This window comes from Streptomyces sp. NPDC031265 (assembly GCF_055570295.1).
The window spans coordinates 1-55,837 of record NZ_JBVIHM010000009.1 but is presented as its reverse complement, the minus strand read 5'-3'; the positions used below and the strand labels follow the sequence as shown (position 1 = coordinate 55,837).

At 70.8% G+C, this 55,837-nt stretch carries 56 protein-coding genes and 1 tRNA gene (1 of these 57 cut by a window edge); 31 read left to right on the top strand and 26 right to left on the bottom strand.

The window, feature by feature from the left end:
- A protein-coding gene (locus ACZ499_RS16225; protein ID WP_468675563.1) for an alpha-2,8-polysialyltransferase family protein crosses the window boundary here: on the bottom strand, positions 1–361 show its beginning. The gene continues 959 nt to the left of window position 1, outside the view; the window shows 361 of its 1,320 coding nt (coding positions 1–361); its start codon is at positions 359–361; the stop codon falls past the left edge of the window.
- Positions 361–1,347, bottom strand: a complete 987-nt coding sequence (locus ACZ499_RS16220; RefSeq protein ID WP_468675562.1) for a glycosyltransferase family 2 protein — start codon at positions 1,345–1,347, stop codon at positions 361–363. Before ACZ499_RS16220 ends, ACZ499_RS16225 begins: the two co-directional genes overlap by 1 nt.
- Positions 1,348–1,534: 187 nt before the next feature.
- Between ACZ499_RS16220 and ACZ499_RS16215 the strand changes: the two genes are divergently transcribed.
- The 12 genes from ACZ499_RS16215 to ACZ499_RS16160 all read left to right on the top strand — a co-directional run bounded on the left by ACZ499_RS16215 (position 1,535) and on the right by ACZ499_RS16160 (position 15,195).
- A complete protein-coding gene (locus ACZ499_RS16215) occupies positions 1,535–2,857 on the top strand; it encodes a DUF6716 putative glycosyltransferase (protein ID WP_468675561.1) in 1,323 nt (440 codons plus the stop codon).
- Complete coding sequence (locus ACZ499_RS16210) at positions 2,857–4,080, top strand: cytidylyltransferase domain-containing protein (RefSeq protein ID WP_468675559.1); 1,224 nt, start codon at positions 2,857–2,859, stop codon at positions 4,078–4,080. The genes ACZ499_RS16215 and ACZ499_RS16210 overlap by 1 nt, the downstream gene beginning before the upstream one ends.
- A 12-nt stretch (positions 4,081–4,092) precedes the next feature.
- Complete coding sequence (locus ACZ499_RS16205) at positions 4,093–5,025, top strand: N-acetylneuraminate synthase family protein (protein WP_385545511.1); 933 nt, start codon at positions 4,093–4,095, stop codon at positions 5,023–5,025.
- 15 nt (positions 5,026–5,040) lie between these two features.
- The gene (locus tag ACZ499_RS16200) at positions 5,041–6,141 is read left to right on the top strand and encodes a hypothetical protein (RefSeq protein WP_385545509.1); all 1,101 of its coding nucleotides are present in this window, start codon (positions 5,041–5,043) and stop codon (positions 6,139–6,141) included.
- 263 nt (positions 6,142–6,404) lie between these two features.
- Positions 6,405–7,637, top strand: a complete 1,233-nt coding sequence (locus ACZ499_RS16195; protein ID WP_468675795.1) for an amidohydrolase — start codon at positions 6,405–6,407, stop codon at positions 7,635–7,637.
- A 140-nt stretch (positions 7,638–7,777) separates the two neighbouring features.
- Positions 7,778–8,842 carry a BMP family lipoprotein gene (locus ACZ499_RS16190; RefSeq protein ID WP_468675557.1) on the top strand — a complete coding sequence of 355 codons (1,065 nt, stop codon included), beginning with the start codon at positions 7,778–7,780 and terminating at the stop codon, positions 8,840–8,842.
- 202 nt (positions 8,843–9,044) lie between these two features.
- On the top strand, positions 9,045–10,625 hold the full coding sequence (locus ACZ499_RS16185) for an ABC transporter ATP-binding protein (RefSeq protein WP_468675793.1): 1,581 nt from the start codon (positions 9,045–9,047) through the stop codon (positions 10,623–10,625).
- The gene (locus ACZ499_RS16180) at positions 10,622–11,746 is read left to right on the top strand and encodes an ABC transporter permease (protein WP_468675555.1); all 1,125 of its coding nucleotides are present in this window, start codon (positions 10,622–10,624) and stop codon (positions 11,744–11,746) included. The genes ACZ499_RS16185 and ACZ499_RS16180 overlap by 4 nt, the downstream gene beginning before the upstream one ends.
- Positions 11,743–13,029 carry an ABC transporter permease gene (locus tag ACZ499_RS16175; protein WP_468675554.1) on the top strand — a complete coding sequence of 429 codons (1,287 nt, stop codon included), beginning with the start codon at positions 11,743–11,745 and terminating at the stop codon, positions 13,027–13,029. Before ACZ499_RS16180 ends, ACZ499_RS16175 begins: the two co-directional genes overlap by 4 nt.
- Positions 13,026–13,448: a cytidine deaminase gene (locus ACZ499_RS16170; protein WP_468411461.1), complete on the top strand. Its 423-nt coding sequence runs from the start codon at positions 13,026–13,028 to the stop codon at positions 13,446–13,448. Before ACZ499_RS16175 ends, ACZ499_RS16170 begins: the two co-directional genes overlap by 4 nt.
- A gap of 117 nt (positions 13,449–13,565) precedes the next feature.
- Positions 13,566–14,843, top strand: coding sequence for a thymidine phosphorylase (locus tag ACZ499_RS16165; protein ID WP_385545495.1), 1,278 nt, complete (start codon positions 13,566–13,568; stop codon positions 14,841–14,843).
- A 70-nt stretch (positions 14,844–14,913) separates the two neighbouring features.
- Positions 14,914–15,195, top strand: a complete 282-nt coding sequence (locus tag ACZ499_RS16160; protein ID WP_468675551.1) for an STAS domain-containing protein — start codon at positions 14,914–14,916, stop codon at positions 15,193–15,195.
- 174 nt (positions 15,196–15,369) lie between these two features.
- Here ACZ499_RS16160 and ACZ499_RS16155 read toward each other — a convergent pair whose 3' ends face one another.
- Both ACZ499_RS16155 and ACZ499_RS16150 read right to left on the bottom strand, forming a co-directional pair.
- The gene (locus tag ACZ499_RS16155) at positions 15,370–16,362 is read right to left on the bottom strand and encodes a sigma-70 family RNA polymerase sigma factor (protein WP_468675549.1); all 993 of its coding nucleotides are present in this window, start codon (positions 16,360–16,362) and stop codon (positions 15,370–15,372) included.
- 83 nt (positions 16,363–16,445) lie between these two features.
- Positions 16,446–17,735 carry an MFS transporter gene (locus ACZ499_RS16150; protein WP_468675547.1) on the bottom strand — a complete coding sequence of 430 codons (1,290 nt, stop codon included), beginning with the start codon at positions 17,733–17,735 and terminating at the stop codon, positions 16,446–16,448.
- A 35-nt stretch (positions 17,736–17,770) separates the two neighbouring features.
- Between ACZ499_RS16150 and ACZ499_RS16145 the strand changes: the two genes are divergently transcribed.
- Positions 17,771–18,751: a LysR family transcriptional regulator gene (locus tag ACZ499_RS16145; protein WP_385545484.1), complete on the top strand. Its 981-nt coding sequence runs from the start codon at positions 17,771–17,773 to the stop codon at positions 18,749–18,751.
- 113 nt (positions 18,752–18,864) lie between these two features.
- Here ACZ499_RS16145 and ACZ499_RS16140 read toward each other — a convergent pair whose 3' ends face one another.
- A complete protein-coding gene (locus ACZ499_RS16140) occupies positions 18,865–19,629 on the bottom strand; it encodes a prolyl oligopeptidase family serine peptidase (RefSeq protein WP_468675545.1) in 765 nt (254 codons plus the stop codon).
- Between the two features lie 114 nt (positions 19,630–19,743).
- Here ACZ499_RS16140 and ACZ499_RS16135 point away from each other — a divergent pair, with 114 nt between their 5' ends.
- The 3 genes from ACZ499_RS16135 to ACZ499_RS16125 all read left to right on the top strand — a co-directional run bounded on the left by ACZ499_RS16135 (position 19,744) and on the right by ACZ499_RS16125 (position 22,215).
- Positions 19,744–20,898: an adenosine deaminase gene (locus tag ACZ499_RS16135; RefSeq protein WP_468411474.1), complete on the top strand. Its 1,155-nt coding sequence runs from the start codon at positions 19,744–19,746 to the stop codon at positions 20,896–20,898.
- Between the two features lie 134 nt (positions 20,899–21,032).
- Positions 21,033–21,350 (top strand): ATP-binding protein, encoded by a 318-nt coding sequence (locus ACZ499_RS16130; RefSeq protein WP_468675544.1) that lies wholly within the window; start codon positions 21,033–21,035, stop codon positions 21,348–21,350.
- A gap of 139 nt (positions 21,351–21,489) precedes the next feature.
- A complete protein-coding gene (locus ACZ499_RS16125; protein WP_385545473.1) occupies positions 21,490–22,215 on the top strand; it encodes a hypothetical protein in 726 nt (241 codons plus the stop codon).
- A 17-nt stretch (positions 22,216–22,232) separates the two neighbouring features.
- On the opposite strand, the gene ACZ499_RS16120 is transcribed toward ACZ499_RS16125, so the two are convergent.
- Positions 22,233–22,451: a PspC domain-containing protein gene (locus ACZ499_RS16120; RefSeq protein WP_468411480.1), complete on the bottom strand. Its 219-nt coding sequence runs from the start codon at positions 22,449–22,451 to the stop codon at positions 22,233–22,235.
- Between the two features lie 77 nt (positions 22,452–22,528).
- Positions 22,529–23,050, bottom strand: coding sequence for a VanZ family protein (locus tag ACZ499_RS16115; protein WP_468675542.1), 522 nt, complete (start codon positions 23,048–23,050; stop codon positions 22,529–22,531).
- Between the two features lie 789 nt (positions 23,051–23,839).
- Here ACZ499_RS16115 and ACZ499_RS16110 point away from each other — a divergent pair.
- Both ACZ499_RS16110 and ACZ499_RS16105 read left to right on the top strand, forming a co-directional pair.
- Positions 23,840–25,558 carry a recombinase family protein gene (locus tag ACZ499_RS16110; protein ID WP_468675540.1) on the top strand — a complete coding sequence of 573 codons (1,719 nt, stop codon included), beginning with the start codon at positions 23,840–23,842 and terminating at the stop codon, positions 25,556–25,558.
- Positions 25,559–26,262: 704 nt separating this feature from the next.
- Positions 26,263–26,337 (top strand) — tRNA-Leu (locus ACZ499_RS16105).
- Here ACZ499_RS16105 and ACZ499_RS16100 read toward each other — a convergent pair.
- Positions 26,338–26,526, bottom strand: coding sequence for a hypothetical protein (locus tag ACZ499_RS16100; protein ID WP_468675538.1), 189 nt, complete (start codon positions 26,524–26,526; stop codon positions 26,338–26,340).
- Between the two features lie 36 nt (positions 26,527–26,562).
- On the opposite strand from ACZ499_RS16100, the gene ACZ499_RS16095 reads away from it, so the two are divergent.
- Positions 26,563–26,901, top strand: a complete 339-nt coding sequence (locus tag ACZ499_RS16095) for an HNH endonuclease (RefSeq protein WP_468675536.1) — start codon at positions 26,563–26,565, stop codon at positions 26,899–26,901.
- On the opposite strand, the gene ACZ499_RS16090 is transcribed toward ACZ499_RS16095, so the two are convergent.
- Together ACZ499_RS16090 and ACZ499_RS16085 are read right to left on the bottom strand one after the other, a co-directional pair.
- Positions 26,898–27,047 (bottom strand): hypothetical protein, encoded by a 150-nt coding sequence (locus tag ACZ499_RS16090; protein WP_468675534.1) that lies wholly within the window; start codon positions 27,045–27,047, stop codon positions 26,898–26,900. The genes ACZ499_RS16095 and ACZ499_RS16090 overlap by 4 nt on opposite strands.
- A 343-nt stretch (positions 27,048–27,390) precedes the next feature.
- On the bottom strand, positions 27,391–27,630 hold the full coding sequence (locus tag ACZ499_RS16085) for a prolyl oligopeptidase family serine peptidase (protein ID WP_468675532.1): 240 nt from the start codon (positions 27,628–27,630) through the stop codon (positions 27,391–27,393).
- Positions 27,631–28,498: 868 nt separating this feature from the next.
- Here ACZ499_RS16085 and ACZ499_RS16080 point away from each other — a divergent pair.
- The 5 genes from ACZ499_RS16080 to ACZ499_RS16060 all read left to right on the top strand — a co-directional run bounded on the left by ACZ499_RS16080 (position 28,499) and on the right by ACZ499_RS16060 (position 31,579).
- Positions 28,499–29,257, top strand: a complete 759-nt coding sequence (locus ACZ499_RS16080) for a major capsid protein (RefSeq protein WP_468675530.1) — start codon at positions 28,499–28,501, stop codon at positions 29,255–29,257.
- 175 nt (positions 29,258–29,432) lie between these two features.
- Positions 29,433–29,696, top strand: coding sequence for a hypothetical protein (locus tag ACZ499_RS16075; RefSeq protein WP_468675527.1), 264 nt, complete (start codon positions 29,433–29,435; stop codon positions 29,694–29,696).
- On the top strand, positions 29,677–30,195 hold the full coding sequence (locus ACZ499_RS16070; RefSeq protein ID WP_468675525.1) for a DUF6879 family protein: 519 nt from the start codon (positions 29,677–29,679) through the stop codon (positions 30,193–30,195). The genes ACZ499_RS16075 and ACZ499_RS16070 overlap by 20 nt, the downstream gene beginning before the upstream one ends.
- A 6-nt stretch (positions 30,196–30,201) precedes the next feature.
- The gene (locus ACZ499_RS16065; protein ID WP_468675523.1) at positions 30,202–31,056 is read left to right on the top strand and encodes a helix-turn-helix domain-containing protein; all 855 of its coding nucleotides are present in this window, start codon (positions 30,202–30,204) and stop codon (positions 31,054–31,056) included.
- 298 nt (positions 31,057–31,354) lie between these two features.
- Entirely contained in the window at positions 31,355–31,579 is a 225-nt protein-coding gene (locus ACZ499_RS16060; RefSeq protein ID WP_468675521.1) for a DUF7848 domain-containing protein, read from the top strand.
- A gap of 222 nt (positions 31,580–31,801) precedes the next feature.
- Here the strand turns inward: ACZ499_RS16060 and ACZ499_RS16055 are convergent, their stop codons facing one another.
- On the bottom strand, positions 31,802–32,041 hold the full coding sequence (locus ACZ499_RS16055) for a GntR family transcriptional regulator (protein ID WP_468675791.1): 240 nt from the start codon (positions 32,039–32,041) through the stop codon (positions 31,802–31,804).
- 173 nt (positions 32,042–32,214) lie between these two features.
- Between ACZ499_RS16055 and ACZ499_RS16050 the strand changes: the two genes are divergently transcribed.
- On the top strand, positions 32,215–32,535 hold the full coding sequence (locus ACZ499_RS16050; protein ID WP_468675519.1) for a hypothetical protein: 321 nt from the start codon (positions 32,215–32,217) through the stop codon (positions 32,533–32,535).
- 278 nt (positions 32,536–32,813) lie between these two features.
- Here ACZ499_RS16050 and ACZ499_RS16045 read toward each other — a convergent pair whose 3' ends face one another.
- From ACZ499_RS16045 to afsQ1, 3 genes are read right to left on the bottom strand one after another with little or no spacing between them, the layout of a single operon-like run.
- A complete protein-coding gene (locus ACZ499_RS16045; protein ID WP_468675516.1) occupies positions 32,814–33,464 on the bottom strand; it encodes a hypothetical protein in 651 nt (216 codons plus the stop codon).
- Positions 33,461–34,951, bottom strand: a complete 1,491-nt coding sequence (locus ACZ499_RS16040; protein WP_468675514.1) for an ATP-binding protein — start codon at positions 34,949–34,951, stop codon at positions 33,461–33,463. The genes ACZ499_RS16045 and ACZ499_RS16040 overlap by 4 nt, the downstream gene beginning before the upstream one ends.
- Positions 34,952–35,003: 52 nt before the next feature.
- Entirely contained in the window at positions 35,004–35,681 is a 678-nt protein-coding gene (afsQ1, locus tag ACZ499_RS16035; RefSeq protein ID WP_371654354.1) for a two-component system response regulator AfsQ1, read from the bottom strand.
- A gap of 272 nt (positions 35,682–35,953) precedes the next feature.
- Here afsQ1 and ACZ499_RS16030 point away from each other — a divergent pair, with 272 nt between their 5' ends.
- Positions 35,954–36,703 carry a SigE family RNA polymerase sigma factor gene (locus ACZ499_RS16030; protein ID WP_468675512.1) on the top strand — a complete coding sequence of 250 codons (750 nt, stop codon included), beginning with the start codon at positions 35,954–35,956 and terminating at the stop codon, positions 36,701–36,703.
- Positions 36,704–36,866: 163 nt separating this feature from the next.
- Here the strand turns inward: ACZ499_RS16030 and ACZ499_RS16025 are convergent, their stop codons facing one another.
- Positions 36,867–37,568: a uridine kinase gene (locus tag ACZ499_RS16025; RefSeq protein WP_468675510.1), complete on the bottom strand. Its 702-nt coding sequence runs from the start codon at positions 37,566–37,568 to the stop codon at positions 36,867–36,869.
- Between the two features lie 217 nt (positions 37,569–37,785).
- Here ACZ499_RS16025 and ACZ499_RS16020 point away from each other — a divergent pair, with 217 nt between their 5' ends.
- Positions 37,786–38,016 (top strand): hypothetical protein, encoded by a 231-nt coding sequence (locus ACZ499_RS16020; protein ID WP_468675509.1) that lies wholly within the window; start codon positions 37,786–37,788, stop codon positions 38,014–38,016.
- 227 nt (positions 38,017–38,243) lie between these two features.
- On the opposite strand, the gene ACZ499_RS16015 is transcribed toward ACZ499_RS16020, so the two are convergent.
- From ACZ499_RS16015 to deoC, 3 genes are read right to left on the bottom strand one after another with little or no spacing between them, the layout of a single operon-like run.
- Complete coding sequence (locus tag ACZ499_RS16015; RefSeq protein WP_468411495.1) at positions 38,244–39,155, bottom strand: aldehyde dehydrogenase family protein; 912 nt, start codon at positions 39,153–39,155, stop codon at positions 38,244–38,246.
- Positions 39,148–40,593 carry an aldehyde dehydrogenase family protein gene (locus ACZ499_RS16010; RefSeq protein ID WP_468411542.1) on the bottom strand — a complete coding sequence of 482 codons (1,446 nt, stop codon included), beginning with the start codon at positions 40,591–40,593 and terminating at the stop codon, positions 39,148–39,150. The genes ACZ499_RS16015 and ACZ499_RS16010 overlap by 8 nt, the downstream gene beginning before the upstream one ends.
- Before the next feature lie 12 nt (positions 40,594–40,605).
- Positions 40,606–41,562, bottom strand: coding sequence for a deoxyribose-phosphate aldolase (deoC, locus tag ACZ499_RS16005; RefSeq protein ID WP_468675788.1), 957 nt, complete (start codon positions 41,560–41,562; stop codon positions 40,606–40,608).
- 234 nt (positions 41,563–41,796) lie between these two features.
- On the opposite strand from deoC, the gene ACZ499_RS16000 reads away from it, so the two are divergent.
- Both ACZ499_RS16000 and ACZ499_RS15995 read left to right on the top strand, forming a co-directional pair.
- Positions 41,797–43,245 carry a hypothetical protein gene (locus ACZ499_RS16000; protein WP_468675507.1) on the top strand — a complete coding sequence of 483 codons (1,449 nt, stop codon included), beginning with the start codon at positions 41,797–41,799 and terminating at the stop codon, positions 43,243–43,245.
- A 131-nt stretch (positions 43,246–43,376) separates the two neighbouring features.
- Entirely contained in the window at positions 43,377–44,009 is a 633-nt protein-coding gene (locus tag ACZ499_RS15995) for a PH domain-containing protein (RefSeq protein WP_468675504.1), read from the top strand.
- 33 nt (positions 44,010–44,042) lie between these two features.
- Here ACZ499_RS15995 and ACZ499_RS15990 read toward each other — a convergent pair whose 3' ends face one another.
- The 4 genes from ACZ499_RS15990 to ACZ499_RS15975 form a co-directional block, all read right to left on the bottom strand.
- Positions 44,043–45,272, bottom strand: coding sequence for a glycosyltransferase family 39 protein (locus tag ACZ499_RS15990; RefSeq protein ID WP_468675500.1), 1,230 nt, complete (start codon positions 45,270–45,272; stop codon positions 44,043–44,045).
- Between the two features lie 342 nt (positions 45,273–45,614).
- Complete coding sequence (locus tag ACZ499_RS15985) at positions 45,615–47,255, bottom strand: phospho-sugar mutase (RefSeq protein ID WP_468675786.1); 1,641 nt, start codon at positions 47,253–47,255, stop codon at positions 45,615–45,617.
- Positions 47,256–47,303: 48 nt separating this feature from the next.
- A complete protein-coding gene (locus ACZ499_RS15980; protein WP_468675498.1) occupies positions 47,304–48,128 on the bottom strand; it encodes a purine-nucleoside phosphorylase in 825 nt (274 codons plus the stop codon).
- A gap of 274 nt (positions 48,129–48,402) precedes the next feature.
- Complete coding sequence (locus ACZ499_RS15975) at positions 48,403–48,840, bottom strand: gamma-glutamylcyclotransferase family protein (protein ID WP_266982950.1); 438 nt, start codon at positions 48,838–48,840, stop codon at positions 48,403–48,405.
- Positions 48,841–48,991: 151 nt separating this feature from the next.
- On the opposite strand from ACZ499_RS15975, the gene ACZ499_RS15970 reads away from it, so the two are divergent.
- Positions 48,992–50,431 carry an NAD(P)H-quinone dehydrogenase gene (locus tag ACZ499_RS15970; RefSeq protein ID WP_468675495.1) on the top strand — a complete coding sequence of 480 codons (1,440 nt, stop codon included), beginning with the start codon at positions 48,992–48,994 and terminating at the stop codon, positions 50,429–50,431.
- Between the two features lie 142 nt (positions 50,432–50,573).
- Positions 50,574–51,530, top strand: coding sequence for a DeoR/GlpR family DNA-binding transcription regulator (locus tag ACZ499_RS15965; RefSeq protein ID WP_385826607.1), 957 nt, complete (start codon positions 50,574–50,576; stop codon positions 51,528–51,530).
- 73 nt (positions 51,531–51,603) lie between these two features.
- On the opposite strand, the gene ACZ499_RS15960 is transcribed toward ACZ499_RS15965, so the two are convergent.
- From ACZ499_RS15960 to ACZ499_RS15945, 4 genes are all read right to left on the bottom strand, one after another.
- The gene (locus ACZ499_RS15960) at positions 51,604–52,164 is read right to left on the bottom strand and encodes a TetR/AcrR family transcriptional regulator (protein WP_385550229.1); all 561 of its coding nucleotides are present in this window, start codon (positions 52,162–52,164) and stop codon (positions 51,604–51,606) included.
- Between the two features lie 26 nt (positions 52,165–52,190).
- Positions 52,191–53,216, bottom strand: coding sequence for a hypothetical protein (locus tag ACZ499_RS15955; RefSeq protein WP_468675492.1), 1,026 nt, complete (start codon positions 53,214–53,216; stop codon positions 52,191–52,193).
- Positions 53,203–54,651, bottom strand: coding sequence for a hypothetical protein (locus tag ACZ499_RS15950; protein ID WP_468675490.1), 1,449 nt, complete (start codon positions 54,649–54,651; stop codon positions 53,203–53,205). The genes ACZ499_RS15955 and ACZ499_RS15950 overlap by 14 nt, the downstream gene beginning before the upstream one ends.
- 89 nt (positions 54,652–54,740) lie before the next feature.
- On the bottom strand, positions 54,741–55,837 hold a 1,097-nt coding region (locus tag ACZ499_RS15945), incomplete at its 5' end, for an ATP-binding protein (RefSeq protein ID WP_468675488.1).

Sequence of the window (55,837 nt, the reverse complement as noted above, 5' to 3'; positions counted from 1 at the left end):
CCGCGCCCGCCGGGTTGACCTGGATGGACTCGACGGCCAGCTCGATCCGGTCGTCCCCGAGGTCCCAGGCGCGCCGCAGCTGCCGCTCCCACAGCGGGACGTCGTCCGCGCGCGGCGCCCAGCCGCCCGGGTGCATCGGCGCGATGGTCTCGTTCCACGACAGCACCCCGTCGAAGCGCTCCCGCAGTACCTCGAAGCCCGGCATCTCGTCGAGGGAGGGCGAAGTCTCCGGAATCGGGGCGTTGTTGCTGACCAGGAGCAGCCGGCGGTCGGCCGGGCCGAAGCAGTCGCTGTCGAGTGCGGCGGCCAGCGTCGCCATCCCGTACAGCGTGGTCGCCAGGAAGATCTGAGTCGTACGCATCAGGCCGCGGCCCCCGCCGGGGTGAGGGAGTTCGTGCGTCCGCGCAGCCGCCGCAGCCGGGCGGCGCGGCCCGAGTCCATCGAGTCGAGCGCCTCCTTGAGAATGTCCTGCGGCATCCTTTTCAGCGCTCCCGCACTCATTGTCCGCAGTTTCCGTGCCACGGCCGGTTCGAACCTTTCACTGTTTCCCAGGTGGTGGGAAATGATGGCGCAGTACGTCCGCACCGCCTTCGGCAGCAGTTCCGCCGAATTTGGATCTTGAGCTGTTTCCTCGATTACCTGGTCGAATGCCCGGATGAAATCGAGCTGGCGTACGTCGCCGATCTGCGTCAGCGAAGTGGCCACTCCGCGCCGGTAGTAGACACCGAGCAGACCCACCACCGCGAAGGATTCCGCCTCCCGGTGCAGCCGCCAGATCCACGGCCGGTCCTCGGCCGTGCGCAGCCCGTCCGTGAAGTGCAGCAGACCCCGCTCCACCAGGCGCCGGTGGTAGATCCCGGCCCAGGCGAACGCGTAGTCCACCGAGGTCGAGCGGGTGGCCGGCAGGATCGCCGCGCGCGGGTCGAGCACCTCGCCGCGCCGCCCGTGCGGCACCCGCTGCACCGAGCGCTGGCTGCCGGTGCACTGCACATGGTCGGTGCGCAGGAAGTCGCAGCCCAGCTCCTCGATGGTGGCGACCAGCCGGGAGTAGTGGCCGGGCGCCAGCCAGTCGTCCCCGTCGAGGAAGGTGACGTACTCGCCGCGCGCCGCGTCGATGCCGGTGTTGCGCGCGGTGGCGAGACCGCCGTTCTTCTCGTGTCTGAGGACCACCGCCCCCGGCAGCTCGCGCTCGGCGCGGGCCAGGAGCGCGGCCGTACCGTCCGAGGAGCAGTCGTCGACCAGAAGGAACTCGAAGTCCTCACGCGCGTTGTCGCGCAGACTTCTCAGGGTGTCGGGGGCATAGGTCCGCACGTTGTAGAACGGCACGACCACAGAGAGCTTGACCACCCGGGTGACGCTAAGTGGCGCCGCGTCATTCGCCCTGTCCGGGCGAGGGATGTTGGGTGAACACTGGGCGACCGGCTTATTAACCGGTTCGCTTTACGGGCTCTTTCTTCATTCGTAGACGCGCTGTTAACCATCTGTTGCGGTCCAGTTGGGCCGCCAAACGGAATGGATTCCTAGCTTCTTCGACGTGCCATCACGTACGAACCCCACCGACACTCCGCCGCGGATCGCCGTTCTCGCTGATTCCGACACCCGGTGGAAATGGGGTGCCCTCACCGCCCGCCGGATCGCCGAGCGCACCCCCGAGCTCAGCGGCTTCCTGCTGCGCGGCCGGGCCACCCCCACGCCGCGCCAGCTCGCCGAGGTCGGCGTCGACGCCGACGCCCTGCGCGAGGTGACGATGGCCGCGTTCCTGCGCGCCGTCGAGCGCGAGCCGTACGACGTGGTGGTCCTCGCGCTGGTCGGCGGCGCCGCCCAGGCGGCCCTGCACGGCCTCGCCCGGCTGTGGCCCGCCGGCACCCGCAGGCCCGTCCTGGTCACCGGCTACGTCGGCGTCGTCTACGAGAAGCTCGCCGACGGCCTGCTGCTGCGCCACGGCGCCGACGTGGTCCTCGCCAACGCCCGGCACGACGCCGAGCGGTTCCGCGCCGTGTACGAGGGCGTGGGCGCCGACGCCTCCGCGGTGACCGAGGCCGCCCTGCCTTTCCTCGGGGGCGATCCGTACCGGCCCGAGCCGGGCCGCGACACCGTCGTCTTCGCCGCCCAGCCGTCCGTGCCCGAGAGCCGCGCCGACCGCTTGTACCTGCTGCGGCGCCTGATCGCCCACGCCCACCGCCACCCCGGCCGCGAGGTGCTGCTCAAGCTGCGCTCCAAGCCCGGCGAGCACACCACGCACATCGAGGAGCAGCCCTACCAGAAGCTCGCCCGGTCCCTGGAGCTGCCGCCCAACTTCCGTTTGGTGTACGGGAACATGGGCGAGGTCCTGGACCGCACCGACCTGCTGGTCACGGTCTCCTCGACGGCCGCCCTCGAATCCCTGCACCGCTCGGTGCCCACCGCGGTCCTGACCGACCTGGGCGTACGCGAGGGCCTCGGCAACCACCACTTCATCGGGTCGGGCTGCCTCGCCTCCTGGGACCAGCTGGACGCCGGCCACCGCCCGGACCCCGACGCCGGCTGGCTCGCCGCCCAGGGGGTCGCCCCCGGCGACGCGTACGCCACCGCCTTCGACGCGGCCCGCACCCGCATCGCGGACCTCCTCGCCCGCCCCGGACTGCCGCCCGTACGGCCCTACTACACGCCCGCCACCGCGCCCGGCTATCTGCCCGGCATCCTCGCCCGCCACCACCTCGCCCCCGACGGCACCCCGCTGCCGGGCGCCGCGCCCGAAGCGGAGGCCACCGGCGTACGCCGCCTGGTGCGCGAAGCCGTACGGGACGCGGCCCGCGGGGCCTACCGCCACGGCGTGCAGCGCGTGGCCCCGGTCATCCGCCGGATGGGAGAACTCTGATGAACGCCCTGCCGAACCCGCGCCCGGACTCACGGCCCAAGAAGGTCCTGGCCGTCATCCCGGCCCGGGGCGGCTCCAAGGGGGTCCCCGGCAAGAACCTCGCCGCGGTCGGCGGTGTCCCGCTGGTCGTCCGGGCCGTACGGGCCTGCCTCGCCGCGCGGCACGTCACCGATGTCGCCGTCTCCACGGACGACCCGGCGATCGCCTCCGCCGCCGCCGCGGCCGGCGCGCACGTCGTCGTGCGCCCCGCCGCCATCGCGGGGGACACCGCGACCAGCGAGGCGGCCGTACTGCACGCACTCGAAGGGCACGCGGACACCGACGTCGTCCTGCTCGTGCAGTGCACCAGCCCGTTCCTGACCCACGAGGACGTGGACGGGGTCGCCGCGGCCGTCGTCGTGGACGGCGCCGACACGGCCGTCACCGTCGCCCCCTTCCACGGCTTCGTCTGGCGCGAGTCCGTACAGGAGGGCGGCGAGGGCATGGGCCACGACAAGGCCTTCCGCCCGCGCCGCCAGGACCGCCCCCAGGACTTCCTGGAGACCGGCGCCGCCTACGCCATGGACGCCGAGGGCTTCCGCACCCACCAGCACCGCTTCTTCGGGCACACCGCGCTGGTGCGGACCGACCCGGCCCGCGTCCTGGAGATCGACGACCCGCACGACCTGGCCCGCGCCCGGGCGCTCGCGCCGCTGCTCGACCCGGCCCGCACCCCGGACCACGCCGACGTCGACGCGGTCGTCCTCGACTTCGACGGCACCCAGACCGACGACCGGGTGCTCATCGACTCCGAGGGCCGCGAACTCGTCGCCGTGCACCGGGGCGACGGGCTCGGCATCGCGGCCCTGCGCCGCGCCGGCCTGAAGCTGCTCATCCTCTCCACCGAGCAGAACCCGGTGGTCGCCGCCCGCGCCCGCAAGCTCCGGATCCCCGTACTGCACGGCGTCGACCGCAAGGACCTCGCCCTCAAGCAGTGGTGCGAGGACGCGGGGGTCGACCCAGCCCGGGTGCTCTACGCGGGCAACGACGTCAACGACCTGCCCTGCTTCTCCCTCGTCGGCTGGCCGGTCGCGGTCGCCGACGCCCATGACTCCGTGCGCGCCGCCGCGCGCGCGGTCACCGCCACTCCAGGCGGTGAGGGCGCGATCCGCGAGATCGCCGCCTGGCTCCTCGGACCCGAGCTCCACCCCACCCCTTCGCTCCACAACTCCCCTGCCCAGTAAGGACATCCCCTCATGAGCAACCGTCTGCGCACCTTCGGCAGCCGCAGTGCCGGACCGGGTCAGCCGGTGTACGTCACCGGTGAGATCGGCATCAACCACAACGGTGACCTGGGCAACGCCCTCGCCCTGATCGACGCCGCCGCCGACGCCGGCTGCGACGCCGTCAAGTTCCAGAAGCGCACCCCGGAGATCTGCACCCCGCGCGACCAGTGGGACATCGAGCGCGACACCCCGTGGGGCCGGATGACGTACATCGACTACCGCCACCGGGTGGAGTTCGGCGAGTCGGAGTACCGCACCATCGACGAGCACTGCAAGAAGCGCGGGATCGACTGGTTCGCCTCCCCGTGGGACACCGAGGCCGTCGCCTTCCTGGAGAAGTTCGACCTCCCGGCCCACAAGGTCGCCTCCGCCTCGCTCACCGACGACGAGCTGCTGCGCGCCCTGCGCGCCACCGGCCGCACCGTCATCCTCTCCACCGGCATGTCCACGCCGAAGCAGATCCGGCACGCCGTCGAGGTGCTCGGCAGCGACAACATCCTGCTCTGCCACGCCACCTCCACCTACCCGGCCAAGGCCGAGGAGCTCAACCTGCGGGTCATCAACAGCCTGATGGCCGAGTACCCCAACGTCCCGATCGGCTACAGCGGCCACGAGACGGGCCTGCAGACGACGCTGGCCGCCGTCGCCCTCGGCGCCGCCTTCGTCGAGCGCCACATCACCCTGGACCGTGCGATGTGGGGCTCCGACCAGGCCGCCTCCGTCGAGCCGGGCGGTCTGCAGCGCCTGGTCCGCGACATCCGCACCATCGAGGCCGCGCTCGGCGACGGCGTCAAGAAGGTGTACGAGTCGGAGCTCGCCCCGATGAAGAAGCTGCGCCGGTTCACCGGTGTCGTCGCCGAGGCCGAGGCGGTCGACGCCGACCGCGCGCCGGTCTCGGTCTGAGACGGGCCGGCCGCCGTGCCTCGGGACACCACCGCCACGATCGCCTTCGTGGAGAGCCCGGTCCAGCTGCTCAACGTGCTGGAGTGGGCCCATTCCACGCGCCCGCTGCTGAACGGCGTGCCGGCCCAGCGGTCCGGGCCCGGGGACGCGGCGGCCGCCCACGACGACCTCACCGTCGTCGTCCTCTCGCCCACCGACCCGATGTCGCGCGGCCAGCTGCGCCGGATGGCGGAGCTGGCCCGCGAGGAGGGCATGCGGGTGCGCTGGGAGGAGGCGCGCGGCGGGCCCACCGCTCCGCTGCGCACCATCGGCGGACTCTCCTCGCTGCTGCGCCGCGCCGACCGGATCGTCATCGGCGACCCGTTCTCGCGCTATGTACAGCTGCTGCTGACCGTGGCCCGCGCCCGTGACCTGGTCGTCGTCGACGACGGTACGGCCACCATGGAGTTCGTCGCCCAACTGGGCAGCGGCGAGCGGCTGGTCCGCTGGCACCGGCGCGGCAGCCGGGCGGGGGCGCGCGATGTGCTCTTCGCACCGTTCGCCGCCTCGGCGCGCCGTCGGCTCACCCCGTCGCGGGGCCGTACGGTCGAGGTGTTCAGCGCCATGCCCGTACAGGCCCCGGAGGCTGTCACGGTCACCCCCAACACCTTCGGCTGGACCCGGGCCCGGTTCGGCCCGCCGCGCATCACCAAGGGCGCCGACATGGTGGGCACCTCACTGGTGGAGACGGGCGTGGTCGACCCGGACCGCTATCTGGAGGCGGTCGCGGCGCTGGCCCGCACCCATGGCGTGACCCGGTACTTCGCCCACCGCCGCGAGTCCCCCGAGAAGCTGCGCACCCTGCACCTGCGGACCGGCCTGGAGATCGTCCGGCCGGATCTGCCGCTGGAACTCATCGCCCGGCGCGGGCCCGTCGGGCGTACGATCCTCAGTTTTCCCTCCACGGTGGTCCACACCCTGCCGCCCGCCCTGGCGGGCACCGACGTGCGCCTGCTGGTCTGCGACATCGACCCCGCCTGGCTCACCGACAAGGCGTCCCCGCGCGCCCAGGGCTTCCTCGCGGACGTCACCGGCTCGGCCCGCGACGCCCACGGGCTGCGGATGGTCGCGGCCTGAGCGGGGGCGTGAGCGGGGGCGCGCGGGCCGGGGCGCCGGCCGGGCGCGGTGCGCCCTCTGCCCGCCCCCGGCCTGAGACGGCGCTGAGAGAACACTGCGAAACATCTGCGACACGCCTGAGAAACGAGCGGTGAGTTTACCCAGCCCCCACGGCCGACAACCCCCGGGCGGGCAGATTTCTTTCCCCTATCGGGCTGAACTTTTGTTGATTGAAGGTTAGTTGGCCCTTAATGGGGCCTACTCTTCAACAGGTGAACCAGTTGATGTCGCGCGCCTCCGACGAACCCGAAGCCGATCTGCCCGGGGGAGCCCCGCTGCCCGGGTTGCTCCCCGAGCCCCTGGGTGCCGAACTCATCGCCTTCCGCCGGGACTTGCACATGCACCCCGAGCTGGGAAACCAGGAGTTCCGCACCACCGCGGCGATCAAGAAGCGGCTGGAGGCGGCCGGGCTCAAGCCCCGGGTCCTCGACAGCGGGACCGGACTCCTGTGCGATGTCGGCACCCGGAAGAGCGGACGGCCCATGCTGGCGATCAGGGGGGACATCGACGCCCTGCCGATTCCGGACGCCAAGGTCAACGCGCCGTACCGCTCGACCGTCCCCGATCGGGCGCATGCCTGCGGCCACGACATCCACACCACCACCGTGCTCGGCACCGGTCTGGTCCTGGCCGAGCTGGACCGGCAGGGCCTGCTGCCGAACCCGGTCCGGCTGGTCTTCCAGCCCGCCGAGGAGGTGCTGCCCGGCGGCGCCACCGACGCGATCCGGTCCGGCGCGCTCGACGGCGTGGGCAGGATCATCGCGGTGCACTGCGACCCGCGCGTCGACGCCGGCCGGATCGGGCTGCGCGCCGGGGCGATCACCTCGGCCTGCGACCGGCTGGAGATCACCCTGGCCGGCCCCGGCGGCCACACCGCCCGCCCGCATCTGACCACCGACCTCGTCACCGCCGCCGCCCGGGTGGTCACCGACGTGCCCGCGCTGCTCGCCCGCCGGATCGACGCCCGCGCCGGGCTCGCCGTCACCTGGGGCCGCATCGACGCCGGGCACGCCTGCAACGTCATCCCGATGCGCGCGGAGCTGGCCGGAACCGTGCGCTGCCTGGACCTGGACGCCTGGCGTGACGCGCCCGACAAGGTGCACGCCGCGATCGACGAGGTCGCCACTCTGCACGGCGCGAAGTCCGAGATCAACTATGTCCGCGGCGTGCCGCCGGTCGTCAACGACCCGGCGGTGGCCGAACTCCTGCGCGAGGCTCAGACGGCGCGCCGAGGGGCGTTCGCGATCGAGGACACCGAGCAGAGTCTGGGTGGCGAGGACTTTTCCTGGTACCTGGAGCACGTGCCGGGCGCGATGGCCCGCCTCGGCGTGCGCACTCCGGGGTCCAACGCCCGTCTTGACCTGCATAGGGGTGATTTCGACGCCGATGAGGCCGCCATCAGGGTCGGAGTGGAGCTCTTCACTGCCGCTGCGCTGCTGGAAGGACACCGTTCGTAACCGGACACTTCATCCTCTGTTCGCGGCGATTCGATAACGGCTTCCGAACAGGTCTTTACGCGACATCTACGCGCGTTACGATCCGACGCGAAACCAGCGCCGGTAGGGGCGCTCTCGGTTCGTTTTGAAGGGACCTCCTCGTGCGCCGGGTATCCAAGATCGCTGCGGCCGGTATCGCCACCGCCGCACTCGCGCTTTCCGCCACCGCGTGTGGCAGCACCTCTTCCGAGAAGGACAAGGGCACCTCCTCGTCGTCCAGCGCGGGCGGCAAGGGTGTCAAGGTCGGTGTCGCGTACGACGTCGGCGGCCGTGGTGACCACTCGTTCAACGACTCCGCCGCGCGCGGCATCGACAAGGCCAAGGGCGAGTTCGGCGGTGACATCAAGGAGCTGACCGCCAAGACCACGGACACCGAGGCCGACCGCATCCAGCGCCTCACCGACCTGGCCCAGGCGGGCTACAACCCGGTCATCGGCATCGGCTACGCCTACGCCAACTCGATGAAGCAGGTCGCCGCCAAGTACCCGAACACGACCTTCGGCATCGTCGACTCGGTCGTCGAGGGCGCCAAGAACGTCGACAACATCGTCTTCACCGAGGAGCAGGGCTCCTACCTCGCGGGTGTCGCCGCGGCGCTGAAGTCGAAGACCGGCCACGTCGGCTTCATCGGTGGTGTGGACGTCCCGCTGATCAAGAAGTTCGAGGCCGGCTTCGTCCAGGGCGTCAAGGACACCAAGCCCGCCGACAAGGTCGACGTCCAGTACCTGTCGCACGGCTCGGACACCTCCGGCTTCGCCAGCCCCGACAAGGGCAAGGCCGCCGCGCAGGGCATGCTGGACAAGGACGTCGACGTCATCTACACGGCGGCCGGCTCCTCCGGCACCGGCTCCATCGAGGCCGTCGCGGGCAAGAAGGGCGCCTGGGCGATCGGCGTCGACTCGGACCAGTACAACCAGGCCTCGCTGGGCAAGTTCAAGTCCGCGATCCTGACCTCGGTCGTCAAGAACGTCGACATCGGCGTCTACGACCTGGTCAAGTCGGTCAAGGACGGCAAGCCGCTCACCGGCACCAACAGCTACCCGCTGGCCAAGGACGGCGTCTCGCTGGCCACCAGCGGCGGCTTCATCGACGACATCAAGGCCCAGATCGACGCGGCCAAGAAGAAGATCGTCGACGGTGAGATCAAGGTCAAGACGACCCCGTGATCCGCGCCGTGACCCGGCCCCGTCACCGGGGCCGGACCACGTCACGGCACTGAAGCAGTGACGGGCTCGGCGGGGAGGGTGAGCCCCCTCCCCTCCGAGCCCATAACGATGTGTCAACTCTACGCGCGTAGGCGGGAGTTGGCGCGCTAGCGTCACCACGCCCTCTGCCCCCACCCCCCTCCTTCTCGTAGGAGAGTGCGCCATCAACGCGTCCAGCCCTCCCGCCGTCGAACTGCGCGGCATCACCAAACGATTCCCCGGCGTCGTCGCCAACAAGGACATCGACATCACCGTCAAGAAGGGCACCGTCCATGCCCTCTGCGGTGAGAACGGTGCCGGCAAGTCGACCCTGATGAAGATCCTCTACGGCATGCAGAAGCCGGACGAGGGCACCATCACCATCGACGGCGAGCAGGCGGTCTTCCACAGCCCCGCCGACGCCATCGCACGCGGAATCGGCATGGTGCACCAGCACTTCATGCTCGCCGACAACCTCACCGTCCTGGAGAACGTGGTTCTCGGCGGCGAGAAGCTGTACGGCATCGGGGCCAAGGCCCGTAAGAAGATCAAGGAGATCTCCGACGCGTACGGCCTGAACGTGCGCCCCGACGTCCTCGTCGAGGACCTGGGCGTGGCGGACCGCCAGCGCGTCGAGATCCTCAAGGTCCTCTACCGCGGTGCCCGCACCCTGATCCTCGACGAGCCGACGGCCGTCCTGGTCCCGCAGGAGGTCGAGGCGCTCTTCGACAACCTGCGTGAGCTCAAGGCCGAGGGCCTGACCGTCATCTTCATCTCCCACAAGCTGGGCGAGGTGCTGAAGGTCGCCGACGAGATCACCGTCATCCGGCGCGGTACGACGGTGGGCACCGCCGACCCGAGGACCACCACCTCCAAGCAGCTCGCCGAGCTGATGGTGGGCAGCGAGCTCCCGTCCCCGGAGACCCGCGAGTCGACCGTCACCGATGTGCCGATGCTGCGGGTGGCGGGGCTCCAGCTGGCCGCGACCGACCCCGAGGGCGTGGTGCGCGACGTGCTCTCCAACGTCTCGCTCACCATCCACAAGGGCGAGGTCCTGGGCATCGCCGGCGTCGAGGGCAACGGCCAGGCCGAGCTCGTCGAGGCCATCATGGGCATGCGCGACCCCGACGGCGGTGTCATCACCCTCGACGCCGACGACATCTCGCACGCGCCGACCCGCGCGCGCCGCGAGGGCGGCGTGGGCTACATCCCCGAGGACCGCCACCGCCACGGCCTGCTGCTCGAAGCCCCGCTGTGGGAGAACCGGATGCTCGGGCACATCACCGAGCGCCCCAACTCCAAGCGCGGCCTGCTCGACAACAAGGCGGCCCGGCTCGACACCGAGCGGATCGTGCGCGAGTACGACGTGCGCACCCCCGGTATCGACGTCACCGCGGCCTCGCTCTCCGGCGGCAACCAGCAGAAGCTGATCGTCGGCCGCGAGATGAGCCACACCCCCAAGCTGCTGATCGCCGCGCACCCCACCCGGGGCGTGGACGTCGGCGCGCAGGCGCAGATCTGGGACCAGATCCGGGAGGCCCGCCGCGAGGGCCTCGCGGTGCTGCTGATCTCCGCCGACCTGGACGAGCTGATCGGCCTGTCCGACACCCTGCGGGTGATGTACCGCGGCCGCCTGGTCGCCGACGCCGACCCCGCCACGATCACCCCCGAGGAACTCGGCTCCGCGATGACGGGTGCGGCCTCCGGCCACCTGGAACACGTCGAGGGCGAAGAGTCCGGTACGGACCGGGGAGAGGACCGATGAAGAAGCTCACCTCCAGGATCGACAAGGAGCGCCTGCTCCTCGCGATCGCGGCCCCCGTGCTCGCGGTGGTCGCCGCGCTCGCCGTGACGGCCGTGGTCATCCTGATCACCGGCAAGAACCCGCTCACGGCCTTCAGCGACATGCTGTCGTACGGCTCGGCCAGCGACAGCCAGATCTACATCCTGAACAAGGCCACCACGTACTACCTGGCGGGCATCGCGGTGGCCATCGGCTTCCGGATGAACCTGTTCAACATCGGTGTCGACGGCCAGTACCGCATGGCGGCGTTCTTCGCGGCCGTCGTCGGCGGTGCGCTGACCCTGCCGGGCATCGTGGCCATCCCGCTGATGATCATCGTGGCGATGTTCGTCGGCGCGATGTGGGCGGCCGTGGCGGGCATCCTCAAGGTGACCCGCGGCGTCAGCGAGGTCATCTCCACGATCATGCTCAACGCGATCGCCACCGCGATCATCGCGTATCTGATGCAGCCCGACCTCCTCGGCCAGCTCGACTCGGCCGGCACCCTGGTCTCCACCAAGCCGCTGCCGAAGGACTCCTGGTTCTTCAGCATCGACACCGGCGCCGCGGGCACCCTGTGGGGCTTCATCTTCGTCGCCGCCCTGGCGGGTGTCGCCTACTGGTTCGTGCTCGGCCGCACCCGCTTCGGGTTCGACCTGCGGGCCGTCGGCCAGTCCGAGTCCGCGGCCGCCGCCAGCGGTGTCAGCGTCAAGAAGATGATCGCCACCAGCATGGTCATCTCGGGTGCCGTCGCGGGTCTGGTCGGTCTGCCGACGCTGCTCAACGACAGCCACCAGTACGACAACAGCTTCCCCGCGGGCCTCGGCTTCACCGGTATCGCCATCGCGCTGCTCGGCCGCAACCACCCGATCGGCATCGCCCTCGGCGCCCTCCTGTGGGGCTTCCTGGAGCGCACCACCAGCCACCTTGAGTTCATCGGCTTCGACAAGGAGATCCTCGGCGTGATCCAGGGCGTCATCGTCCTGTGCGTCGTCATCGCCTACGAAGTCGTCCGCCGCTACGGCCTGAAGCGCCAGCAGCAGCGCGTCGGCGCCGAGCTCGCGGCCCAGGCCGCCAAGTCCCAGCAGGAGGTGACGGCATGAGCGTCACGATCGACACGACCACGACCCCGCCTCCGGCCGGGGTCAAGAGGGGCAACCTCAAGCGCAAGGCCTCCCTCGCGCAGATCCTGCTGATCGTCGCGGGCGCCCTGCTCCTGGTCTCCGCCGTCCGCGTCATCACCGGCGCCGACCAGCTCACCTCCGGCGGCCAGATCAGCGCCGCACTCGGCCTCGCCGTGCCGATCGGCCTCGCGGGCCTCGCGGGCCTGTGGTCCGAGCGGGCCGGCGTGGTCAACATCGGCCTCGAAGGCATGATGATCCTCGGCACCTTCGGCGCCGGCTGGGTCGGCTGGCAGACCAGCCCCTGGCTCGGCCTGCTCGCCGGCATCGGCTTCGGCGTCCTGGGCGGTCTCGTCCACGCGGTGGCCACCATCACCTTCGGCGTCGACCACATCGTCTCCGGTGTGGCCGTCAACCTGCTCGCGCTCGGCACCACGCAGTACATGGCGAAGCTCTTCTTCAACGAGGGCGACGCCGCGACCAAGGGCGGCAACCCCAAGCAGTCGCCGCCCTCGGACGCCCTGCCCAGCTTCACGGTCCCGGGCCTCTCCTCCGGCCTGGAGTCGATCGAGAAGCACCACTGGTTCCTGATCTCGGACCTGGCGGGCATCCTCGCGGGCCTGGTCACCGACGTGTCCTGGGTGACCGTGCTCGCGGTCGTGCTCTTCGTCGCCACCTGGTGGCTGCTGTGGAAGACCGCGTTCGGCCTGCGGCTGCGCTCCTGCGGCGAGAACCCGGTGGCCGCCGAGTCCCTCGGCGTCAACGTCTACTCGTACAAGTACGCGGCGGTAGCCGTCTCCGGCGGCCTCGCCGGTCTCGGCGGCGCCTTCCTGGCGCTCGTCACCTCGCACATCTACCTGGAGGGCCAGACCGGCGGCCGCGGCTACATCGGCCTCGCCGCGATGATCTTCGGTAACTGGCGGCCGGGCGGACTCGCCATGGGCGCCGGTCTGTTCGGCTTCTCCGACGCACTCCAGCTGCGCAACGGCGGCGAGACCGTCCACGCGCTGCTGCTGCTCCTGGTGGTCCTTCTCGGCCTCCTGGCGGCCTGGAAGGCGTACAAGAAGGCCGTGGTCCAGGCCGCGGTCAGCGCCGTCATCGCCGCGGTCATCCTGGTCTGGTACCTGATGACCGACACCGTCCCCGGCGACTTCGTCGGCGCCACGCCGTACATCGTCACGCTGCTCGTGCTGTCGCTCTCCGCGCAGCGCCTGCGGATGCCCAAGGCCGACGGCATGCGCTACCGCAAGGGCCAGGGCAAGTGACACCGGACGCCAACGGCACCTCCGCCGTCGACTGGGAGGCCCTGCGCGAGGCGGCCCGGGACGCCATGTCCCGGGCGTACGCCCCGTACTCGGGCTACCCGGTCGGCGCGGCGGCGCTCGTCGACGACGGGCGCACGATCACCGGCTGCAACGTCGAGAACGCCTCGTACGGCCTGGCGCTGTGCGCCGAGTGCGGGCTCGTCTCGGCGCTGCGGCTCGGCGGCGGCGGGCGGCTGACGCACTTCGTGTGCGTCGACGGCCACGGCGCCGTGCTCGTGCCCTGCGGCCGCTGCCGGCAGCTGCTGTACGAGTTCGGCGGACCGGAGCTGCTCCTGGAGACCCCGGACGGGATCCTGCCGCTCTCCGCCATGCTTCCGCAGGCCTTCGGCCCGGACCATCTGAAGCAACCGCTCAAGTAACCACCGCGGCCCCTCCGTTGCTGGTCAGCGGGGGAGGGGTCGCACCCGTCAGCCCTCTCTATGCGCGTAGAGTCGCCTGTACCGTACGGACGAACCGCACTTGCCGGAAGGAATGCCATGGACGTCATCTCCGTCATCCGCACCAAGCGAGACCGGGGCGAGCTGAGCCCGGAGCAGATCGACTGGGTCATCGACGCCTACACCCGGGGTGTCGTCGCCGACGAGCAGATGTCGGCCCTCGCCATGGCGATCCTGCTCAACGGCATGAACCGTACGGAGATCGCCCGCTGGACCGCCGCGATGATCGCGTCCGGCGAGCGCATGAACTTCGACGCGCTCTCGCGCCCCACCGCCGACAAGCACTCCACCGGCGGCGTCGGCGACAAGATCACGCTGCCGCTCGCCCCGCTGGTCGCCGCGTGCGGCGCGGCCGTGCCGCAGCTGTCCGGCCGGGGCCTCGGCCACACCGGCGGCACCCTCGACAAGCTGGAGTCCATCCCCGGCTGGCGCGCGCTGCTCTCCAACGAGGAGATGCTGAACGTCCTGGACACCACCGGCGCCGTCATCTGCGCGGCGGGCGACGGTCTGGCCCCCGCCGACAAGAAGCTCTACGCGCTGCGCGACGTCACCGGCACCGTCGAGGCCATCCCGCTGATCGCCTCCTCGATCATGTCGAAGAAGATCGCCGAGGGCACCGGCTCGCTGGTCCTCGACGTCAAGGTCGGCACCGGCGCCTTCATGAAGACCATCGAGGACGCCCGCGAGCTGGCCTCCACCATGGTCGCCCTCGGCACCGACAGCGGAGTGAAGACCGTCGCGCTGCTCACCGACATGTCCACCCCGCTGGGCCTCACCGCGGGTAACGCCCTCGAAGTCCGCGAGTCCGTCGAGGTCCTCGCGGGCGGCGGCCCCCAGGACGTCATCGACCTCACTCTGGCGCTCGCCCGCGAGATGCTGGACGCGGCCGGGATCAAGGACGCCGACCCCGAGAAGGCGCTCGCCGACGGCTCGGCCATGGACGTCTGGCGCCGGATGATCGCGGCCCAGGGCGGCGACCCGGACGCGACCCTGCCGGTCGCCCGCGAGCAGCACGTCGTCACCGCCTCGCGGTCGGGCGTGCTGACCCGCCTCGACGCGTACGACATCGGCGTCGCCGCCTGGCGCCTCGGCGCCGGCCGGGCCCGCAAGGAGGACCCGGTGCAGGCGGGCGCGGGCGTCGAGCTGCACGCCAAGCCGGGCGACACGGTGACGGCGGGTCAGCCGCTGCTCACCCTGCACACGGACACGCCGGAGAAGTTCGAGTACGCCCTCCAGACGCTGGGCGACTCGTACGACATCGCTCCGGCGGGCACCTCGTTCACCGCGAACCCGATCGTCCTCGACCGGATCGCCTGACGCCCCCGCGTCTTCCCGCAGACCCGTACCCGGCCGATGAATTTCGCGGCCGGGGCGGGTCTGTTCCCGTGTGAAGCCCACCGAACCCGCCCTGCTCGTCGTCCCGTCGCCGGTGGCCCTCGCCGACGTGACACCCCTCTGCGAGCGGCTGCGGGTGCTGTACGCGGCCGGGGCGCGCGAGGTGGTGTGCGACGTCGGCGGGCTGGTGAGGGCCGATCTCGCGGCGGTGGAGGCGGTCGCCCGCCTGCGCCTGACCGCTCGCCGGGCGGGCGGCCGGATCACGATACGCAACGCGGGGCCGGGGTTGTGGGCGCTGCTCCACCTCGCCGGGCTGGTCGAGGAGCCGGGCTGAGCCGACACTGGCAGGCCGATGCGGTCCCGGGGCACCGGTAAGGGACGCGGGGCTGTGACATCGTGCGGCTCCGCCGCGATGGGGGTCCCCCCTGTTCGAGCGGAGCCGAGAACTTGGGGGAGCGACCGGCCCCCACCGGCCGGCAGATATCCGACCACCGTTCCAGCCGCGTCCCTACTCCAGCCCCTCCGGCAACCCGAACATCGGGAACCAACGCGCCGTGTCCAGAAACGCGTTGAGCCCCACTATCTTCCCGTCGGCGATCTCCACCACCTGAAGCGCCCACGGCTCGTGCCGCCCGCCGGGGCCACCGGGGCGGTACTGCCCAAAGGCGGGCGTCCCGTTGGCGACGGTCGGCACCAGGCGCGACCCCCGGCACCCGCGCCCCGGGCCCAGGTGCCACGCCACGATGTCCTCGGGGCCGCGCAGCCACAGGTCGTACGGCGGCATGGACAGCGTCGCGTCCTCGTGCAGCAGGGACGTCAGGGCCGACATGTCGTACCCCTCGAACGCCGCCACATAGCGGGCCAGGAGCTTCTGCTGCTCCTCGTCGAGCGGGTCCGCCGCGTCCGAGGCGCGCGGCTCCGACTCCGCCAGCGTCGAACGCGCCCGCTGGAGCGCGCTGTTGACCGATGCCACCGTCGTCCCGAGCAGCTCGGCCACCTCGCTCGCCTTCCACGCGAGCACCTCGCGCAGGATGAGCACTGCCCGCTGTTTGGGGGGCAGGTGCTGGAGGGCCGCGACGAAGGCGAGCCGCACGCTCTCGCGCGCGACCGCCGTCTCGGCCGGGTCGTCCACCGCCGTCGGCACCACCCGCGCGTCCGGCACCGGCTCCAGCCAGGTCACCTCCGGCCGCGAGCGCAGCACGGCCGAGGACGCCGTCTGCGGGGCCGTGAGGTCCATCGGACGGGCCCGCTTGCCGCTCGCGGTCAGCATGTCCAGGCAGACGTTGGTCGCGATCCGGTACAGCCAGGACCGCAGGGAGGAGCGGCCCTCGAACTTCTCGTAGCTCCGCCATGCCCGGACCAGCGTGTCCTGCACGGCGTCCTCCGCCTCGAAGGCCGAGCCGAGCATCCGGTAGCAGTACCCCGTCAGCTCGACCCGGTGCTTCTCCAGGCGGGAGTCCAGGTCCGTCGCCACCGACGGTTCCGTTGACAGATCACCCATCGCGTCCACCCCAGATCGCCCATGTGCTCCAGCTCTTCGGAAGCTACAGGAGCCCACTGACAATCGCGCCTCAGGCGGACGTTTCAGCAGGTCGCGTGCGGTGAGGCGAGGCGCGTCGCGGCGATCCTGCGCTCCGTGCGGGCGGCGTGGCTCCCGTACAGCGTCACCGAGACGACGCCGAGGACGGCCAGCAGGCCGAGCAGCACCGTGGCGGGCCAGCCGCCCGCGTGGAAGGCGATCGCGCCGAGCGTGCCGCCCGCGCTGCTGCCCAGGTAGTACGCGGACTGGTAGAGCGCCGACGCCTGGGCGCGGCCCGTCTTGGCGGTGCGGCTCACCGAGGAGGAGGCGACCGCGTGGCCCGCGAAGAAGCCCGCGGTGATCAGCACCAGGCCCGCCAGGACCGCCGCCAGCGAGTCGAGCAGGCTCAGCAGCAGACCGGCGGTCGTGGTCGAGACGGCCAGGTAGAGCGCGCCCCGGCGGCCGAGCCGGGCGACCAGGTTCCCGGCCGCGGCGGAGGAGACCGTACCCACCAGGTAGACCAGGAAGATCGAGCCGACCACGCCCTGCGGGAGGTTGAAGGGCGCGGCGGTGAGCCGGTAGCCGATCACCGTGTAGACGGCGCCGAACACCGTCATGAAGAGCGCGCCGATCGCGTACAGGCGTACGAGCAGCGGGTCCGCGAGGTGGCCGCGCACGGTCGCCGCCAGGGCGCGCGGGTCGAGGGACGCGGCTTTGAAGTGGCGGGACCTGGGGAGAAGCAGCCGGAACGCCACCGCGCAGCCGGCGGCCAGCAGCCCGACCGCAGCCAGCGCCGCGCGCCAGCCCCACGCCTGGGCCACCCAGCCGGTCAGGATGCGGCCGCTCATGCCGCCGATGGAGTTGCCCGCCACGAACAGGCCGATCGCCGCTACCAGTGCCTTGGGTCGCACCTCCTCCGCGAGATAGGCCATCGCGGAGGCGGGCAGCCCGGCCAGGGCCGCGCCCTGGACCGCCCGCAGCGCCACCAGCCAGCCCACGTTCGGCGCGAACGGCACGAGCAGCCCCACCGCGACCGCGACCACCAGGGAGACCGTCATCGTCCGGGACCGTCCGAACCGCTCGGACACCGCGCTCAGCGGCAGCACGCACAGCGCCAGCGCGCCGGTCGCCGCCGACACGGTCCAGCTCGCCGCGGAGGCCGACACCCCCAAGTCGCCCGAGATCAGCGGGAGCAGGGCCTGGGTGGAGTAGAGGAGGGCGAAGGTCGCGACCCCGGCGGCGAAGAGCGCGAAGCTCATCCGGCGGTAGCCGGGAGCACCCGGGAAGAGCTGGTCGGGGGACGGCGCGGTGGAGGCACCCATGGTGGTGGGTGCCCCGGTACTGGCAGGAGGCATACGTCGACCGTAGGCCCGGCAGATTTATGCGTCCAATGCATCGAGCGCGCATAATCGATGCACGTACGCATAAGCACAGCTCAGGCGGGTGTCTGTCATTGAACAGTAACGAAGAAGACATTGTCACGGTGCTCGCGCCCCGCCTCGCGTACTTCGCCGCGGTCGCCCGCCACGAGCACGTCACGCGCGCGGCGCACGAGCTCGGCGTGCCCCAGCCGACGCTCTCGCGGGCCATGGTCCGCCTCGAAGAGGACCTCGGGGTCGCCCTGTTCGCCCGCAAGGGCCGTACGGTCTCGCTCACCCCGGCCGGGCGCACCTTCCTCGGCTCGGCCGAGCGCGCCCTCGCCGAGGTCGAGCGGGCCGCCGAGTCGGTGCGGGCCGACGCCGACCCGGCGGCGGGCAAGGTCGCCTTCGGCTTCCTGCACACCATGGGCTCCGAGACCGTGCCCGCCCTCATCCGGGCCTTCCGGGTCACCCACCCCCGGGTGCGCTTCACCCTCGTGCAGAACTACGGCGAGGCGATGATCGAGCGGCTGCGCGCGGGGGACCTCGACCTCTGCCTCACCTCCCCGGTGCCCGACGCGCCCGACCTGGTGGCCCGGCGTCTGGACGAGCAGCGGCTGCGGCTCGTCGTCCCCGACGACCACCGTCTCGCGGCCCGCAAGCGGGTCCGGCTCGCGGAGGCCGCCGACGAGACGTTCGTGACCCTGGAGCCCGGCTACGGGCTGCGGCGCATCACGGACGACCTGTGCGCGCAGGCCGGGTTCACGCCCAGGGTCGCCTTCGAGGGCGAGGAGGCGGAGACCCTGCGCGGCCTGGTGGCGGCGGGCCTGGGCGTGGCCCTGCTGCCGCCGCCCGCGGTGGCCCGCCCGGGCGTCGTCGAGCTGACGGTGACGGCGCCGCGCGCGGTGCGCGAGATCGGCGTGGCCTGGCTGGACGGCCACCCGGACACCCCGCCGGTGGCCGCCTTCAAGGCGTTCCTGCTGTCGCGGCGCGGGCAGTTGCTGCCGGTGTGAGCCGTACGGGCGCCGTATATGCCGGTGTGAGCCGTACGGACGCCCTGTATGCCGGTGTGAGCCGTACGCGGGCCCCGCGTCTGCCGGTGTGAGCCGCACCGGCCCCGTACCCCTCACACGTGCAGCGACTTCCCGAACCCCGCCGCCAGCGGCATCCGCAGACCCAGTGGCGGCGGGGCGGCCAGCGCGTCGGCGACGGGACGCGCGTACGCGTGCGTGAAGAGCGACCCCTTCACGAAGTCGGCCGCCAGGGCCAGGACTTCGGCCCGGTGCTGGCGCAGTCCGTGCCCGTCCGAGTGGACCTCGAAGCGGCAGGTGTCGCGGTTGGTCTTCTTCGCGCGCGCGGCGAGCCGGAACGACAACTCCGGGTCGCTGCGGGCGTCGTTGGTGCCGTGCACTATCAGCACCCGCCGCCCCACCAGCTGCTTCACGGGCTCCGGCTCGGCCGCCACGTCCTCCTCCGGCAGCCAGGGGGCCAGCGAGAGCACGCAGTTGACGGCCGAGTGCCCCGCCGCCCGCAGCGCGGCCCGCCCGCCCATCCCGTGCCCGGCCAGACAGACGGGCACGTCCCCGTACCGCCGTACCACCTCCTCGGCGGCCCACTCGGCGTCCGCCGCGAGCCGGGCGTCGTCGCCGTTCCAGCCCCGGCCCCGGTAGCGGACGAGATGGGCCACGAGTCCGTCGTCCCGCCCCGCCCGGGCCAGGCGCCGGGCCAACGGCAGCGCCGAGGCGTACGAGACGGGCGAAGGGCGGCGCGCCGAGACGGGATCGCCGTCCGGCAGCACCAGCACCACACCGCCGACCGAGGAGCCGGCGCCGGTCGCACCGACGGCCCGTCCGAGCCGGGCAGCAGGCAGGGAAGTCGCTTGCTGTGCCATGACAGAACAGTCTCAGAAGCCGAGGTGTACTCCACCCGTCCGCGCGGTCACTGTTACGCATCGGCAACCGAGCGACTCCCGGTGATCTACGCGCGTAGGGGCTAGCATGCGCAGATGACGAGCCAGACCACCGACGTTCCGACCACGGACCAGATCCGCCGCGCCCCGAAGGTGCTGCTCCACGACCACCTCGACGGCGGTCTGCGTCCTGGCACCATCATCGAGATCGCTGAACAGACCGGGTATACCAGTCTGCCCGAAACCGAGGCCGACAAGCTCGGCATCTGGTTCCGGGAAGCCGCCGACTCCGGTTCCCTGGAGCGGTATCTGGAGACCTTCGCGCACACCTGCGCCGTCATGCAGACCCGCGACGCGCTGTTCCGCGTCGCCGCCGAATGCGCCGAGGACCTGGCCGAGGACGGGGTCGTCTACGCCGAGGTCCGGTACGCGCCGGAGCAGCACCTGGAGAACGGGCTGACGCTCCAGGAGGTCGTGGAGGCCGTCAACGACGGCTTCCGCGAGGGCGAGCGGCGCGCCCGCGCCAACGGGCACCGCATCCGCGTCGGGGCGCTCCTGACCGCCATGCGGCACGCCGCCCGCGCCCTGGAGATCGCCGAACTCGCCAACTCCTACCGGGACTCGGGCGTGGTCGGCTTCGACATCGCGGGCGCCGAGGCCGGCTTCCCGCCCACCCGTCACCTGGACGCGTTCGAGTATCTGAAGCGGGAGAACAACCACTTCACCATCCACGCGGGCGAGGCCTTCGGCCTGCCGTCGATCTGGCAGGCGCTCCAGTGGTGCGGCGCCGACCGGCTCGGCCACGGGGTGCGGATCATCGACGACATCGAGGTCGCCGAGGACGGCACCGTGAAGCTGGGGCGGCTCGCCGCGTACGTACGGGACAAGCGGATCCCGCTGGAGATGTGCCCGACGTCCAACCTCCAGACCGGCGCCGCCACTTCGTACGCCGAGCACCCGATCGGGCTGCTGCGCCGGCTTCACTTCCGCGCCACCGTCAACACCGACAACCGCCTGATGAGCGGTACCAGCATGAGCGAGGAATTCGAGCGGCTGACCGAGGCATTCGGCTACACGCTCGACGACGTGCAGTGGTTCACCGTCAATGCGATGAAATCAGCGTTCATTCCTTTCGATGAACGCCTCGCCATGATCAATGACGTCATCAAGCCCGGCTACGCCGAGCTGAAATCCGAATGGCTGTTCAAGCAGACCGCTGCGACCAGCGGGTCTACCCCGTCCATGGGCTGATCGGGTACAACATCGGAACGGCCGGGAGAAGTAAATCCCGGCCGTTTTCCGTGGTTTCACGTGTTTGCGGGGCGAGCGGCGGTCTGACTAGCTTGCAGAGCCGCTCGCATCCCCTTCCCTAGGATGAATTCCAGATGAAGCAGTCTGCCGTCAAGTCGTTCGGTGCCGCCGCTGTCGGTGTCGCCTTCGCCGCCGCTGCCGCCGGTACGGCCTCCGCCGCGCCCGCCATCGCCGGAGTGCCCGAGCTCCCCGCCCCCTCGGGCCTGACCAAGACGCTGCCCGTCGAGGGCGTCGCCAACAAGCTGCCGACGGGTGCCCCGCAGGCGCTGACCGCCGGTCAGAACGCCCTGGGCAAGGGCGCGTCCACCCTGCCGACCAGGGGCGCGGACCCGCTGGCCGGCCTTATCGGCGGCCTGCCCCTGCGCGGAGCGGGGCTCCCTCTCGGCGGCTGATGGCCGAAACGTACCGCCTGGCGGTGCTTTGAGGTGTTGTGGTGGGGCGCACATCCGGTCGTGGGTGTGCGCTCCGCCGCGTCTGTGTCAGGATCGCGGCTCGTACGCTGGTTATTGACAGGTGAGTAGGGTTCCGACGATGCGTGTGAAGGCGACTGGACCTGCCGTGCTGATGACGGCGTCGGCGCTGCTCCTCACCACCGCGTGCGGCTCGTCGGGCGGCGGCTCCGACGGCAAGGCCTCCGCGCCCGCCGCCAAGGGCTCCTCGGCCTCGGCGGCCGCGCGGACCGGCCTCCAGCGGGCGGCCCTCGAACAGGGCGACGTGCCCGGCTACCAGGTCTCCGCCGACACCACCGCCCAGGGCCGGGCCCGCCCGCAGGCCGACCGCAAGCCGTGCCAGCCGCTCGCCGACATCATGGGCGACGAGCCGAACCCGCAGGCACGCGAGACCGTCAACCGGGGCCTGGGCTCCCAGCGCAAGCTCGGCCTCGCGGTCGCGGCGTCGCTCAGTACGTACGCGCGCCCCGAAGCCGAGAAGCTGATCAAGGACCTGCGCGCGGCGGTCGCCGCCTGCCCGGGTTTCAAGGCCGAGCTGGGCGGCACGAGCTCCACGTACGCGCGCGTGAAGGCGCGGCCGTACCGGATCGGCGGGGACGGGTCGGTGAGCTGGTCCGCGTCGTCCACGCAGGTGAACGTGGAGACGCCGGTCCACATCGTCGTGGTGCGCCAGGGCGCCACGATCGTACGGTTCATGACGATCAACCTCGGCGCGCCGGTCCCGGGCAAGGCCCAGGAGCTGGTGGAGGTGCCGAGGGACGTGGCGGACAAGCAGCTGGAGAAGGTACGCCGGGTGCTGGGTTCCTAGCGCGGCCCCCCAGGGGTTCACCAGGCGGTGCTGGGGGTGCTGTGGGTGCTGTGGCCCTTCTCGTTCGGGAAGAGGATCCACAGCGCGATGTAGAGCAGGAACTGGGGACCCGGCAGCAGGCACGAGACTACGAAGATCACGCGCATCGTGGTGGCCGAGGTACCGAAGCGCCGTGCCAGCGCCGCGCACACGCCGCCGATCATCCGTCCGTCGCGGGGGCGGGCAAGGGTGGCCATGAGGTGCTCCTTCGGGTCGGGAGGTCTTGTCTTGCGATACCTCAACCCTGCCGCCCCGAACCGGGCAAAGCGTCGGACTACGGGGCGACCCCGACCCTGGGAATCGTCGGGGTACGACCCTGAGCCGACGGTACGGGGACGTCGTCCCGGTCCTGGCACCGCCGCAGCGCGATCCGCCCGGCGGGCACGACGGCGATGTGGGCGAAGGCCGCGCCCGCGGTGTTCAGGAGCAGCGCGTCCACATCGGCCACCTGCCCCGGCACGGAGGTCTGCAGCAGGGCGATGCCGAGCGAGACGAGTGCGGCGGCGGCGGTCGTACGGAGCAGGGAGCCCACGGGCGAGACGACGAGCCGCCCCCCGACGAGCGGCAGCAGCACGCCGAGCGGGGCGAGCAGCAGCAGCCCCTCCCCGATGCGGTGCGCGGCCTCCAGGGACCCCAGCGCGAGGTCGGCGCGGATACCGGCGAGCGGGGTGAGGTTGGGTGCGGTCACCCACATGACGTCGCGTGGGCGCAGCGTGAGCCACGCGACGAGCGCCATGTGCGCGAGAAGGAGAGCGCAGCCCGTCGCGCGGTACCGGATGGCGGCGCTGCCGCCCACACCATGACGCTGTAGCACGCTCCCCAAGACGCGCGGGGCTGCGCGATCGGTTCCGCGTTCCCGGTGGCTGGGCGCCGAGACCCGCTCGGCCTGCGGCCGGGTGACTGGTTGCGCGTCGGTCTGCGGGTGGGTGGGCTGGTCGCTCCCCCAAGTTCTCGGCTCCGCTCGAACAGCGGGGACCCCCATCGCGGCGGAGCCGCACAATGTCACAGCCCCGCGCCCCTTTTTCGGCCCGGTGTTTGTCTGCGGGTCGGCTGTGGTTGCTCGCGCATTTCCCCGCGTCCCTGAAGGCAGAACAGGGCCCGGCCAAGATTCTGCCCCTCCGGCGTGCGAGGAACGGGGCCCGGCCAAAGCTCAGCCCCTCCGGCGCTTGAGGAGCGGGGCAGGGGCCGAAGGCCCCGCCTCTCAGGGGCGCGGGGAACTGCGCGACCAGCCACGGACGGCCCGCAGACGAACGGGGACCGGGGGCGAAGCCCAGGTACCCACCCACCCCCGTGCCGGGGTCCGGGGGCGGGCCCGAAGCGGGGTGCAGGAGCCGCAGGCCCCGCGACGGGGGTCCGGGGCGGAGCCCCCGGGAAACCCACCTCAACCCACCCCCACCCCCGGAGGGTTCAGGGAAGCCCCGGAGTTCCAGACTGACAGTTCTGGAGTCCTCGGGTCATGGCGGCATCGTCGCAGGTCAAGCGGTTCGGGCAAGGTGTGGTCTCCACAGAGGCCATGAAGAGAGACGCACTAGGATCCGCGCAGGGCGCCCCAAGTTCGGGAAACCTCGGCTCTCCCGGTACTTACATGGAGAGCACTACACCTGTTGGGACGCTGGGTGCAGAGACCCTGCGGGGTGTGCGGTGCGTCCGATTGTCGGTCCGTACGGACGAGACCACCAGCCCCGAGCGGCAGCGTGAAGCCGACGACCAGGCGGCGGTAGCCCTCGGTATTGACTTCGGCACGGGCGGAAAGCTGCGCGAAGCGGTCGACCTGGACGTAAGCGCGTCCAAGGTCGGCCCCTTTGAGCGTCCGCAGCTTGGCGAGTGGCTGAAGCGCCCCGACGACTTTGACGCCCTTGTCTTCTGGCGTTTCGACCGGGCTATCCGGTCCATGCAGGACATGCACGAGCTTGCGAAGTGGGCCCGCGAGCACCGCAAAATGATCGTCTTCGCGGAGGGTCTAGGCGGCGCGGGTCGGCTGGTCTTCGACTTCCGCAACCCCATGGACCCCATGAGCGAACTCATGATGATGATGTTCGCGTTCGCGGCACAGGTCGAAACGCAGTCCACCAGCGACCGCGTGACCGGCGCACAAGCAGCCATGCGCAAGATGCCGCTTCGGTGGCGCGGCGGCGGCAAGACCGCGTACGGCTACCTGCCTGCCCCCATGCCGAAGGAACACGGCGGAGTGGGCTGGACACTCGTCCCGGATCCTGTAGCCGTCAAGGTCATCGAACGGATCATTGCCGCGCTGCTGTCCGGGCTCGCCCCGCTCGCCATCGCGCGCATGCTGAACGCTGACGGTGTGCTGTCCCCGTCCGCCCACTGGGCCGCCTACAGGGCCCGTACGAAGAACGGCGGAGCGGAGCCCGAGGAGAGCGCCACTGCGAAGCGGAAGCCCGCGCAATGGCGTGCTGAGACCATCGTGAGGATGCTGACCAGCCCGGCCCTGCTCGGCTGGAAGGTCTACCAGGGCAAGCCCGTCCGCGACGACCAGGGCACCCCGATCCTTGCCGCCGAAACCCCGATCCTCACCCGCGAGGAGTTCGACCAGGTGGGCGCGCTGCTCGCCCCCAAGCCCGTGGCCGAGCGCCCGCCCGTCCGCAAGGACTCCGGGGCGCTGCTGCTGCGCGTCATCCACTGCGACGGGTGCGGCTCCCGCATGTACCTGAACAAGGGCTACTACGGATGCTCGTCCTACAAGTACGGGTCGGACTGCCCCGCCCCTTCGTGCGTACGCGCTGACTGGGTAGAGCAGTACGTGACCGCCGAGTTCATGCGCCTCGTCGGCCCCGTACAGATCACCCGCATCATCGAGATACCGGGCTACGACCCTCAACCCGAGATCGACGCCACGACAGCCGAGTTCGCCGAGCACCAGAAGCAGCAGGGCCGCCAGAAGTCCAAGGCGGCACAAGCAGCGTGGCAGAAGCACGCGGACGCGCTCGACTCCCGGTTGGCCGAACTGGAGGGGCGGGAGAAGACCAAGCCCCGCCGCGAGGCACTGCCCACCGGACGCAGCTACGCCGACGACTGGAACAGCGGCGACAACGTGGCACGGCGCACCATGCTTGTGGAATCTGGGGCCAAGCTCATCGTCAAGCGCGGCACCAAGGGCGGGTGGCGGAAGCTCGACCTGCGCCGCGTGGAGTTCACCATCAAGGGCCCCCTTGACCCCGCCATCGAGGAGAACGTCACGTTGGCCGATGCTCTCGCGGCAGAGAACAACCCGAAGCACGCACCCACGCCCGGCGCCGACGCACACCGCAATCTGTACCCAGATGCACTGGCGGCTGCCGCGTAACAAGCATCCACGGGAACTACACAGCCTCGGCGATCCCTCGCGGGCCGCCGGGGCTTTCCCATGCCCGCACACGGGCGTAGGGGGCTTCTGTGACTGCTCGCCGGCGGCCCTCTCGGGCTCGGGCAGCTCAACAGCGGGGCGAAGGGTGTTGAGAGTGACAACTTACGACACTTTTTTAGAACACATAGAAAAAATAAGAAAGAAGAGAAACCGGGCCGCCGCTCGACACTTCGCCACCAACAGGGCTCGGCAAGGCTTGCTCTCCACATAGGCCCGGAAGAGAGATCAGCCCGTATGCCAACGGCGCGGGCAAGATCTGCTCTCCACATAGGTCCGGGAGACAGACCAGCTCGCACGCCAACGGCGCGGGCAAGGTCTGCTCTCCACAATGGGTCCGAGAGAAGAACCGGCCGACTCGCTTCACCGCGAACCCCGGCAAGGTCTGCCCTCCACTACTGACCGAGAACGGGACTACCGCGCACCCACCCAACGGGGGACACCCGGCGGACTGAGTGCCCGCTCTCGGTTTCAGCGTTGCCCGTGCACCACGCGCCCCGCGTTACCGGGGTGGTCGCAGGGGTCGTGAGGCAACGCGTGCGGGGACTGCACCGCCCACAAGTAACCGCCCTTGACCCGGGCGCCGAACGGGGTTGTAAGCGCGTGCAGTCCCCACGTTGTTCCGCCGCTCGGCGAGGACGACACCAGCCCGCCTAGCCCAACTGGCAAGAGGCAGGCGGCCTAGGCCCGCGGTGTTCCCGGTTCGAGTCCGGGGGCGGGCACTAGATCAGGTAGAGCCGGTGGCGGTGGTCATCACGTTGCCCTGTAGCGCTGTCCCATTCGTCGACGAGACCGCGGCCATCACGGTCCCACCACAGTTCATTGCCGCACTTCTGGCAGTCGCCAGCAGCGAGCCCCGCACGTTCAGCGGGTTGCAGTTGCAGCGTCCAGTTCGGCTCGTCATCTGCCATAGGCCGAGCCTATCCGTCCTAACCCTAGGGGGCCCTATGAACTGTATCGACTGCACCGAACCCGCCACACACCGCGGACGCTGCAAGAACCACCACACCGTCTACGGGGGTCGGACCAGCGTCCGCACCCGGCAAGCACGGAGCCGACGACGCGCGAAGCGGTTTGACGCTGCGGCTCGGCTCCGCCGGCGAGTGCAGGAACGGGGCTCGGCGTGGTGTGACTGGTGCTTGGGCGACTTCCCCGCGGACGGGGTGGACGTGGACCATGTGCGTCCGCTGTCTCTCGGTGGCGAGGACGTAGACAGCAATGTGCAAGTGCTGTGCCACGGGTGTCACGGGCTCAAGACCGCAACGGAGTTCGGACGCGCGGCTTAGCGCTGTGCCCACCACGTTCCCGCTGCCCCGCCGGCGGTGGTGATCAGGGCGACGAGCCATCCGGGGATGCGTTGCACGGTCAGGTGGAAGCCGCCCCAACGGATCTCTACCTGCGGGAGTTTCGCGTTCTCGGTCACTTGGGTCATGACCCCGGTGTGCCCCCCCGGCACCCACTGTTAAGCGTGACCTAACCCACGGTGACGGAGCACAGGGGGCGCGCAGTCAGAGCGACCGTCCTGCTTACGAGTGATCTGCACGCTTTGCCTCGCCGGAATTGTGGGAGCTACCCGCGCTTCCGAGATCTGTCAAGGTCCGTCATTTCTGCCCCCCGGGTGCCCCGAGCTGACGCGGGCCAGCGGACGCGGATGACAACGTTCATCCGCTGTACCGCCCGTGCCATCGGATGAAGACGCGCGAGGACTTTGGGGCAGTAACCCCATGTTCTGACGGTGTCGACCAGGCGCGTGCACGATCTAGCTAGCACTGATGTCAGTGAGTGGCAGCTCCGAGGGCATCAGCATGTTGATCACTCAACATGTTGATCACGTTAACAAATGCCACGCTGGTATACGCCGCCCTGAAAAGGTCCGGCCGCATATTGATGCCTGCACCGACAAGAAGGCCACCGGGCCGATTGCCGCCGGGGTCCGTGGGGTCTGCTGTTGCGGTGGTGGTTGAGAGTCCGAGGGCCACGACGGTTCCGAGGATGATGGCAGCGATGCGGCGCATGGCGAATCCCTTTCTGTGAAGGGCGATTGGGGGAGACTCGGCGGCTGGTTCGAGTCGCTCCGTGACTGCCCGGCCCAATATCTGCCCATGCGCTCATCACTCCAACGAGGGGCGCAGAAACGATCCCCCACCCCCGGGAGGTGCCCCCATGCCGCGTAGACCCCGCCCCCCTTGCAGTACCCCCGGGTGCCCTGAGCTGACCCGGGCCGGCGGACGCTGTGCCGCTCATGAGCGTGAGGCCAACGCGGACCGTGCCTCACGTGGTGGCGCCGTTTATGACACCCGCTGGCAGCGCATCCGCAGGGCCTACCTCTACCGGAACCCGTGGTGCGTGCTGTGCGGCAGTTCGGCGAACGTGGCGGACCACTTCCCGCAGAGTCGACGTGAGTTGCTCGCACGGGGCGAGGCGAACCCGGATGCGGCTAAGCATCTGCGTCCGCTGTGCGTCGGCTGTCACAACCGGGAGACAGCGCGGCATCAGCCGGGCGGGTTCGCTGCTGAGGCTCGCTCGCGGCGCGAATCGCTGGAGCGTCCGCCCTTCTGACCAGGGGGGTACCCCCGACCCCTCCCACGCCCGAGCGGCAGGGAGGTGACTTTCTCGCATGGCTCATTAGGCCGTTTTGGTGAGTGTTGTCAGCGACAAGTTGCGGCACTTTTTTTGATGATCCACTCAAAAGTAAGGAATAATCTATGTCTCTGACTCTTGCCGAATCCGCGAAGCTTTCCCTTGACCAGCTTCAGCGGGGTGTAATCGAAACATTCATCCAGGAATCTCCCATCCTGGACCGGCTTCCGCTAATCGAGGTTCAGGGTAATGCGTACCGGTACAACGAGGAATCCACCCTTCCCGGGGTTTCCTTCCGGGGGCGTGAACGAGGCTTACCCGGAGAGTACCGGAACGCTGAACCAGAAGATCGAAACGTTGGCCATTCTTGGCGGGGATTCCGATGTAGACAAGTTCATCGCGCAGACCCGCGGCAACATCAACGACCAGCGGGCTATCCAGGAGACGCTAAAGATTAAGGCGGCATCCGTTCATTTCGCGGACCAGTTCTTCAATGGTGATGTGGAGGTGAACCCGAAGGGCTTCGACGGTCTGCGCAAGCGCCTGTTCGGCGGTCAGGTCCTGGACGCGAAGGGCGTGGGGCCGGTCGCCAACGGACATGACTTCTTTGATGCGTTGGACGCGCTCGCCGCCCAGGTACGCGGCATCGACGGTTCGAACGGGGCGCTCTACATGAACGCCGCACTCCGGGCGAAGATCGAGTCCGGGTTCCGGCGGCTCGGCGGTGCCCAACTCCTCTCGGCCGAGATCGCCGGGAAGAACACGGTCACGTGGAAGGGCATCCCGCTGCTTGAGGCCGGGCAGAAGCTGGACGGTACCGACGCGCTCCCGCTGACGGCTGGAACGGGCGGCAAGCAGACCGGTGACATCTACGCCGTACGCTTCGGACGCACCGAGGCTGATGCGGGGGTGAGCGGCCTGACCAACGGCGGCGTGCAGGCCACCGACCTTGGCGAGTCCCATGACAAGCCCGTGTACCGCACTCGCATCGACTTCTACTGCGGCCTTGCCCTCTTCGGCGGGAAGGCTGCTGCACGGTTGACCAACGTTCTCGTCGGCTGACCTGCGCCACAAAGCCCCCGTGCTCGCTGCCCTCCGGGGCGGCGGGTGCGGGGACTTTCGCTGTATCGGGTGCTGTATCAAATCCCGTGCGGGAATGCCCTCTTGCGCAGATCCTGCGGAGGGATGACGCTCTAGCAATCGGCCGCAATCAAATCGACACAGCGAGGGGGCAACCATGAAGCTGCGGTTCCTAGGGATCATCCCCAACACCCCCGTGGATGACTCGCCGACCATCTGGCTGGACGAGGACACGGGGGATCTGTTGATCCAGTCCTACAAGGCCACTGAGGCGGAGGTAAAGGAATGCCAGGAGGTCGGGTCGATACCCGGTCACAGTACGGATGTTCCGGATCACGAGGCGATCGTTCGGCTTCCCGCTGTCATGCGGAAGTACATCCCGCGACCGGAGGACGGCACCGGTGAAGTACCCCGTACGTGAGCTGATCGCCAAGGCCCAGCGGTCCGCTGTGCACTTGGAGATGCGCGACAGCTACACCCCGGATGACCCAGAGTTCGCCCGCTGGCGCGCTGGGCACCGGTACGACAGCGACCCTGCGAAGCTGCCCGACTGGTGGGGAACGTGGCATGACCTGGTTCAGGAGACGACTGCGCGGGGTGTCGTCATGCGGCGGGCGCGGGTCGTCTCGGAACCGGTCACGGAGTACATCCGGTACGAGCACGACATGACGTTCGCCAACGTGGCAGCGGGCGAACTGGTCCGCTGGCTGCCCCGCCGGAAGGCCGCTGACATCCCGCTGCCGGGTACGGACCTATGGATGTTCGACGGTAAGTCGGTGCTGTTCACATACTTCTCGGGGATCGGAGAAGTCGTCGACCGGGAGTTGCGGGCCGATCCTGAAGTCGTTCACCTGGTCTCTTCTGCCTTTGAGTTGGTGTGGCAGCGAGCTACGCCTCACGAGGAGTACAAGCCGGTCTAGCGAGTCATGTCCCCATCATCGTCATCCAGCGTCCAGCGAGCCCGGCAGCTTCTTGCTGACCGGCTACGGGAGTTGGTGAAGGACTCCGGGCTTGAGGGGAAGGATGTAGCCGCTCGCTGCGGGTGGGCTCCTTCCAAAGTCTCTCGGATCTCTACGGGTAGGCAGAAGCCCAGCGAGGACGACATTCGCGCGTGGTGCGCGGCTACCGGCGCTGAGAGGCAGACAGAAGACCTGATTGCCTCCTTGAGGGCCGTTGAAGGCATGTGGGTGGAGTGGCGGCGCATGGAACGCGCGGGGCTGCGACGGGCGCAGGAGGCCGTTCTCCCGCTGTTCGAACGCACCCGCTGGTTCCGGGCCTACTCGTCATGGCTGGTGCCTGGCCTGATTCAGACCCACGGGTATACGGAGTCGGTGTTGCGCGCTGTCCAGCGGAGGCGGGTGCCGGTCGATGACGTCGCCGACGCGGTGGCCGTGCGCATGGAGCGTCAGCGTGTCTTGCGTGAGGGGCAGCGACAGTTCGCGTTCCTGGTCGAGGAGTCCGTGTTGCGCAGCGGGTACGGCGATGCCGACACGCATGTCGAGCAGTTGGAGCGGCTGTGCTCGCTCGCCGACGGCGAACTGCCACAGGTGAGCTTGGGCGTCGTTCCTTCGCGGCTGGGCCGGTCACGGATGCCCGTAGAAGGGTTCTGGATCTACGACAAGGCGCAAGTCAACGTCGAGTTGGTCAGCGGGTACCTGACTCTGACACAGCCAAGCGAGATCGGGGCGTACGCCGACACGTTCGCCACGCTGGCCGACATGGCGGTCTACGGCCAGAAGGCCCGCGTACTGATTGTCAAAGCTCGTGACTCCCTCGCATAATTCGCTCGCAATCAGACGCAATCCGCTGTGAGTTGAGGGTTCCGCGTTCCTAGCGTGGTTGTCATCGGACCACGCGAGGGGACGGCAACACGATGGCGACCAGAACCGAGACCGACGCGAGCCAGTGGGAGTACACGACGTTCGCACCGAAGGGTGAGACGTGCCCGTCGTGCATGACGTCGATCGAGTCTCTTGATGTTTGTAAGCGGGGGACGCTCGACCGGCAGTCGGGTCCGGTCGTCGTGTACCGGCACACCGACTGCGCCGACCCGGACGGAGCCAAGCGGCGGAGGACGCGATGACCCGCGCTGTTCTGCGGTTCGTGCCGCACACGATCCGGCACGTTCCGGAGTCCGGCGTGACGTGTGAGGCGTTCTGCGTAGCAGACCAGTGCGGCCAGGGTTCGGGCCCGCAGGGCAAGCAGGAGGCTGCGCAGGACTGGGCTCTGGAGCACACCGGCCGGACGGGGCATGACCTGTTCCGCCGGGTCTACACGGATCATGCGTGGGTGACGCGCGTGTAGGTTCCCGGCCCCGCTGCCCGGCTCCCCTCGGCAGTGGTCCCAGCGGGGCTCGGGGCTGACTCCGCTCTCGGTGTGCTCAGTGGGGACTCAGAACACCAGGAGCGGATAGGTCCCGCCCCCGCCGGCTGACGGCGAATCGCACGGCGGGGGTGGGCATGCCGCGATCTGTGCCATGGCGTGCCATGAGTCCTGGCCAGCATGTTCCCCGCACGCCGAGTGGGGCTATGCGTTGCCGTCGCTCTGGTCCCGGACGAAGGACCCCATGCCGGGGGTGGTGACGATCAAGCCCTCTTCGCGTAGAGCGGCGGTGGCTTTCCGAATCGTGGTCCGGGCCACGCCGAATTCGCTCTCCATCTGCACTTCAGAAACCAGGTGCCGGGCGGGGTATTCGCCACTGACGATGCGCTGCCGCACCACGTCGGCGATCTGCTGCCACTTCGGGCGGGTCGGGTCGAACTCCATCACCAGCGGACCGTATCGATCGGTGCACATCAGGCCATAGATGCACCTGTATACCCCTGTCTATAGACAGGGGTATACGTATTGGCTACCGTCGGAACTGAAAACGCCCCGGAAGACCGCTGGAACGGTCCGCCGGGGCTCGCCGAAACAGCTATCTAGGAGCTGACCGACGTATGCGCGATCGTATCGCCCACATCCTCGGACGGGTGCTGTGCGTCCTTGTCCCGTGGACTCGTCGACCCGAGCCAGGACGGCACAGCGCCGCCTACCTCGCCAGCCGACCCGAGCCCACTGACCCCTGGACCCGCCCGTGGCTCGGGCCCAGCAAGGAGGAAGCCGCAGCGCTCTTCCGGCAACAAGCCGAGGAAACCCTAGAGCTCCGCCTGAAGCAGCAGCGGCGGCGAGCCCTGTACTTCGCGACATGGGGAGTCGATTTCCCCTACACCTTCCCGGGAGCCCCCTTCTCCGCCGAGTCGTTCCCCGCAGCGGGGTGAGCGGATGACCCGCGACGCGCTCACCAGCGAGATCGAGCCTGGCAAGCCTCCCGTTCTGGCTATCTGCGGATGTTGGACGACTGCCCCCGTCATCCTCGGCGACGTGCAGAGCATGAGCGGCGGCACCGGATTCACTCAGTACGCGTGCCCCGACCATGTGCGGCAGTACCCGCCGCGCGCACGGTGGGGTGAGCTGCCCACCGCACGCCGCTGAGCAGCTACCCCTCACGTCTTACGCTGTCCCGCCCGAGCCGACACCGCCGGGCGGGACAGAACCCCTACTTTGGAACTTCGGGAAGGGGCGGGGTGGGGGAGCTCCCCCCGGTCGGATGCAGCGCATCGCCCAGCGTCGGAGACGTGTCCGGCCGGGTCTTCATCTCCGCCGTACACGCGTAGCCCCGCACAGGGTCCTCGCCCGGCCCCCCGAGCACCACCTGCTGCGTCCCCGACGACGTCGGCGTGTTCTCCGCGTACGTACACACGATCTGCGACAGTGCCAGAGCCGGCAGATCCTCCGGCCGGCGCGAGAGCCGCAGGGCACCCGACGGGTCGCCCTTGCGCGCGGCCGTCACCGTCAGCGGACCCCGTACGTCCGTCGTGTACCCGGCCGCCTTCTCGTCCCCCGCCGGCGTGACCTCCAGCTCCGTGAGCAGCGCCTCCGCGAACCGGAGGCGGTCGGCCGACGCCCGGCCCTCCGGGATCCGCACCGACCGCTCGGCCGACACCAGCTGCGCCCCGCACACCAGATAGACCCGGACGGTGACGCCCTCGAACTGCGGGGTCACCGAGTTCCCCGGCACCTCGCACGGCACCCGGGACGGCGCGGGCCCCGCGTCCACCGGGACCGCGGTGGGCCGGATGCCGCACCCCGTGGCAGCGGCGCCGAGCGCCAGCAGGGCGAGCGCACCGCCCAGCAGCCGTACTCTCACGCCTCCTCACCCCCGTCGAGCGGCAGCCGCAGCACGAACACCGCACCGCCCTCGGGCGAGTTCGCGGCCGTGATGTCGCCGCCGTGGATGTGGGCGTTCTCCATCGCGATGGAGAGGCCCAGGCCGCTGCCCTCGGAGCGGGGCCGCGACGCGCTCGCCTTGTAGAAGCGGTCGAACACGTGCGGCAGCACCTCCTCCGGGATGCCGGGCCCGTGGTCCCGTACCGAGATCACCAGCTCCTCGCCCTCCACCCGCACCGAGACCCGCACCGGGGAGCCGCCGTGCTTGAGCGCGTTCCCGATCAGGTTGGCCAGGATCACGTCCAGGCGGCGCGGGTCGAGCCGCGCCATGATGCCGCGTTCGGCGTCCAGGTCCACCGCGTCCAGCCAGGCCCGCGCGTCGATGCACGCGGTGATCTGGTCGGCGATGTCCACGTTGTCCACGACGAGCCTGGCCGTACCGGCGTCGAAGCGCGTGACCTCCATCAGATTCTCGACCAGGACGTTCAGCCGCCGCGTCTCGGAGACCACCAGCTGCACGGCCGGCGCGATCATCGGGTCGAGGCTGTCCGCCTCGTCCTCCAGCACCTCGGTGACGGCCGTCAGCGCGGTCAGCGGCGTACGCAGCTCGTGCGACATGTCCGCCACGAACCGGCGGCTCGCCTCCTCCCGCGCGCTCATGTCGCTGACCTTCTTCTCCAGGCTCTCGGCCGTCTTGTTGAACGTCCGCGACAGATCGGCCAGTTCGTCCGTGCCCGAGACCCTCAGCCGGGTGTCGAGCTTGCCCTCGCCCAGCTGGCGGGCCGCGTCGCCGAGCCGCTGCACGGGCCGCAGCACGGTCGTCGCGGCAGCCTGCGCGAGCAGCGCGGAGCCGAGCAGCGCGAGCCCGGTGGCGATGCCGAGCGACCAGGCCAGCGAGTTGAGGTCCTGGCGCTCCTGGTCGAGCGAGGCGAGCATGTAGCCGGTGGCGCCGCCTCCGATGATCTTCGTGCCGCCCACCAGGTACGGCTTCCCGCGCAGGGTCCTGCGCTGCCAGAACAGGTGGTACGGATAGTCGTTGCTGTCCGTGACCTTCTGCTTCTTGTTCACCGCCTCCTGGAGCGACGTCGGTACGTCATCCAGGGTGAAGCGGTCCACGTCGGACGCCCCGACGATCGGCTTGCCCGGGTCGCGCTGGTCCACCAGGAGCACCTGGTAGCCGGAGCTGACGTGGTAGCCGGAGCGGCTGCTGGCCGCCATCTGCTGGGCGGTCGTCTGCAGATCGCGGGCGTTCGGCCGGAGCGGCAGCGAGGCGGCCCGGTTCTGCATCTCCTGCCGGAAGTCGCCGAGCGCCGCGTCCTGGGTGCGCACGAGCACGGCCTCGCGGTTGAGCCAGTACGCGATCCCCGACGCGGAGACGGCGGCGGTCAGCGCGACGAGCGCGAACACGACGACCAGGCGCAGGCGCAGGCTGGTCCAGCGGTGGCCGGCGAGTATCGCCTTCTTCACGTTCCGAATCGCTGCTTTCTTGGGTTCATCCGGGAAGTGCAGACGCGGATCATCACGACGGGGTGTCGAGGCGGTAGCCCACCCCGCGCACGGTACGGATCAGCGTCGGGGACGACGGTACGTCCTCGACCTTGGCCCGCAGCCGCTGCACGCACGCGTCGACCAGGCGGGAGTCGCCCAGGTAGTCGTGCTCCCACACCAGGCGCAGCAGCTGCTGGCGGGACAGCGCCTGTCCGGGCCGTCGGCTCAGCTCCAGGAGCAACCGCAGCTCGGTGGGCGTCAGTTGAAGGTCCTCGCCGGCCTTGGTGACCGTCATCGCGGCGCGGTCGATCACCACATTGCCGAACGTGGCCGAGTCGGTGGCCTCCCGCTCGCCCCGGCGCAGCACCGCGCGGATCCGGGCGTCGAGCACCCGGCCCTGCACCGGTTTCACCACGTAGTCGTCGGCGCCGGACTCCAGGCCGACCACCACGTCGATGTCATCGCTGCGCGCGGTCAGCAGGATGATCGGCAGCTGGTCCGTGCGCCGGATACGGCGGCACACCTCGAAGCCGTCGATCCCGGGCAGCATCACATCCAGCACGACCAGATCCGGCCGCTGCTCGCGGAGCAGCTTCAGGCCGTCCTCTCCCGTCGCCGCGGTGGCCACACGGTGGCCCTGGCGGGACAGGGAGAGTTCGAGCGCCGTGCGGATGGCGTCGTCGTCCTCGATCAGCAACAGGAAAGGCACGGAGGTCATTCTGGCCCATGGGGGAGCGGAGTTCGACCTTCCGTGGACATCGCCCCTTCTCCACTGTCCACGGCCCGCTGTGACAGTCGTCGGACAGCGCCCTGCTGTGTCCATCCGGGGGGCGACCCCCGGACCCCCGGCAGGGGCCCACCGCCGGTGGTGGCGCGCGCTGTGACGCGGCTGTGACAGTCGCCGGACAACGCGATGAAACTGGCCGGGCAGAGTCTTCCTCGTACCGACCGAAACAAGACTCCACCGACGGGGGGCGCGAGATGAACGCACTGCACAGCACCACCTCAAGCGCAGTTGTCACGCGTCTCCACGACGTCGTGCGGAGCGAGAAGTCCGGTGCCGTGAGCGGACGGGGGTGCGCTCGCGGCACCGGGCGTCAGCACCAGACGTACATGACGGTGCTCGACGCAGTGCCGGTCTCGCCCTTCAAGGGCGTGGGGACCAGCGGGGATGCGGCGTACGGGGAGGCCACGGGGGAGCGCTCCGGGTCCGAGGCGGAGTTCACCGCCTATGTGCAGGAGCGCAGGGCCTCCCTGTACGCCACCGCCTACCACCTGACCGGCGACCGGTTCGAGGCCGAGGACCTGCTGCAGAGCGCGCTGTTCTCGACCTACCGGGCCTGGGACCGGATCAGCGACAAGGCCGCGGTCGGGGGCTACCTCCGCCGCACCATGACGAACCTCCACATCAGCGCGTGGCGCCGCCGCAAGCTGAACGAGTACCCGACCGAGGAGCTGCCGGAGACGGCGGGCGGCACGGACGCGATGCGCGGCACGGAGCTGCGCGCGGTGCTCTGGCAGGCGCTGGCGCGACTGCCCGAACTGCAGCGCACGATGCTGGTCCTGCGGTACTACGAGGGCCGTACGGACCCTGAGATCGCGGACATACTGGACATCAGTGTCGGCACGGTGAAGTCGAGCATCTGGCGGTCGCTCCGCCGGCTGCGCGAGGACGACGTCCTCGCCTTCGGCCGTGACGAGGAAGAGTCCTTCGGCGAGCTGGTGGCCTGAAGGTCTGGTCGGCGGTGGCAGCCGCCGGAGTACGGGGATGCAGGGGGAACGTACGGGGGCCGGCGTCTCGGGGGATACGTCGGGCGTACGGGTAACGGGGGAACAGAGCGGGACCGACGGGGCTGGGGGGCCCACTCGGTCCCGCTTTTTCACACCCGCTTTTTCACACCCGCGCCGTGGGCGCGGCCACGCACCGCCCCGCGGCGGCGGCGGCGAGGCGGCCGAGCGCCTCCTCCTTGCCGCACGGGTACGCGCCCAGCGCGGCCTGGCGCGCCACGATCCCGCGCTCGGCCCGCATCAGCCGCCACCCCCGCCGCAATAGGAACGGCACCGACTTGCGCCCCTCCTTGAGGTCGCGCGCGAGGCGGCGCCGGAAAGTGGTCGAGGGCCGCCCGCGCAGACAGAGGGCGTCGGCGAGCACGCCGTGCTCCCGTACGCGCGCCACGATGTCCGCCGCGAAGATCCCCTCCGCGACGAACAGCGGTGTGCGGTCGATGCCGAACAGACTCGTCCCGGTCCGCGAGCTGGTGGCGATGTCGTACTCCGGTACGGCCGTACGCCCCGTACGGCATAGCTCGACGACGGCCGCCACGGCCGCGTCGGCGTCCCAGGACTGCGGCGAGTCCCAGTCGATGTCCGGCGAGCCGGGCACACGCGGCAGGGTCGGGTCGTCGCCCTCCTTGTAGAAGTCGTCCAGGCGCAGCACGGGCAGGCCCGTGCGGGCGGCGAGCGACGACTTTCCGGAACCGGAGGGGCCCGTGAGGAGAACGACGCGTGTCGGGATGGCGTGTGCGGTCACGGGACACCAGTCTGAGGCATCCACCCGGGAGGTGGACCACTCGGGGAGCCCGTTGGTATCGAGCATCACACCTCAACTACGCTGCGTGCTCGTATCGATACGCAGGGGAGTGGGGCGGCGTGGCACGAAACCAAGCCGGCGGGGCCCGTCGCGGCCGTGTGCTGCTGCGCGCCGGGCTCACCGCGACCGCCGCGGGCGCGGCGCAGGCGGCCCCCGGCCCGGCCGAGTTGGTCGGGCAGCCGTCGCGGACCCCGGGGCCGCGGTGGACGGCCCCACGCGGTCCGTGACAGGGGACCTGTCGGCCGGGCCGACCAACGGTCTCGCCCCGGCCAAGACGCTCAGCCTCGACCCGTTCGCCAAGACCCCGGTGGATCCGCTGGACAACGCGGTGGGCACCCGGATCGCGGACTTCGAGCCGGTCTCGACGGCGATCGCGACGGCCCCGCTGCACGAGAGCGGCGCGCTCAAGGACTTCCCGCTGATCGGCGCGGCGACGAGGCTTCTCCCGGGCTGAGCGCGAAAAATGCCGAACGGCGCCCACCGGGTGGGGGCCCGGGGGACGCCGTTCGGGGTACTTGAGGGGAGAGCTGGGCCGAGCGCTGGTACGCCGAGCCGAGCACCCCCTGAGGGGCGCGGGGCTGTGACATGTGCGGCTCCGCCGCGCTGGGGGTCCCCCCTGTTCGAGCGGAGCCGAGAACTTGGGGGCGACCGGCCCCCACCGGCCCGCAGCCGAAGAACCGCCTAGTAGGCGGAGCCAGACGCTCCCAGCGACCCCGTCGGATGCCAGACCGTCTTGGTCTCCAGGAACGCGGTCATCCGGCGTGTACCAGGAGCGGCAGACCAGTCGGCCACGGCAGGCCGCAGCACGCGCTTCAGGTTGTCCGCAGCGGCAACCTCCAGCTCGCGCGCGAGCTCCGCATCCGCACCCGCGAGGTCCAGCGCGTTCACGTCCTGGTGGGAGGCGAGCGGCAGAGCGATCTCGGCGGTCTTGCCGGAGAGGACGTTGACGACGCCACCCGGCAGATCGGACGTGGCCAGCACCTCGCCCAGCGACAGCGCCGGCAGCGGGGCCTTCTCCGAGGCGATCACCACGGCCGTGTTGCCGGTAGCGATCACCGGGGCGATCACCGAGACCAGCCCCAGGAAGGACGAGTCCTGCGGGGCGAGGACCGTCACGACGCCCGTCGGCTCCGGCGTGGACAGGTTGAAGTACGGACCCGCCACCGGGTTCGCGCCGCCCACGATCTGGGCGATCTTGTCGGTCCAGCCCGCGTACCAGACCCAGCGGTCGATCGCCGCGTCGACGACCGCGGCGGCCTTGGACTTGGACAGCCCCTCCGCCTCGCCCACTTCGCGTACGAACTGCTCGCGGCGGCCCTCCAGCATCTCGGCGACGCGGTAGAGGACCTGGCCCCGGTTGTACGCGGTCGCGCCCGACCAGCCGCCGAACGCCTTGCGGGCGGCGACGACCGCGTCACGCGCGTCCTTGCGGGAGGACAGGGGGGCGTTCGCCAGCCACTTGCCCTTGGAGTCGGTCACCTCGTACACCCGGCCGCTCTCGGAGCGGGGGAACTTGCCCCCGACGTACAGCTTGTAGGTCTTGAAGACGTTGAGACGCGTCGCGGACGCCGTGGACGCAGAAGACTCAGACATCGAGGTAACCCTCCAGACCGTGCCGGCCGCCCTCGCGGCCGAAGCCCGACTCCTTGTAGCCGCCGAAGGGCGAGGTCGGGTCGAACTTGTTGAACGTGTTGGCCCACACGACACCGGCCCGGAGCTTGCCCGCGACCGCGAGGATGCGCGAGCCCTTCTCCGTCCAGATGCCCGCAGACAGGCCGTACTGGCTGTTGTTGGCCTTGGCGACGGCCTCGTCCGGCGTACGGAACGACAGCACCGAAAGGACCGGGCCGAAGATCTCGTCGCGGGCGATGGTGTGCGCCTGGGTGACGTTGGTGAACAGCGTCGGGGCGAACCAGTAGCCGGAGGACGGGAGCTCGCACGCCGGGGACCAGCGCTCCGCGCCCTCGGCCTCGCCGGTCTCGGCGAGCGCGGTGATCCGGGCCAGCTGCTCGGCCGAGTTGATGGCGCCGATGTCCGTGTTCTTGTCCAGCGGGTCGCCGAGGCGGAGCGTGGACAGACGGCGCTTCAGCGCGTCGAGCAGCTCGTCCTGGATCGACTCCTGGACCAGCAGGCGCGAGCCCGCGCAGCAGACCTGGCCCTGGTTGAAGAAGATGCCGTTGACGATGCCCTCGACGGCCTGGTCGATCGGGGCGTCGTCGAAGACGATGTTGGCGCCCTTGCCGCCCAGTTCGAGCGTGACCTTCTTGTCGGTGCCCGCCACGGAACGGGCGATGGCCTTGCCGACGGCGGTCGAGCCGGTGAAGGCGACCTTGTCGACGTCCGGGTGCTGGACGAGGGCCGCGCCCGCGTCGCCGTACCCGGTGAGGATGTTGACGACGCCCTTGGGCAGGCCCGCCTGGCGGCAGATGTCCGCGAAGAACAGGGCGGTCAGCGGGGTCGTCTCGGCGGGCTTGAGCACGACCGTGTTGCCGGTCGCGAGCGCCGGGGCGATCTTCCACGCCAGCATCAGGAGCGGGAAGTTCCAGGGAATGACCTGGCCCGCGACGCCCAGCGGCTTCGGGTTGGCGCCGTAGCCCGCGTGGTCGAGCTTGTCGGCCCAGCCCGCGTAGTAGAAGAAGTGCGCGGCGACCAGCGGGAGGTCCGCGTCGCGGGTCTCCTTGATCGGCTTGCCGTTGTCCAGGGTCTCCAGGACGGCCAGCTCGCGGCTGCGCTCCTGGATGATCCGGGCGATACGGAAGAGGTACTTGGCGCGCTCGGAGCCGGGCAGCGCCGACCACTTCTCGAACGCCTTGCGTGCGGCCTTCACGGCCCGGTCCACGTCCGCCTCGCCCGCCTGGGCGACCTCGGACAGGACTTCCTCCGACGAGGGGCTGACGGTCTTGAAGACCTTGCCGTCGGCCGCCTCGGTGAACTCGCCGTCGATGAACAGGCCGTACGAAGGCGCGATGTCGACGACCGAACGCGACTCGGGCGCCGGTGCGTACTCGAATGCAGATGTCTGCGTTTCCATGTTCATGGGGTCTCAGTCCACCGTCACGTAGTCAGGGCCGGAGTAGCGGCCGGTCGCCAGCTTCTGGCGCTGCATCAGCAGGTCGTTGAGCAGCGAGGAGGCGCCGAAGCGGAACCAGTGGTTGTCCAGCCAGTCCTCGCCCACGGTCTCGTTGACCAGGACCAGGAACTTGATGGCGTCCTTGGTCGAGCGGATGCCGCCGGCGGGCTTCACGCCGACCTGGATGCCGGTCTGGGCGCGGTAGTCGCGCACGGCCTCAAGCAGGACCAGGGTGTTGGGGGGCGTCGCGTTCACCGCGACCTTGCCGGTCGACGTCTTGATGAAGTCGGCGCCGGCCATCATGCCGAGCCAGGAGGCGCGGCGGATGTTGTCGTACGTGGAGAGCTCGCCGGTCTCGAAGATGACCTTGAGGCGGGCCTTGTCACCGCACTCGGCCCTGACGGCCGCGATCTCCTCGTACACCTTGAGGTAGTGGCCGGCCAGGAACGCACCCCGGTCGATCACCATGTCGATCTCGTCGGCGCCCGCGGCCACCGCGTCGCGCACGTCCGCGAGCTTGACCGGGAGGGCGGCGCGGCCCGCGGGGAAGGCCGTGGCGACGGACGCGACCTTCACGTCCGACCCCTTCAGGACCTCCTTGGCGGTGGCCACCATGTCGGGGTAGACGCAGACGGCCGCGGTGGCCGGGGTGGTGCGGTCGAGCGGGTCGGGGTGGAGGGCCTTGGCGGCGAGCGCCCGGACCTTGCCCGGGGTGTCCGCGCCTTCGAGCGTCGTCAGGTCGATCATCGAAATGGCCAGGTCGATGGCGTACGCCTTGGCCGTCGTCTTGATCGAACGGGTGCCGAGGGACGCGGCGCGCGCTTCCAGGCCCACCGGATCGATGCCGGGGAGCCCGTGGAGGAAGCGGCGCAGAGCCGCGTCCGACGCGGTCGCGTCGGCGAAGGCAGCTGCAGGTGCATTGGTGGGCATGGTCACCAGATGAGCATATCTACGCGCGTAGCGTCCTGTACAGCCCCACTGACCTGGAACGCAAGCTTCCGGTCCCTGTCACGCCGCCGTGACACGGCGCGGACGGCTCCGCCGAACAAGATCACTAAATTCGTTGATGCAGCCCGCCGAAGCCTCCAACGGCCCCACCCGAACGAGAACACAGCGGCATGCGGCTCTTCCCTTCCTTCACCACTTGTCTCCCTGGGAGTCGTCATGCGTAACGCCCTCCGCACCGCCCTCGCCGCCGCGGTCGTCGCCGGTGTCGCCCTCACCCCGGTCGTCACCGCGACCACCGCGATCGCCGCGCCGACCACCTCCGTCGCCAAGGCCACCGAGAACCGTTACTCCGGCTACCCCGTCTACCTCGCCAAGGGGTACGTCGCCGTCCTGCGCAACCGCGTCTCCGACGGCGGTCCGGAAGCCTGGATCCGCGCCGTGAAGCCCGACTGGCAGCGCGGCGACGACTACATGGGCCGCCTCATGGCGAAGCTGGACCTGGACGACAGGAGCGCCACGGTCGACGGGCTGCGGCTGAGCCTGGAGAACGCGGACGGCGATGTTCCGCTCCTCAGGTTCAACGGCGCGGGCGAGAGCCGGACGATCATGCTCCCGGAGCGCAGGAACGACGTGGACGGCGTGCTCGTACGGACGGTCCCGCTCAAGGGCGGCCTGACCGCGATGGTCTACCGCCACGGCGGCCAGCACGTCTACTACGGGGCCACCATCCTCAAGGGCGAGGACAACGAGGAGATCGGCCACCTCACGGCGGGCGGCGGCCACGCCCGCAAGGACACCAAGGTCTTCAACGGCATCCAGGTCACCCTCGACTTCCAGGGCGAGGTCACCTCGGTCCAGGACCAGGGCAGCGGCGGCCAGGGCCCGACCACCCCGGTCGGCACGGACCTCGGCAAGCGCAAGCTGGCCGACGGCACGTACGGGGAGCTGTGGAAGAAGAGCGCGGGCTGGTACGTCCTGGAGCTCTCCACCAAGGACGGCAAGCCGCGCGGCTCCGTCACCGCGGGCGGCCCCAAGGGCCAGGCCGAGAACGGCGACCAGGTCGGCAACATGTGGGTCGGCCTCAACAACGCGGGCAAGGTGGGCTCCTGGCTCAACGCGTCGGGCGGCTTCGACGCGGGCGAGTTCGAGTACACCAAGGGCTGCACCGCCTACCGCACCAGCGGCACCCCGTTCGACGGTCTGAGCCTGCGGCTGTCCAACGGCCCCAAGGGCGCGGTCGCCGAGGTGCTGAACGTGAGCAACGGCTCGGTGTACGACACCCTCTCCACCGCCGACCGCGAGGGCCTCCTGGGCGGCGCCCGGGTCAAGGACCTGGAGCCGGGCCGGCCGACCTTCCAGATGCGCGTGCACGGCGGCCGGATCCCGTGGGACATCGTGAAGTTCCCGAAGAAGCCGGCCGGCAAGGACTGCGCGACCACCACGACGACCACGACCACCGCGACGACCACCGGCGCCACCACCCAGACCGCCACCACCGGCATGCAGATCGTCCCCAAGGGCGCCGTCGCCGCCGGGGCCGAGGTCGAGGGCGGCAAGGGCGGCAACACCGCGCTCGTCGCGGGCGGCGCGGGCCTGGCGGCCGTGGGCGTGGCCGGGCTCGGCTTCTTCGCCGCGCTGCGCCGCCGGGCGGGTGCCCGCGGCTGACGTCCGTCACCCACCGGGGTGCTGCCACGACCGTGGCAGCACCGCCGTGTGCGTGGGCTCCGGTCCGGGCGGCCGGGCGCGTCCGCGCCCTCTCTCGGCCCCGCTCGAACACGTAGTGCACAATCGGCCCCATGACGAGCCCCACGCCGCCCGCCGAGCCCACCTACGCCGACCGCGTCTACCGGTCACCCGGCGGTATCGCCGGAGGCGCGCTGCTGCTCGTGCTCGGGCTCTGGCTCGCCGGGGACGCGATCCTGCGGGGGCACGGCAGCGCCCCCTGGCTGGCTCTGGCCGGACTGCTCTGCGGTGTGCCGCTGCTCTTCGCGTTCACGATCCGCCCGGCCGTGTTCGCGGGCGACGACCGGATGCGGGTCCGCAACCCGTTCCGGACCGTCACCCTGCCGTGGGCGGCGGTCGCGGACGTACGGGCCGGGTACTCCAGCGAGGTCTTCGACCAGAGCGGCACCAAGTACCAGCTGTGGTCGATCCCCGTCTCGCTGCGCCAGCGCAAGCGCGCCGCCCGCGCCCAGGTGCGCGACGCCGCGTCCGACCCGTACGGCCGCACCTCGCCGACCGCGGGCGGCGACGAGAAGTCCCGCCTCGCGCCCGCCGACCGCACCATCCGCGAGCTGCGCGAGCTGGCCGAGCGGGGCGCCGGGCGCGAGGGCGCGCAGGGCGGCCCGAGCGTGCGCTGGGCCTATGAGGTCATCGCGCCGGCCGTCGCGGGCGCGATCCTGCTGATCGTGCTCCTCGCCATCGGCTGACCCGCCGGTACGGTACGGGCCGGGGCCGCCGCGTCAGGGCGGCCCCGGCCACACAAGCAGCATGTACGCGCCCAGCCACGCCGACGACAGGGCCGCCGCGCCCAGCATCAGTACGGTCACGTGACGCCGCGCCCTGGCCAGCGCCACCGCGAGCGGCAGCAGCAGCGGGAAGCCGGGGAGCAGAAAGCGGGCGCGCGGGAAGTAGACGCCGCCGCTGCCCAGGACGACGAGCAGCAGCACGCCCGAGAAGACCAGCAGCACCAGCGGCTGGCGGTCGCAGAGGCAGAGCAGGAACAGCACGCCCGCCAGGATCAGCACGAGCGAGACGATCACCAGGAACAGCGCGGGGAAGCGGTCGTAGACCAGCAGGGTGCGCAGCTCGCGCAGGGTGTCGGCGCCGCCGTCCCACTCGTTCCGCCACAGCCGCTGGACCGCGAAGTAGCCGTCCCAGCGGCCGAGCCGGGCCCCGACCCAGGCGACGAACCCGAACCAGCCCAGCGGGGCGAGCAGCGCCCCGGTCAGCGGGCCCCGGACGGATCCGCCGCGCCACAGCGCCGTCAGGGCCGCCGCCACGACGGCCGCCGCGACCGCGATGCCCGTCGGCCGGGTCAGCCCCGCCAGCGCGGCCAGCGTCCCGGCCGCCACCCAGCGGCCGGTCAGCACGCAGTACAGCGACCACGCGGCGAGCGCTGTGAACAGCGATTCGGTGTAGCCCATCCACTGGACGGCGGCCACCGGCAGCGCGCCCCACAGGACCGCGAGGACGGTCCCTGCGCGCCGCCCGTACAGCCGGTCCCCGACCGCGAAGATCCCCCAGGCCGCGGCCGACGAGCAGAGCACCGCGACGACGAGACCCACGCTCGCGCGCGAGCCGGGCGTGACGGCGGCGACCGCCTTGATCACGGCCGGGTAGAGGGGGAAGAACGCCAGGTTGTTGTGGTCGACCCGGGTGCCGAGCCCGTGGTCGTAGCCGTGGTCGGCGATGCCGAGGTACCAGTGCGAGTCCCACGAGGTGGCCAGCGTCGGCCATACGCCGTGGTGCTTGAGGTGCGCCCAGCGGGCGAGGACGGCGAGGCCGAGGAGCCGTACGGCGAGGTGGCCGGCGAGCGCGGGGGCCGCCCGCCTGAACGCGGCCCGGGCCGAGGCCCGGATGAAACGCGGACCGTCCCCGCCGCCCTGCCCTTGCGGGCTTCGGGCTGCGGGGACGGCACGGGGGCCCGTACGGCTGTGCGCACGGTCCGCCGGTGAGGTGATCGGGGGCACGGCGGTGCTCCTGGGCTCGGCGAGCGGTTCCGGGTCACCCTTTCTCGGATGATCCGGAAAGGGCGCGGGAGGCTGCGCCGGACGCCGTAGGGGGTTCACGCTTTCGGGTGCGTTTTCCCTGGCGGGGTGCGGTGTCTTTGGCTGCGGGCCGGTGGGGGCCGGTCGCTCCCCCACGTTCTCGGCTTCGCTCGAACAGGGGGGACCCCCATCGCGGCGAAGCCGCGCAATGTCACAGCCCCGCGCCCCTGATGCACAAGGGGCGCGGGGAACCGCGCGGTCAGCCACAGACGGTCCGCAGACAAACGCCGGTCCCAAAGGGGGCGCCGGAGAACGGCAGGCTGGTCAGATGCCCGCTGCGGCTGCCAGGTCCCTCTTGATCCCGGCGAGCAGCTCGGCCGCCTTCTCGCGTGCCTCTCCCAGCGCGCCCTGCGACGCCACCGGGACCACCACCTCCAGGTAGCACTTGAGCTTGGGCTCGGTGCCGCTCGGGCGGACGATCACCCGGGCGCCTTCGAGGTAGTAGCGCAGACCGTCGGTCGGCGGGAGTTCCCCGGTGCCCTCGGTGAGGTCCTCGGCCTTGGTGACCGCCAGGCCCGCCAGCGCGGTCGGCGTCTTCTCGCGCAGGCGCCGCATCGCGTCGGAGATGACCGACAGGTCCTCGACGCGCACCGACAGCTGGTCGGTGGCGTGCAGCCCGTGCCGCACGGCCAGGTCGTCCAGGAGGTCCAGGAGCGTGCGCCCCTGCTCCTTCAGGACGGACGCGAGCTCCGCGACGAGCAGGGCGGCGGTGATGCCGTCCTTGTCGCGTACGCCCTCGGGGTCGACGCAGTAGCCCAGCGCCTCCTCGTACCCGTACCGCAGACCGTCCACGCGGGCGATCCACTTGAAGCCCGTCAGGGTCTCCTCGTAGCCCAGACCGGCCGCCTCGGCGATCCGGCCGAGCAGCGAGGACGAGACGATCGACTCGGCGAAGACGCCGCTCACGCCCCGGTCGACCAGGTGCTGGGCGAGCAGCGAGCCGACCTCGTCGCCGCGCAGCATCCGCCAGCCGCCCTCCACCGACGCGTCCGGCACGGCGACCGCGCAGCGGTCCGCGTCCGGGTCGTTGGCGATGACGATGTCCGGGTTGACCGCGCGGGCCGCCTCGAAGGCGAGGTCCATCGCGCCCGGCTCCTCCGGGTTGGGGAACGCCACGGTCGGGAACGCGGGGTCCGGGTCGGCCTGCTCGGCCACCAGCGCGGGCGGCGGGAAGCCCGCCCGGGCGAAGGCCGCCGTCAGGACGTCCTTGCCGACGCCGTGCATGGCCGTGTAGACGACGCGGGCGGTGCGCGGGGACCCGGGGGTCAGCACCTCGTCCGTACGCGCCAGATAGGCGTCCAGGACCTCGTCGCCCAGCGTCTCCCAGCCGCTGTCGGGGCGCGGCACGTCGTCGAGCGACTCGACCGCGGCGATCTCGGCGGCGATCTCGGCGTCGGCGGGCGGCACGATCTGCGAGCCGTCGCCGAGGTAGACCTTGTAGCCGTTGTCGCGCGGCGGGTTGTGGCTGGCGGTGACCTCGACGCCGGCGACGGCGCCCAGATGCCTTATCGCGTACGCCAGGACGGGCGTCGGCAGCGGGCGCGGCAGCACGGTGGCCTTCAGGCCCGCGCCGGTCATCACGGCGGCCGTGTCGCGCGCGAAGTCGGCCGACTTGTAGCGCGCGTCGTACCCGATGACGACCAGGCCGTCGCCCTGGCCCCTCGCCTTCAGGTAGGCGGCGAGGCCGGCGGCCGCGCGGATGACGACCGAGCGGTTCATCCGCATCGGCCCGGCGCCCAGCTCACCGCGCAGCCCGGCGGTGCCGAACTGGAGCGTGCCGGCGAACCGGGCGGCCAGCTCGTCGAGCTCCTCGTTGTCGATGAGCTTGGCCAGCTCCTCGCGCGTCTCGCCGTCCGGGTCCTCGGCCAGCCAGGCCTTGGCCCGCGCGATCAGGTCCTGCGTCAGGTCCTGCGTCACGTCGATGAATCCCTTCCGGGTCGGATCGGGGTGAGATCAGATGCGGTCGAGTACCCGGGTCAGCAGCGAACCCATGCGCGCCGCCGAGTCGCGGCCGGCCTGGAGCACCTCTTCGTGGTTGAGGGGCTCGCCGGTCAGACCCGCGGCCAGGTTGGTGACCAGGGAGATGCCCAGCACCTCGGCGCCGGCCTCGCGGGCCGCGATGGCCTCCAGGACGGTCGACATGCCGACGAGGTCGCCACCGAGCACGCGGACCATGTTGATCTCGGCCGGGGTCTCGTAGTGCGGGCCGGGGAACTGGACGTACACGCCCTCTTCGAGGGACGAGTCGACCTCCTTGCACAGCGCGCGCAGCCGCGGCGAGTACAGGTCGGTCAGGTCCACGAAGTTGGCGCCGATGATCGGGGACGCGGCCGTGAGGTTGAGGTGGTCGCTGATCAGCACGGGCTGGCCCGGGCGCATGCCCTCGCGCAGACCGCCGCAGCCGTTGGTGAGCACGACGGTCTTGCAGCCGGCGGCGACCGCGGTGCGCACGCCGTGGGCGACGGCGGCTACGCCGCGGCCCTCGTAGTAGTGCGTACGGCCCAGGAAGACCAGCGCGCGCTTCTCACCGATCTTGTACGAGCGGATCTTGCCGCCGTGGCCCTCGACGGCGGGCGGCGGGAAGCCGGGCAGCTCGGTGACCGGGAACTCGGCCTCGGGCTCGCCGAGCGCGTCGGCGGCCGGAGCCCAGCCGGAGCCCATCACGAGGGCGACGTCGTGGGTCTCGGCACCGGTCAGCTCGCGCAGGCGGGCGGCGGCGGCGTCGGCGGCGGCGTGGGGGTCGGCCTGGACGTGGTCCGGAATAACAGATGCGTTCACGACGACGAGGGTAACCGCTGGATTCCTACGCGCGTAGATGACTGGCGCACAAGGGCGCGATCGTTGTCTTGTCGTTTCCGACGAGAGGGGGTGCCAGGGGTGGGGCCGCGGGCCGGTGGGGGCTGGTCGCGCCCGCGCGGCGGAGCCGCGAATCTCACAGCCCCGCGCCCCTCAAATGCGCCCTTTTCGGGGCGCCCCTTGCGCGGTGGCCGCACCCGTACCCCAGGGCGGGGAACTGCGCGACCAGCCACGCACGGTCCGCGGACAAAAGGCGTCAGCAGGGGCGCTTGCGCAGCTCCATGACGTAGTCATGCGGGGCCCCGGCCGACTCGGCCGCGTCGGCCAGTTCGCCCAGATAGCGCGCGGACGGCAGACCGCCCTCGTACGCGTTCAGCACGTACATCCACGCCGGCTCCTCCCCGTCCAGCGTGTCCACCCGCACCCGCATCCGGCGGTAGATGTCGAGGCCGACACCCTCCCAGCGGTCCATGGAGTCCTCGTCGAGCGGTGCGATGTCGTACAGCGCGACGAACACCTGGGAGCGCGGTGCCTCCACGATCGTGGCGAGGGCACCCTCCCAGCCCATCTGCTCCCCGCCGAACGTCAGCCGCCAGCCGTTGAGCCAGCCGGTGCCGCGCAGGGGGGAGTGCGGGGCGCGGCGGGTCATCAGCCGCGGATCCATGTTGCCGGCGTACGCGGCGTAGAGCGACATGGTGTCGAGGGTACGACAGCGGCCCACGGTCCTCGCGTGAGAATGGCACACGGGTGTGACAGCCGGATGGCGCCCCGGGGGGCGAAGCATCTTGAAGCGTGCGGGACAATGAGCTACGTACTGCATTCCACAATGCGAGGCGGACTTTTTCGTGACCCGGATCGTGATCATCGGTGGCGGACCCGGCGGATACGAGGCGGCCCTGGTGGGCGCCCAACTCGGCGCGGAGGTGACCGTCGTCGACTGCGACGGTCTGGGCGGGGCGTCGGTGCTCACCGACTGCGTACCGTCGAAGACTCTGATCGCGACGGCCGAGGTGATGACCACCTTCGACTCTTCGTACGAGGAGTTGGGCATCCTGGTCGCCGACGACACCCCGCCCGAGGAGCAGTCCGCCCGTGTGGTCGGCGTGGACCTCGGCAAGGTCAACCGGCGCGTCAAGCGCCTCGCGCTGGCCCAGTCGCACGACATCACCGCCTCCGTCACCCGGGCCGGCGCCCGTGTGCTGCGCGGCCGCGGCAAGCTCGGCGGCCCGCAGGGCATCGACGGCACCCGGGACGTCATCGTCACGGCCGCCGACGGCAGCGAGGAGATCCTCACCGCCGACGCCGTCCTGATCGCCACCGGCGGGCACCCGCGCGAGATCCCGGACGCGCTGCCGGACGGCGAGCGGATCCTGAACTGGACCCAGGTGTACGACCTGGACGAGCTGCCCGAAGAGCTGATCGTGGTCGGCTCCGGTGTGACCGGCGCCGAGTTCGCCGGCGCGTACCAGGCGCTGGGCTCCAAGGTCACTCTCGTCTCGTCCCGCGACCGGGTGCTGCCCGGCGAGGACCCGGACGCGGCCGCCGTCCTGGAGGACGTCTTCCGCCGCCGCGGCATGAACGTCATGGCCCGCTCCCGCGCCCAGTCCGCCAAGCGCGTCGGCGACCGGGTCGAGGTCACGCTCTCGGACGGCCGCGTCATCAGCGGTACGCACTGCCTGATGGCGGTCGGCGCGATCCCGAACACCGCCGGGATGAACCTGGAGGAGTCCGGGGTCAAGCTCCTGGAGTCCGGTCACATCTGGACCGACAAGGTGTCGCGGACCTCTTCCCCCGGCGTGTACGCGGCCGGCGACGTCACCGGCATCTTCGCCCTCGCCTCGGTCGCGGCCATGCAGGGCCGGATCGCGATGTACCACTTCCTGGGCGACGCGGTGGCCCCGTTGAACCTCAAGACGGTCTCCTCGAACGTCTTCACCGACCCGGAGATCGCCACCGTCGGCTACTCGCAGGCCGACGTGGACGCGGGCAAGATCGACGCGCGCGTGGTCAAGCTGCCGCTGCTGCGCAACCCGCGCGCCAAGATGCAGGGCATCCGGGACGGCTTCGTCAAGATCTTCTGCCGCCCGGGCACCGGGATCATCGTCGGCGGCGTGGTCGTCTCGCCGCGTGCCTCGGAGCTGATCCACCCCATCTCGATCGCGGTCGACAACAACCTGACCGTCGAGCAGATCGCGAACGCGTTCACGGTCTATCCGTCCCTGTCGGGTTCGATCGCCGAAGTGGCCAGGCAGTTGCACACCCGCAAGAAGGCGGGCGAGGCGTAACCGGGGCGCCCGGCGCACGTCGGCGCGGGACAAGGCGCCCGGGAGGGCGCCTATACCACTTCGTGGACACCTCTGTGCACACCTTCCGTTGTTCGGCGCAAACTGCTGAAAACAATCGGCCGCTCAGGTTACTGTCAGTTTCGTGTTCGCTGCAGAACGTCGCCAATTGATCCTCGAAATGGTGCGTGCCAACGGGGCGGTATCGCTCCGGGAGCTCGCCCGCGTCGTCCAGACCTCCGAAGTGACCGTACGGCGAGACGTGCGGGCACTGGAGGCGGAAGGACTCCTCGACCGCCGGCACGGCGGTGCGGTACTGCCGGGCGGACTCACGCGAGAGTCCGGCTTCCCGCAGAAATCCCATCTCGCGACCGCGGAGAAGACGGCCATCGCCGACCTCGCCGCCAGCCTCGTCGAAGAGGGCGAGGCCATCGTGGTCGGCGCGGGGACGACCACGCAGGAGCTGGCCCGCCGGCTCGCCCGCGTCCCCGGCCTCACGGTCGTCACCAACTCGCTGCTCGTCGCCCAGGCGCTGGCCCACGCCAACCGCGTGGAGGTCGTCATGACCGGGGGCACCCTGCGTGGCTCCAACTACGCGCTGGTGGGCAGCGGAGCCGAGCAGTCCCTGCAGGGGCTGCGGGTCTCGCGCGCCTTCCTCTCCGGGAGCGGGCTGACCGCCGAGCGCGGCCTGTCCACGTCCAACATGCTCTCGGCGAGCGTCGACCGGGCCCTGGTCCAGGCGGCCGCCGAGGTGGTGGTCCTCGCCGACCACACCAAGCTCGGCACCGACACCATGTTCCAGACGGTGCCGACGGACGTGATCACGCGGCTGGTCACCGACGAGCCCCCCGGTCACGACGACCGGGCGGCCACCGAGCTCCAGGCCCTGGCCGACCAGGGCGTGCAGATCACGGTGGCCGGGACCGGGGCAGGCGGTGAGGGCGTCCCGCCGGGGCGCCAGCCCCGCCGGGACGTGCCGCTGCCTGGCCAGCGCCGCAGCCATGTGCCGGGTGCGGGGCCGCAGTTGCGCAGCGCCGCGTCACTGGGTGACCAGCAGGGCCCCGGAGAACGGGCGAGAGTGGCCGATCTGCGACGCCGCTAGCCGGTATTCGGCCAGGCGTCGTCGCGGCGTCCGTGGCCGTCACCGCTGTGGCCGGGGCCCGGCACGGCTCCGGTCACGGCTTCAGGCCCCGCAAGGTCAGGGCGAGCAGCCGGTCGGCCAACTCCGGGTCGTCCGGCGCCTGTTCGGCTGCCAGGGCGATCGCGTTGGTGAGCTGCATCAGGTCGCCGATCGTCACATCTACGCGTACGGAACCGGCCAGCTGGGCCCGTTCCAGCAGGGCGCTGCCCGCCTCCCGCATCGGCACGCTGCACTGCGCCAGGGCCGAACTGTCGTCGTGCGAGGCCGACATAAGGGCGCGGGCCACCCCGCGGTACTCACCCGTATGAGTGATGATGGCGCGCAGCCAGTCCACGAGCGCCGTGCACGGGTGCGCGGAGTCGAGCAACTCCCGCGAGCGCGCGAGGAGTACGTCCACCTCGCTCTGGAAGATCGCGTTCATCAGCGCGTGCCGGTTCGGGAAGTGCCGGTAGAGGGTGCCGATCCCGACGCCCGCGCGCTTGGCCACGTCTTCGAGCGACGCGTCCGTCCCGTGCTCCGCGAACGCGCTCCTGGCCACACCCAGGAGCCGCTCGTAGTTGCGGCGCGCGTCGGCACGCATGGGCCTCGTCGTCATACCCCAAGGATGCCCGAACCGCGCGCTCAGGGGGCGGCCCGGTACCGGTCCAGTGCCGAGGCGCGCTCGTGGAAGGGGATGCGCGAGAACCGCGACACCAAGGTCCACATCCTGCGCTCCTCGGCGAGTTCCTTGGGCAGCACGAGCCCCAGCGACTCGGCGAGCGGCTTGCGGCCCGCGTTCACCAGGGCGCGCACGGCCGCCGCCCACTCGTCGGTCGCGGCCACCGCGGCCCGGTACCAGAGCGGCACCAGGGCCAGCAGGCCCCCGGCCGCGGTCAGCAGCAGCGGCACGTCGGCGGAGGCCGCCGGGAGGGTGGCGAGCGCGATGACCGCGACCGCCGTGTGCCCGGCGAGCAGCGCCACGAAGAAGTCGACGCTGGTCCGCGCCAGCTCGACCTGGCGGCAGAGCTTGTCGGGCGCGGCGCCGGTCAGCTCGTTCGACAGGAGCTGGGTGTCCAGGCAGTACCGGTTCTGGCCGTACTCCTCGAAGCGGCGGATCGCGTTGCCGAGCCGGGTGGGGGCGATCTGCGCCGGATCCACCGGGAACCGGCTCAGCCGCTCCTGGAGCAGCCCGCGCTGCGCCGAGGTCCGCCGCCGGTCCTTGCCCACGGCCCGGGCCAGGCGCGGATCCCTGCGTACGCGTACGAGATCGGCGGCGGCGAGCGGGCCGAGCGCGGTCCCGTCGCGGGCGCGCCGCTCCAGACCGAGCAGCTGCGTCCGGTCGGCGAGCGCGCTGCGGGCGGTCCGCGCCCGCCGGCACCCCGCCTCGTAGGCACGGGCGGGCCACAGCACGTACCCCTCCAGGAGCCGGTAGAGGAGGTTCTGCAGCGCGCTGAGGACCAGGCCGCACAGCAGGGTGGCGGTCAGCAGCACCAGCATCGGGCCGGGCGCCGCGTCCGGCCACAGCCGCCGGGCGACGGCGGTCCGGCGCAGACTGGGCGCGACGGCGAGCGCGAGGACCCCGAGGTTGAGGGCGGTCGGCAGTATCCACCCCACGAGCAGCGTCCAGGCGCCGCCGAGTACCCCCTTGGCGATGTCACCCAAGGTCATCTTCCCAGGAGTCGTCGTCGGGGTTGGTGGTGGGGCCGGGGGAGGTGTGATGGGTGATGTCGCCGGTGCCGTGGGAGCCGAAGGCAGCAGCGGAGCCGGGGGAGATGTTGCCGATGTAGATGCCGCTGTTCTGGACGCCGTACGACTCCGTCTGCTGCTCGTCGAGGCCGGGCGCGGACAGTCCCCGGTCGCGCAGGGCGGTGCGTACGGCGTCGAGGACCAGCAGGTGCACGGTCCGGGAGATCCGCCGGGCGTCGGCGGCGGCGAGCGGCGGGAGGCCGGGGTCGGCGGCCAGTTCCCGGATGGAGGTGTGCGGGCCGCTGGGGAGACGGCTGCCCGGGGGCTGCGACAGCCGCCGCGCCTGCCGGACCGGCCAGGCAGCCGGCTCGGCCAGGAGGGCCGCGGGGGCCGCCAGTACCTGGCCGAGCCGGACGGGCTGGGACCGGTTCCGGTCCGCCGCGAACGCCCGGCGCACCGGTGGCAGGACACAGGTGACCTGCTGCACGGAGAGGATCGGGCCGTCCAGCCGGATCTGTACGAAGACGGTGGTCAGCTGGGAGCCGGGGCCGCGCGAGACGATCCGCAGCCAGCGGGCGGAGTCGGGGAACGCGTCAGGGGGCATGCGGATCCGCGACCGGGGAGGCACCCCCTCGTCCGGCAGCAGGAAACGCTCGTCGACCAGGGCGGCGAGACCGGACACACCCCGCACGGACGACGTCACGCGCGCCAGCACTTCGGACACCTCGAACGCGCCGGTGTAGCCGCGCACTTCGGTCGCCAGCGTCAGCGAGTCCAGTACCGACCCCGATCCGAGGAACGGGGTCGGGTCCCGGTAGATCACCAGCGGCGACGTCTGCTCCGCATGGGTCAGTGCGCTGATCGCGTGGAAGCGGGGGAGGTCCGCCGCCGGGCCCTTGTACCCGGACCATCCGATGACCCGCAGCCGCCTCTTGACCGCCGCCCGGTGCGCCCTGGCCACCGCCGCCATCAGTACGGGGACCCCGAGCGCGGCGGTGGCCTCCGGCCAGTCGGCGGTCCGGGCGGTCGCCACGGCGAGGGCCGCGTAGGCGACAAGCGCCGCGCCGCCCAGGAACCGTGGGATGCCTGCCGTGAGCCGGACCGCCACGTGGTGCGACCTGCGCAGGGCCGCCGCGCCGGACAGGGCCGCGCACCCGGCCGCGTACGGCGCGAACAGCCAGCCCGCGAAGAAGAATCCGGCGATCCACAGGAGCGCCATCGGCACGGCCCAGCGCAGCGCCGTCCTGCGGGCGTTCAGCGCCTCGGCGAGTACGGCGGCCGTGTCGACGTCGTACGACGGGGCGCTGAACCGCTCCTCGTGCTCGTACAACTCGTCGATGACGGCGTTCCGGTACCGGGTGTCCAGCTGGACGCCGGCCATCAACTGCCGCGTGGTGAGGGATGGTTGCTCCGGCACCGCCGAAGCGTACCGCCGTACGCAGCGGCGAGGCCCCCCGCCGGACAGATCCGGTGGGGGGCCTCGACTGCTCATGCGGATGCGGGAGTTCAGTCCTTGATCTCGCAGATCAGCGCGCCCGAGGTGACCGACGCGCCGACCTCCGCCGACAGGCCCTTGATGGTGCCGGAGCGGTGGGCGTTGAGGGGCTGTTCCATCTTCATGGCTTCGAGGACGACGACGAGGTCGCCTTCCTTGACTTCCTGGCCCTCTTCGACGGCGACCTTGACGATCGTGCCCTGCATCGGGGAGGCCAGCGAGTCGCCGGAGGCCGCCGAGCCCGCCTTCTTGGCCGCGCGGCGCTTGGGCTTGGCCCCGGCCGCGAGGCCCGTACGGGCGAGCGACATGCCCAGGGACGAGGGCAGGGAGACCTCAAGGCGCTTGCCGCCGACCTCGACCACCACCGTCTCGCGACCCGGCTCCTCGTCCGTCTCGGCGTCGGCCGGGGCGGTGAAGGGCTTGATCTCGTTGACGAATTCGGTTTCGATCCAGCGGGTGTGGATCCGGAAGGGGTCGGCCGTGAAGGCGGGGTCGACCACGACGGCCTGGTGGAAGGGGATGGCGGTGGCCATGCCGTCGACCTTGAACTCGCCGAGGGCACGGGCGGCGCGCTGGAGCGCCTGCTCACGGGTGGCGCCGGTGATGATCAGCTTGGCGAGGAGGGAGTCCCAGGCGGGGCCGATGACGGAGCCGGATTCGACGCCTGCGTCCAGGCGGACACCCGGGCCGGTGGGCGGGGCGAAGAGCGTCACGGTGCCGGGGGCGGGGAGGAAGCCGCGGCCGGGGTCCTCGCCGTTGATGCGGAACTCGAAGGAGTGGCCGCGGATCTCGGGGTCGCCGTAGCCCAGGGCCTCGCCGTCGGCGATGCGGAACATTTCGCGGACGAGGTCGATGCCGGTGACCTCTTCGGTGACGGGGTGTTCGACCTGGAGGCGGGTGTTGACCTCCAGGAAGGAGATCGTGCCGTCGGTGCCGACGAGGAACTCGACGGTGCCCGCGCCGACGTAGCCGGCTTCCTTGAGGATGGCCTTGGACGCGGTGTACAGCTCGGTGTTCTGCTCCGGGGTGAGGAACGGCGCCGGGGCCTCCTCCACGAGCTTCTGGTGGCGGCGCTGGAGCGAGCAGTCACGGGTGGAGACGACGACGA

What these genes read in the sequence shown, in the direction of transcription:
- ACZ499_RS16210 (WP_468675559.1), top strand. Translation starts at nt 2,857, where the DNA reads ATGAACGCCCTGCCGAACCCGCGCCCGGACTCACGGCCCAAGAAGGTC.
- ACZ499_RS16205 (WP_385545511.1), top strand. Translation starts at nt 4,093, where the DNA reads ATGAGCAACCGTCTGCGCACCTTCGGCAGCCGCAGTGCCGGACCGGGT.
- ACZ499_RS16195 (WP_468675795.1), top strand. Translation starts at nt 6,405, where the DNA reads ATGTCGCGCGCCTCCGACGAACCCGAAGCCGATCTGCCCGGGGGAGCC.
- ACZ499_RS16180 (WP_468675555.1), top strand. Translation starts at nt 10,622, where the DNA reads ATGAAGAAGCTCACCTCCAGGATCGACAAGGAGCGCCTGCTCCTCGCG.
- ACZ499_RS16175 (WP_468675554.1), top strand. Translation starts at nt 11,743, where the DNA reads ATGAGCGTCACGATCGACACGACCACGACCCCGCCTCCGGCCGGGGTC.
- ACZ499_RS16165 (WP_385545495.1), top strand. Translation starts at nt 13,566, where the DNA reads ATGGACGTCATCTCCGTCATCCGCACCAAGCGAGACCGGGGCGAGCTG.
- ACZ499_RS16155 (WP_468675549.1), bottom strand. Translation starts at nt 16,362, where the DNA reads ATGGGTGATCTGTCAACGGAACCGTCGGTGGCGACGGACCTGGACTCC.
- ACZ499_RS16150 (WP_468675547.1), bottom strand. Translation starts at nt 17,735, where the DNA reads ATGCCTCCTGCCAGTACCGGGGCACCCACCACCATGGGTGCCTCCACC.
- ACZ499_RS16145 (WP_385545484.1), top strand. Translation starts at nt 17,771, where the DNA reads ATGCATCGAGCGCGCATAATCGATGCACGTACGCATAAGCACAGCTCA.
- ACZ499_RS16140 (WP_468675545.1), bottom strand. Translation starts at nt 19,629, where the DNA reads ATGGCACAGCAAGCGACTTCCCTGCCTGCTGCCCGGCTCGGACGGGCC.
- ACZ499_RS16135 (WP_468411474.1), top strand. Translation starts at nt 19,744, where the DNA reads ATGACGAGCCAGACCACCGACGTTCCGACCACGGACCAGATCCGCCGC.
- ACZ499_RS16130 (WP_468675544.1), top strand. Translation starts at nt 21,033, where the DNA reads ATGAAGCAGTCTGCCGTCAAGTCGTTCGGTGCCGCCGCTGTCGGTGTC.
- ACZ499_RS16125 (WP_385545473.1), top strand. Translation starts at nt 21,490, where the DNA reads ATGCGTGTGAAGGCGACTGGACCTGCCGTGCTGATGACGGCGTCGGCG.
- ACZ499_RS16120 (WP_468411480.1), bottom strand. Translation starts at nt 22,451, where the DNA reads ATGGCCACCCTTGCCCGCCCCCGCGACGGACGGATGATCGGCGGCGTG.
- ACZ499_RS16110 (WP_468675540.1), top strand. Translation starts at nt 23,840, where the DNA reads ATGGAGAGCACTACACCTGTTGGGACGCTGGGTGCAGAGACCCTGCGG.
- ACZ499_RS16100 (WP_468675538.1), bottom strand. Translation starts at nt 26,526, where the DNA reads ATGGCAGATGACGAGCCGAACTGGACGCTGCAACTGCAACCCGCTGAA.
- ACZ499_RS16095 (WP_468675536.1), top strand. Translation starts at nt 26,563, where the DNA reads ATGAACTGTATCGACTGCACCGAACCCGCCACACACCGCGGACGCTGC.
- ACZ499_RS16090 (WP_468675534.1), bottom strand. Translation starts at nt 27,047, where the DNA reads ATGACCCAAGTGACCGAGAACGCGAAACTCCCGCAGGTAGAGATCCGT.
- ACZ499_RS16085 (WP_468675532.1), bottom strand. Translation starts at nt 27,630, where the DNA reads ATGCGCCGCATCGCTGCCATCATCCTCGGAACCGTCGTGGCCCTCGGA.
- ACZ499_RS16075 (WP_468675527.1), top strand. Translation starts at nt 29,433, where the DNA reads ATGAAGCTGCGGTTCCTAGGGATCATCCCCAACACCCCCGTGGATGAC.
- ACZ499_RS16065 (WP_468675523.1), top strand. Translation starts at nt 30,202, where the DNA reads ATGTCCCCATCATCGTCATCCAGCGTCCAGCGAGCCCGGCAGCTTCTT.
- ACZ499_RS16060 (WP_468675521.1), top strand. Translation starts at nt 31,355, where the DNA reads ATGACCCGCGCTGTTCTGCGGTTCGTGCCGCACACGATCCGGCACGTT.
- ACZ499_RS16055 (WP_468675791.1), bottom strand. Translation starts at nt 32,041, where the DNA reads ATGGAGTTCGACCCGACCCGCCCGAAGTGGCAGCAGATCGCCGACGTG.
- ACZ499_RS16050 (WP_468675519.1), top strand. Translation starts at nt 32,215, where the DNA reads ATGCGCGATCGTATCGCCCACATCCTCGGACGGGTGCTGTGCGTCCTT.
- ACZ499_RS16030 (WP_468675512.1), top strand. Translation starts at nt 35,954, where the DNA reads ATGAACGCACTGCACAGCACCACCTCAAGCGCAGTTGTCACGCGTCTC.
- ACZ499_RS16025 (WP_468675510.1), bottom strand. Translation starts at nt 37,568, where the DNA reads ATGCTCGATACCAACGGGCTCCCCGAGTGGTCCACCTCCCGGGTGGAT.
- ACZ499_RS16015 (WP_468411495.1), bottom strand. Translation starts at nt 39,155, where the DNA reads ATGTCTGAGTCTTCTGCGTCCACGGCGTCCGCGACGCGTCTCAACGTC.
- ACZ499_RS16010 (WP_468411542.1), bottom strand. Translation starts at nt 40,593, where the DNA reads ATGGAAACGCAGACATCTGCATTCGAGTACGCACCGGCGCCCGAGTCG.
- deoC (WP_468675788.1), bottom strand. Translation starts at nt 41,562, where the DNA reads ATGCCCACCAATGCACCTGCAGCTGCCTTCGCCGACGCGACCGCGTCG.
- ACZ499_RS16000 (WP_468675507.1), top strand. Translation starts at nt 41,797, where the DNA reads ATGCGTAACGCCCTCCGCACCGCCCTCGCCGCCGCGGTCGTCGCCGGT.
- ACZ499_RS15995 (WP_468675504.1), top strand. Translation starts at nt 43,377, where the DNA reads ATGACGAGCCCCACGCCGCCCGCCGAGCCCACCTACGCCGACCGCGTC.
- ACZ499_RS15975 (WP_266982950.1), bottom strand. Translation starts at nt 48,840, where the DNA reads ATGTCGCTCTACGCCGCGTACGCCGGCAACATGGATCCGCGGCTGATG.
- ACZ499_RS15960 (WP_385550229.1), bottom strand. Translation starts at nt 52,164, where the DNA reads ATGACGACGAGGCCCATGCGTGCCGACGCGCGCCGCAACTACGAGCGG.
- ACZ499_RS15955 (WP_468675492.1), bottom strand. Translation starts at nt 53,216, where the DNA reads ATGACCTTGGGTGACATCGCCAAGGGGGTACTCGGCGGCGCCTGGACG.